This window comes from Pseudomonas baltica, from assembly GCF_031880315.1.
In the GTDB taxonomy this organism is placed as follows: Bacteria; Pseudomonadota; Gammaproteobacteria; order Pseudomonadales; family Pseudomonadaceae; genus Aquipseudomonas.
In genome coordinates this window covers 57,672-114,370 of sequence record NZ_CP134771.1, presented here as the reverse complement: position 1 = coordinate 114,370, position 56,699 = coordinate 57,672, and the positions used below count along the sequence as shown (strand labels likewise).

The following is a 56,699-nucleotide window of genomic DNA, read 5'->3' as shown; positions in this document are numbered from 1 at the left end:
CGAAACCAGAAGGCAATGCTGCGCAACATGCCCAGCACGACGCTGGTGGCGGTATCGACATCCTGCACGGTGAACACGCCCTCGGTGATACCCGCGGCGATGATGGGCGTGAGCGAGTCCCGGTAGCGGGCCAGCAGCGGCCGGATCCGCGCCTTGTAGTCCAGATGCAGGCTGCGCAACTCCAGGCCGAGCAACTGCGCGCATTCCTGCTGGTGGCGCTGAAATTCCAGGTGGGTGCGCACGAATACCTGCAGCTTATCCAGCACTCGCGGCGCCTTTGCGCTGCGCTGGATGACCACCTCGACCAGGCCCTCCAGATGCTCCTCGATCAGCTCGTACAGCAGCGCCTGTTTGCTTTCCACATGCTGGTAGAGCGAGCCGGCCTGCACACCCACCTGCTTGCCGAGCTGGCGCAGGCTGACATTGCCGAAGCCTTCCTGGACGAACAACGACAGCGCGGTGTCACGCACCTGCTGCGCCCGGTCCACGGGAGCGGTGCAGGCGCTACGGGTCGGGTCGCTCATCGCGTGGCCTTGTCCGGGCCGACCAAAGCCTGTATCGCTGCCCTGGCCTCGGCACTCATGAGTCGCTCGATGAATTGCTCGCATTCATTGACGAACACCGCCTGCAGCCCGGGGATGGCATCGCGCAGCAGGCGCTTGCTGGCACGCAGGCCAGGCTGGGGCAGCTTAGCCAACTGCGCGGCCTGCTGCAGCGCATGCTGCAGGCAGTGTTCGCCGTCGTCGAAAACCCGGTTGGCCAAGCGATATTCCACCGCTTCGGTACCGTTCAGTGTCCGCCCGCACAGCAGCAATTGGGCGGCCATCTGGTCGCCGACCTGGCGTGGCAGCAGCAGGCTGGCGCCAAACTCGGGGGTCAGGCCGAGCTTTGCGAACGGTACGCTGAGGGTGGCGTCACGGGTGATGTACACGCCGTCGCAGTGCAGCAGCAGCGTGGTGCCGATACCGATGGCGGGACCGCACACGGCGGCGATCAGCGGCTTGCTGAGATTCATGACTGCGGCCATGAATAGAAAGGCCGGAGCATCGAGGCGATCAGGGGGCGATTGCAAAAAGTCCCTCAGGTCGTTGCCAGCGGTGAAGCAGGTCTGGCTGCCGGTGATGACGATCGCGCACACGGCGTCGTCCTGTTGTGCGTCGCGCAATACCTGGGCCAGTGTCAGGTACATGGCCTGGGTCAGGGCGTTGTGCTTGTGCGGGCGGTCGAGGCGTACCAGCAGGGTCTGTGCGTGGCGCTCGGTAAGGACTTCGGTCATGGCAGGTACCTGAGTGACGGGCGTGGGGGGATTGTGGCGACAAGCGCGGCGAAATAATAGACACATTGTCAGCTATTGTGCTTCGATAGACCCCGTCATGTCGCCTGCCATGTGCCGGGCGTCAGGTTTTCCGGTCTGGAGATCACGCCATGCATCACCTTCAATCCTCTGTTGCCGACGAGCCTGCGCGCGCCTGGTTCGACCAAGCGTTGCGGGTTCAGCCGCGTTCGTTTTTCACCGAGGTGCAGGGCTGTCAGGTGCACTATCTGGCCTGGAACCCCGAAGAGCGACACAAGCCCACGCTGCTGTTGATCCACGGCTATCGCGCCCATGCGCGCTGGTGGAGTTTCATCGCGCCGTTTTTCACCGACAGCTACCGCGTGGTGGCACTGGACTTGTCCGGCATGGGCGACAGCGGCCGCCGCGAGCAGTACGATAGCCAGGCGTTCGTGGACGACATTCTGGGCGTCGTCGACGCGGCCGAACTGGCCCCGGTGACGCTCATCGGCCACAGCTTTGGTGGCGGCCGGGCCTTGCAAGCCTGCGCACAGGCGCCAGAGCGCATCCACCGGGCGATCGTGGTCGACACCTACGTGTTCATGAGTGACGAGCCGCGGCCCAATGTGCCGTTGCCACGCACGGTCGCCCAGCCCTATGCGTCCATGGAACAGGCCCTCAAACGCTTTCGCCTGACCCCGGAGCAGCCGCCCGGGCCCACCTGGCTGGCCGACTACGTCGCCTGGCACTCGCTGCGCCGGGTCAACGGCGGCTGGGACTGGAAGTTCGACCGCAACCTGCCGCGTTTAGTCTCGGTACCCAATGGCCTGCTGGAGCTGGCCAAGGTACAGGTGCCGGTGGATTTCGTGGTGGGCGAGGGCAGTGCGGTGGTCAGCCCCGAGCATGCGGCGCGCATGGTCGCAGTGCTGCCCAAGGCGCGGGGGCCGGTGGTGGTGCCGCAAGGCTTTCATCACATCATGATGTCCCAGCCGTTGGCCCTGGTCGCCACCCTGAGGGCTCTGTTGGCGGTAGAGCAAACCCTGCATGAAAATAACTGACTAATGGTCAGCTAAATCGAACAAAAATGCGCTCGCAGCGCAGCTAGGAGCCCCTGATGGCACTCGATTACACCCGAATAAAACACTGGCCGATCCCCGAACAGGTTCACCCTTTCAGCACCCGCGATACCCTGCTCTACGCGCTCGGCGTGGGCGCGGCCACCACCAACCCCGTGGCCGATGAAGACCTGTGCTTTGTGTTCGAACAAGGCCTCAAGGCCCTGCCGACGCTGCCCGCCATTCTTGGTGACGGGCCCAACTGGATGGCCGACCCGGCGACCGGCATCGATATCAACAAGGTGCTGCACGGCGAGCAGTTCCTGACCCTGCATCAACCGCTGCCTACCAGCGGCACGGTGGTCGGGCGCACGCGCATCGAGGAAATCTACGACAAGGGCGCCGATAAGGGCGCCGTCATCTACCTGACCCGTACCCTGCACGAGCAATCCAGCGGGACCTTGCTGGCCACGGTCGGCTACACCGTGTTCCTGCGCGGCAACGGTGGTTTTGGTGGCAGTGCACAAGGCGCGCCGGTGCCCCATGCCGTTCCGACCGACCGGCCGGCGGATCTGTCCCTTGATCTGATCACGCGCCCCGAGCAGGCGGTGCTCTATCGCCTCTCGGGGGATGCCAACCCCTTGCACATCGACCCACGCCTGTCGCGCCAGGCCGGCTTCGACCGGCCCATCCTGCATGGCTTGTGCAGCTACGGCATTGCCGGCCGCGCGGTGCTCAAACTGCTGTGCGGCAACGACCCTGCGCGGCTGCGGCGTTTCGACCTGCGGTTTGCGACGCCGGTGTTCCCCGGCGAAACCCTGCGCACCGAAGTCTGGCGCCAGGGCCCGGGGCGCGCGGCGTTCAGGGTCAAGGTGGTGGAGCGCGATGTGGTGGTGCTGAACAACGGTCTGGTGGAATACACCGAGTAATCGAGGCGCGGGCTACCGGGTGGCCCGCTGTGTGGGGTCAGTGGAACAGCGCCCAGCTGTTGTCTTCGGCCCGCGACCAGCCGCTGGAGGCAATGGTGCCACCGTCCACCGAAAGGGTGATGCCGGTCAGGTAGCTGGCCATGGGCGAGGCAAGAAACACCGCCACGCCGCCGATCTCTTCGACGCTGCCCAGCCGCCCCAGGGGAATGTAGCGGTCCCGGGCGGCGGCCTGGGCGGGCGTGGCGGCGTCGTAAAAAGGCTGCAGGCCGGGCGTCAGCAACATGTCCGGTGCCAGGGCGAATACGCGGATGCGGTGCTCGCTGAGCTCCAGTGCCAAGGTGCGGGTGAAGCTGATCATCCCGGCCTTGCAGGCGGCGTATACCGAATAGCCCGGCGCCGCACGCAGGCCCTCGCTGCTGGCGATATTGATGAGGGTGCCGCCGCGGCCGCCGGCGATCATCACTCGTGCGGCCGCCTGGGTCGCGGCCAGCATGCTGACCAGATTGAGGTCGATGTGCTTGCGCCAGCTACGCTCGCCTTGGTCCATGAATTTCACTTGCCGGGTCCCGCCCACGTTGTTGACCAGGATGTCGACCCGTTGGAAGTGCTCCACGGCCAGGTCTACCAGGCGCTGGACCTGTTCGGTGTCGGTACAGTCGGTGGGCACCAGCAAGGCGCGCCGACCCAGCGTACGGATGGCCTGCGCCACCGCTTCGCCCTTGGCCTGGTCAAGGTCGCCGATCACCACGTCGGCGCCAAAGCGCGCCAGGGCCAGAGCGATGCCCTCGCCGATACCGTTGGCGCCACCGGTGACGATGGCCACCTGGCCGGTCAGCAGAATGTCGGATGGAGTCATGCGCAACACCTCACGAAGGAGGGCGGCAACCGTTGAGCGGCGCCGCCCGTACTGGCTTACGCTCGCTTGAGCACGGTCACCACGCCGGCGCCACCCAGGCCGACGTTGTGCTGAATGCCGACGCGCGCGTTCGGTACCTGGCGCGCCCCGGCCCTGCCGCGCAGATGCCAGGTCAATTCGGCGATCTGGGCCGGCCCTGTGGCCCCCAGCGGATGGCCCTTGGACAACAGGCCGCCGGACGGGTTGGTGACGATGCGCCCGCCATAGGTGTTGTCACCGTCGGCCATGAACTTCGCCGCGCCGCCTTCGGGACACAGGCCCAAGGTTTCGTAGCTGATGATTTCGTTGGGGGCGAAGCAGTCGTGCAGCTCCACCAGCTGTGCGTCCTCGGGGCCGATGCCGGCTTGCTCGTAGGCCTCGCGGGCGGCGATCCGGCCCATCTGGTCGCCGACCACGTTGATCAGGCTGCCGGAATCAAAGCTGCCGGGGCCGTCGGTGGCCAGGCCCATGCCGGCAATTTCCACCAGTTGGCCCAGGCCATGCTTGCGCGCATAGGCCTCTGACACGATCAGGGTCGCGGCGGCGCCGCAGGTGGGTGGGCAGCACATGAGCTTGGTCAGGGGGCCGAAGATCGGCGTCGAGGTCATGACTTGCTCAAGCGTCAACGGCTCGCTGAACAGCGCATAGGGGTTGCGCAACGCGTGGCTGCGCGCCTTCACCGACACCTGCGCGAACAGCTCGGGCGTACCGCCATGACGTTTGAGGTATTCGTTGCCCGCGCTGCCGAAATACTGCGGCGCCTGGGGCGCGTTGTCATCCCAGCCACAGATGGACTGCACCGCAGCGTCGAGCCGCCAGGTGATCGGGGTGCGGTCGTCGTCGACCGCCAGTGCCCCCGCCGACATCTGCTCGAACCCCAGCGCCAGGGCGACCTCGACCTGGCCACTGAGCACCGCCTGGCGCGCCAGGTAGATCGCGCTCGAGCCCGAGGCGCAGGCATTGTTGACGTTGATGATGGGGATATGGGTCATGCCGACCGAGTACAGCGCGGTCTGCCCCGAACAGGTGTTGCCGTAGACGTAACCGACGAACGCCTGCTGGACCGCCGAGTATGGCACACCGGCGTCTTCCAGGGCGGCCAATGCTGCCTTGGCACCCATCACGTCATACATTTCGTTCTTGCCGGGCTTGGCGAATTTCACCATGCCGACGCCGGCGATCAATGCTTTGTTGCTCATGTTCAACTCCAGGGGCCACCGTGCGGTGGCCGCAAAGGCGTGGGGGCTACTGGCTGAAATCCATCACCGTCAACGCGGCTTCCGGGCGGAAGATGCGCGCTTGCTGCGCCGCCAGGGTGTAGGCGTCGAGGCTGGCGTCCTTGCCGCGCCCGGGGATGCCCTCGGCTGCGACCAGCTTCAATTCGCGGATGCCCTGACCCGAGGCGAACAGGCAATGGCCGGTACGCTGTCCCGACAGCTCGCTGACCATGTACAGCACCGCGGGGGCCACGTGTTCGGGGGCCAGCAGGGCATTGAGCTCATCGCTCATCAGCCCTTCGGTCAGGGCCGAGAGCGCTGCTGGCGCCAGGGTCCACACGCGAATGCCGTACTTGCGGCCTTCTTCGGTGAGCACGTTGGAAAACGCCCAGACGCCGCCCTTGGACGCGCCGTAGTTGCTCTGCCCGAAATTGCCTGCCAGCGCCGACACCGACGAGGTGTTGACGATCACGCCGCCGCGGCCGTTCTCTTTCATCCAGGTGAAGGCCGGCCGGGTCACCGCGTAGACGCTCTTGAGATTGACCTTGAGGACCAGATCCCAATCGGCTTCTTCAAGCTTGAGCAGTGACTTGTCGCGCAGAATGCCGGCGTTGTTGATGAGGATATCGACGGCGCCGAAAGCCTCCAGAGCGGTGTCCAGCAGCGACTGGCCCCCGGCGACCTCGGAAATGTCCGCGGTGTGCGCCGCCGCCTTGCCGCCGGCCGCGATGATCTGGGCCGCGACGTTGTCGGCCAGAAAGCGCCCGTGGGCGTCCTTGCCGATATCGTTGATGACCACCGCTGCGCCTTCTTCAGCCAGCAGCCTGGCGTAGGCGGCGCCCAGGCCACGCCCGGCGCCGGTGATCAGTGCCACTTTTCCTTTCAGCAATGCCATGGGTGTCTCCTTGTCGATCTTGTTATGACAGCCGCCTGGCTCAGCGTACGCCGGTCAGCAGGTCCTGCAGGTTGGTGCTCATGATGCGTTGGGTGTTGGCTTCGTTGACGTTGCTGATGTCCTTGAAAAAATCCATCGGCGTGGCCATGCCTTCGGGGTGCGGCCAGTCGCTGCCGAACAGGATGCGGTCGAAGCCGATCAGCTCGCCGAGCTTTTCCACTGGGTCCTCGTAGAACGGCGAGATGTAGATGTGTTCGCGGAAGGTCTCCACCGGGTTGCGGGTAAAGCTCTTGGGCATCTTGTGGTAGATGTTTTCCATGCGTTTGAGCAGCGGTTCGAGCCACGCCGAGCCGTTTTCCAGCGAGGCGATGCGCACATTCGGGAACCGGTCGAACACGCCGTGGCAAATGACGGCCGACAACGAGTCGGCGATCGGGCGGCCCATCCAGTCGAGCAGCTCGCCGAACGGCTCCTTCTCGAACGGGCGGAACTCGTCGCTGTTGCGGGCACCCGCCGTCCACCAACGGGCAATCTGATCGTAGCCCGAGTCGGACACATGCATGGCGACGAAGATCTTGCTCTCGTCGATGCGCGCCCAGAAGGGGTCGAACTCCTTGAAGCCCATGGAGCGAGTGCCATAAATACCGGGCACCGGCGCCGGGCGAATGCCCACCACCCTGGCGCCTGCGCTGAGCAGGTATTCAAGTTCGGCCACGGCGGTATCGACATCCGCCAGATTGATCATCGGCACCGGGAACAGGCGGTTTTCATAGGCGAAGCCGACTTCTTCCTCGAACCAGCAATTGAGGGCATGAAACAGCGCCGCGATGGCCTCGGGCTGGTTGTGCAGGCGTGCCTCGATGACCGATGCCAGGGTCGGGATGATCAAGCCGCCGTGTACACCCTGGGACTCCATGACCGCCAGATGCGCCGCGCCGTTGTGGAAGGCCGCCTGGGAGGGCACCGGCTTGCCGGCCATCTCGCGCAAGGTCAGGCCCTCGGGGTTGTCGGCGCGATACCAGGCTTCGTGCGAGCCCGGCGCCGCCACGACTTCGAAGGTCGGATTGGGGATGTAATCGGTGAGCACGCCGCCGACCGCCAGCTTGGTGCGACCGTTGACCTCGACATACTGGAACTGGCTTTTGAATTTTTTCGGCAGGTGACGCAGAAAGGCTTCCGGCGGTTCGTAGAAGTGCCGATCGGCATCGAAGATCGGGTAGCTGGCAGCTGTCATGGGAGTTATCTCCTTGTCGTTGGAAGACGGCGAGTGAAGAACGCGTCACGACAAAAATAACGCTATGTCAGTTATATGCGCAAGCTTGGTCGCTTATATTTATGTCGAGAGGGCGCCTGAAAGATTTCGTCAAAATGGTAAAAAGATATATATAACAAGTATCTATGTCATGAAATGACTAGCCCTTTGTCGCGGGTCCGTTTCTTGGATTGGGGGTGTAAAAAATAGCGCTTGAAAAGCGACTTTGTGTCAGTTAATCATAAGGGACACCAGCGCTTGGCCACCGGCCCCGCTGTTTTGCCCATCACTGCTGTCGAGGACACCCCCGATGCCGTTTGCCATTTACACCAAGGACAGGCCCGGTGCGCAGGCCGTGCGGGCCGAGCACCGGGCGGCGCACTACCAATACCTGCAGGCCCATTGCGCGCAACTGATCGCCAGCGGCGGCCTGCAGGACGAGGCAGGGGAGGTGATGATCGGCGGCTTGATCATCATCGACCTCGACACCCGCGCCGAAGTCGATCGCTTCGTCGCAGGCGACCCCTTCACCCAGGCCGGCCTGTTCGAACAGCTCGACGTGGTGCCCTGGAAAATGGCCTTCTTCAACGGCGTGCGGGTGGCCTCCTGAGACGCTGCCGGGCGCTGTGATCTGTACGTTGCAATCCCTATAACAACAAGGACAACACCATGAGAATTGCCAGTGTGACAATCAACGGCCGGGCGACCTACGGCGTGGTCGAGCAGGACGCGATCAAGGTCGCCAGTGCCGCGACCCTGGAGCAGCACCCTGATCTGCGCAGTGCCATCGCCGCCGTGGGCGTGGCCGAGCTGCCATCGCTGTTGAGCGACAGCCATGCGTTGAGCGAGGTAACCTACCTGCCGGTCATCCCCAACCCCGACAAGATCTTCTGCATCGGCATCAACTACGCCTCGCACATCGCCGAAACCGGTCGGCCGCTGCCGGAAAAGCCGGTGGTGTTCATGCGCTATGCCAATTCCCAAGTGGCGGCGGGGCAGCCGATCATTCGCCCGCTCGAATCCGAACAGCTCGATTACGAAGGCGAGCTGGCGGTGGTCATCGGCCGCGCCGGGCGGCGCATTGCGGCCAGCGAGGCGCTGAACCATGTGGCCGGTTATGCCTGTTACAACGACGGCAGCGTGCGGGATTTTCAGCGTCACTCCTCGCAGTTCGGGCCGGGCAAGAACTTCCCCAGCACCGGCGGCTTCGGCCCTTGGATGGTGAGCACTGACGAGATCGCGGACCCGGCTGCGCTGACCTTGCAGACACGTCTCAATGGCCAGGTCATGCAGGAAGCGCCCATCAGCGACCTGGTGTTCGACGTTCAGGCGCTGATCGCGTATTGCTCGACCTTCACCGAGCTGGTCCCAGGCGATGTGATTGTCACCGGCACCACCGGGGGCGTCGGGCTGTTCCGTGATCCGCCGGTGTTCATGAAGGACGGCGACGTGGTCGAGGTCGAGATCTCCGGCATCGGCACCTTGGTCAACCCTGTGCGCGCCGAGCGCTGAATCCCGGTGATGCACTTGTTTTGCAATCAGGCCAAGGCACACAGAAGGGCAGCCCCATGAACATCCCTGTATTGATCGCCGGCGGCGGCCCCGTCGGCATGACCACGGCGCTTGAACTGGCGCGGCGCGGCGTGCGCTGCATGGTGGTCGAGCGCAACGACACCACCACCCGCCACCCGAAAATGGACATCACCAACGCCCGCAGCATGGAGCTGTTCCGGCGCATCGGCATCGTCCCGCAACTGCGCGCCGCGGCCGTGGCGCCCGATCATCCGTTCGATGTGTCGTGGATCACCTCGTTTGCCGGTCACGAGCTGCAGCGCTTTCGCTACGCCACGGTGGACCAGGCCTACGCGCGCATCCAGGCGCACAACGACGGCAGTCAGCCTCTCGAAGCACCGATGCGGGTTTCGCAGGTCGAGATCGAGCCGGTGCTCAAGCGTGCGATCGACCAAGCGCCGCTGATCGATGTGCGCTTCGGCGTGCAACTGGTCGACCTGGTGCAAGACGCGCAAGGCGTGACGGTGACCTTGCGCCACCGCGCCGATGACCGCGTCGAGACGCTTCGCTGTGGGTTTGTGGTGGGTTGTGACGGCGGTGGCAGTCAGGTCCGCCGGTGCCTGGAGATCGGTCTCTCGGGCCAGGAAAACGTCATGCAGCGCTTCATGACCCACTTCAAGTCCGATGCCCGCGAAGTGCTGCAGCGCTGGGGCTTCGCCTGGCACTACCAGTCGGTCCACGGCACCCTGATCGCGCAGAACGACAAGGACACCTGGACCCTGCACACGCGCTTCCCGGACAGCGCCCTGGGCAGCCCCGATCCGTCGGCGCTGATTCGCCGATTTACCGGCGTCGACATCCCCCATCAGGTGCTGGTGGCCAATGCCTGGGTGCCGCATCTGGTGGTGGCCGACCAGTACCGCAAAGGCCGGGTGCTGATCGCCGGCGATGCCGCGCATCAGTACATTCCCACGGGCGGCTATGGCATGAACACCGGAATCGGCGACGCGTGTGACGTGGCCTGGAAACTCGCCGCCATCGTCCGCGGCTTTGGTGCCGAGGGCCTGCTGCACGCCTACGAGGTCGAACGACGCCCGGTAGGGCTGCGCAATTGCGAAGGCTCCGGGCGCCATAACCAGGTGCGGGTGCAGATCGGCAAGCTCTATGACGAGCGGCTCGAGGCCCCCGGTGCCGAGGGTGAAAGCGCGCGGGCACAGGTAGGCGAGCAGATCCGCCAGATCGGCAATGCCGAGAACGAAAGCTTCGGTATCGAGCTGGGCTATATCTACGCCGACTCGCCGATCGTGGTGCCCGAGGCGGGCGCGGTGGTGCCGCTCGATACCCTCGCCTACGTACCCACCACCGTCCCGGGCGCACGGCTGCCCAGTGTTTATCTGGCCAACGGCGCCGCCTTGTACGACTGCCTGAGCGACTGGTTCACCTTGCTGGTGTTCAACGATGCCGAAGGCACCGCCGAGTACTTCGAGCAGGCAGCGCGCAGCCGCGATCTGCCGTTCACGGTGCTGCGTATCGACCAGCCAGAGTTGCTGAAGGTCTATGACGCGCCGTTGATTCTGGTGCGCCCCGATCAGCATGTGGTCTGGCGTGGGCATGCGATCAAGGATCTGGCAGCCGCGCATCGGGTCTTCGCCCGGGCGCTCGGCTGGCCCACCCACGTTTGAGCGGGCAGATGTCTGCAGCGAGGCAATCATGTTGATCAACGCCCTTGGGCAAATCGAGATCCGCACGGCAAAGCTGGAGGAGTGGGCCGAATACGGCCCGCGGTTCCTCGGCCTGCAGCTGGCGGAAAAGACCCGCGACGGCCTGCTGTTTCGCATGGACGATCGCGAGCAGCGGATACTGGTCAGTCGCGACGACAGCGTCGGCGAAAGCGCGGTGTTTTGCTGGGAAGTGGACGACGAGGCCGCTCTGGATGCCCTCGGCGCTCGTCTTGAGGCCATCGACATCGCCGTGCGGCCGCTGGGGCGCAACGAGTGCGATTACCGCCACGTGCGCCAGGCCATTGCCTTCACCGACCCGGCCGGCAACGCCCTGATGGCGTACCACGGTGCCCGCGTTGCGGCTGCGCCGTTCGCACCCGGGCGACCGTTGACCGGCTTTCGCACCGGTGTCGGCGGCATGGGCCACGCGGTGGTGTACGTCAAGCGCATCGACGACCTGATGTGGTTCTACACCGACGTGCTGGGCTTTCGCCTGACCGACTACGTACCCCATCCGTACCGCGTGTACTTCTTTCATGTCAGCGAGCGGCACCACAGCCTGGCCATGGTGGAGTCGGGCAAGACCGGTATCCATCACGTCATGCTTGAGTTGCAGCACCTGGACGACGTCGGCCAGGCCTATGACCTGGCCCAGGCCGACGAAGGCCGTGTGGGCGTGACGCTGGGTCGCCATACCAACGACTTCATGACCTCGTTTTATCTCTATACGCCTTCGGGATTCATGATCGAGTACGGCTGGGGCGGGCGCAGCATCGACCCGGCGACCTGGCAGCCGGTCGAGGTGCAGCACGGCTCCAGCTTCTGGGGCCACGACCGCACCTGGATGGCCGACGACGACCTCGCTGAGATGCGCCGCATCCGGGCCGGTGCTGCCGCGGCCGGGCTGTTTGCGCCGGTGCAGGTGATGCAAGGCAATTTCGAGATCGGTATCGGCGCCTGCAGCGTGATCGACCATCGTTGATGGGGCTCACCCTTGAGCACCGCGCCCTCGAGCTCGGTGCTCTGGAGCACCGCGCTCCCGATGACCGTACAAGGATAACCACACCATGCCCCATTCATCTTTTGCGAACCTGTTCAGCCCCCTGCGGCTGGGCAATCTGACCCTGCCCAACCGTATCGTGATGGCGCCCATGTCGACCCAACTGGGCGACGAGGAGGGCCACGTCACGCCGCGCCAGATCGCCTTCTACAAAGCACGCGCCGAAGGTGGCGTGGGCATGATCATCGTTGAGTTCTGCTGCGTGCATCGCCCCACCGGGCGCTCCGAGCACCGCCAGTTGAGCCTGGACACGCCAGCCCATCTGGACGGTCATCGGCGCCTGGTGGAGGTCATCAACCAGGCCGGCGCCGTGGCGTGCCTGCAGTTGCAGCACGGTGGCTCCGGGGTGCCGCGAGCGCTGGTCGAGGGCGGGATCGCCATTGGCCCCAGCGATGTGGTGTCGCGTCGCGATCCGAGCAAGCTCACGGCCCGGGCCATGACCGACGCACAAATCGAGCACTTGATCGAATGCTTTGGCCGCACCGCAGAGCTGGGCGTGCAGGCCGGTTATCAGGCGTTCGAGTTGCACGGCGCCCATGGCTATCTGCTGACGCAGTTCCTGTCGCCCCTGACCAACCATCGCGAGGATGCCTGGGGCGGTGATGAGGCTGGGCGCCTGCGTTTGTCCCAGCGGGTCATCGCCCGGGTCAAGCAGGCCATTGGTGAGCGGCCGTTGAGCTATCGGCTGTCGGCTGACGAATTCTCCCCAGCCGGCCTGGGTATCGCCGATATGGAGCGCATCACTCCGCAACTGGTGGCGGCGGGGCTCGACCTGGTGCATGTGTCCATGGGCACCGGCTATACCGGCATGGACAAGGTGATCGAACCGATGTCCGCGCCCGAAGGCTGGCGCTTGCCCTATGCGCGGCGCATTCGTGCGGCGGTGGACGTGCCGGTGATATCGGTGGGGCAGATCCGCTGGCCCGCGACCGCCGAGGCCGCCATTGCCAACGGCGACACCGACCTCATCGCCCTCGGCCGCCCTCTGCTGGCCGATCCGCACTGGGCCAGCAAGGCGCTGCGCGGCGAGGTCGAGAGTATTCGGCCTTGTACCTCCTGCAACTATTGCGTGACCAGCCATGCCGGCGCCCACGGGGTGATCGGCTGCGCCGAAAATCCGCGTACCGGCCAGGAGCTCGACCCGGCGTTGGATGCTGGCAGTCAGCGCGGCGCGCGGGCGGTGGTGGTCGGTGGCGGGCCGGGGGGCATGGCCACGGCCTTGATGCTCGACCAGGCAGGCTACCGCACCGAGCTGTTCGAGGCCCGCGATACCCTGGGTGGCGGCCTGATCGCCTCGGCGGCCCCGCCCTTCAAAGAGAAGCTGCAGTGGTATCAGCACTATCTGGAGCGCCAGCTTGCCGCCAGTGGTGTCGAGGTTCACCTGCATCAGCGCGCCGATCTCAGCACCTTGCTGGCGCCCCGCCCGGCGATCGTCATCCTTGCCATGGGCGGTCGGGCGTTGAGCCTGGACATCCCGGGTATCGATGGCGAGCGGGTGTTCGATGCTTATGAATTGCTCATGGGCGCGGTCGATTGGCAGCCTTCGCCTCAAGGGCTGCCGGTGCTGATCTACGGCGGCGGCGAGACCGGTTGCGAATCCGCCGAATACCTTGCCGAGCGCGGCTTCAACGTGGTGCTGGTGTCGCGTTCGCCGGCCAGCCAGCTGGCGCGCGCGGCCGAGGCGATCTATCGCGGTGTGCTGCTGACGCGACTCTCGAGCAACCCACGGGTACGGATCGTCGATGGCACGCAAATCGTCTCTATCAGCGGCGCCGATGCTGCCTCGGTCAGCCTGAGCGGTGAGGACGGCAGTCCTTGGACGCTGCTGTGCGACCGTGTGCTGATCGCTCAAGGGCGGCAGCCCGACAATGCCCTCGCCCAGGCCTTGCGCGGTGCGGGGGTGCCGTTTGTGGCCATCGGCGATGCCCATCACGGCGGGCGCATTGGGGATGCCGTGCACGGCGGCTACGCGGCAGTCAAAGCCTTGCGCTCACAGACGGTCGTGGTGCACGAACTGGCCTGCTGAAGGGCGGCGCTGGCACCCCGTTGCGGGTGTCAGCGCGGCCACCGCCCTCAGTTGTGGACCAACTCTGCCGGCACCGGTACTTCGATGCTGGCCGGCACGGGCTGATCGAGCGCCACTGGCGCGCCAGGCACTTCACATTCGTGTTCGGCCAGGCGTTGCAGGTGAAAGTGCGAGTTGCCCATGGCCTGTTCGATCAAGGTCATGCGCTTGAAGTGATGACCGATCACGTACTCTTCCGTCACCCCGATGCCGCCGTGCAGCTGGATCGCCTGGCCGCAGACGAACTTGCCACTCTGGCCGATATGCGCCTTGGTCGACGAGAGCGCCAACTGGCGCGCCGGCTGCGCGGCATCGAAATGCGAGAGGGCGCGAAAGACCATGGCGCGCGACAGCTCCAGCTCGGCGAGCATCTCGCTCATACGATGCTGCAACGCCTGAAAACTGCTCAGTGGCGCGCCGAACTGCTTGCGCACCTTGAGGTAGTCGCGGGTGATCCACAGCGCCTGCTCCATGACCCCGATGGCCTCTGCGCACAACGCCACCAGCCCGTGCGCATGGGCGCTCTGTAGCGCAGTGTAGCCCTGGTGCAACGTGCCGAGCAGGTCCTGTTCGCTGACCTGAACCGCGTCGAGTTGCAAGTGCGCCGCCCAGCGGTTGTCGATCAGCCGCACGTCGTGGCGGGTCAGGCCGGGGGTATCGGGCTTGACCAGAAACAGGCTGATGCCTTCGCGGTCACGGCAGTGCCCAGCGGTGCGCGCCGAGACGATCAACAAATCGGCGATATTGCCACCCACCACCAGCGTCTTGCTGCCCGAGAGCGTCCAGCCGCCGCTGGCGTTACGCTCGGCGCTGGTGGTCACGTGCTCGATGACGCCGCCTGCGTCTTCTTCACCGTGGGCCAGCACCGGCCGCGCGTCACCGGCCACCAGCAGCGGCAGAATGGCCTGGGCCTTGGCTTCATCGCCGGCGGCCACCAGGGTCTGCGCGGCCAGCACACTGATTGCCCACACCGGCTCGACCAGCAGTACCCGGCCGAACTCCTCCATCAGGACCGCCATGCTGGCCGGGTCGCCGCCCAGGCCGCCATATTCTTCCGGGATGGACAGCCCCAGCCAGCCGAGTTCGGCGAAGGTTCGCCAGTGGGCGGCGCTGAAGCTGCCGTGTTCGATGATCGGTCGGCGCGCTTCGAAATGGCAGTGCTTTTCCAACATCCGGCGGGCGCTGTCTTGCAGCATTTGTTGTTCTTCGCTGAGGTTGAAGTCCATGGTCAGAGTTCCAGAAATGAGCGGGCGATGATGGTGCGTTGGACCTCGTTGGCGCCGCCGTAGATGGTGGTGGCGCGCCGGTACATGAAGTCGGCGACGACCCCTGGCGCATGGGCAGGGCCGGGCGGCCAGGGCACGGCTGATTCGTGCGGATCGGCGTAAACGTAGGCGCCATAGTCGCCAAGGGCCTCGACCTGCATCTCGCCGATCTTCTGCAGCAGCTCCGAGCCGCGCAGCTTGAGCAGCGAGCCCACAGGCAGGCGCGAGCCCTGATCCTTTTCGGTCAGGGCGCGCAGGGTCATCATCTCCAGCGCCTGGAAATGCACCTCCAGTTGCGCCAGGCGGCTGGCGACGCCGGGGTCGTCAAGGCGGCGGGAGCCGTCGGCGCGGGGCAGGCCGAGCATCCGCCGCAGTTTCATCAGGTTGCTTTTGTTCAGTGGCACTTCGGCGCTCGAGGCACGCTCGTTGTCGAGCAGAAACTTGGCGTAGTTCCAGCCCTGGCCTTCTTCGCCGATGAGGTTGTCGAGCGGCACACGGACGTCTTCGAACAGGGTTTCGTTGAGGCTGTAGCCTTCGCCGATGTCGATGATCTGGCGAATGCTGACCCCTGGCGCATGGGCGTCGACGACGATCATCGAGAAGCTGCGCTTGGCGGTCAGGTCGGTGCGCGCCAGCACGCAGATCACCTCGGTGTTGTGGGCGTAGGAGGTCCAGATCTTGCGGCCGTTGATGACGTATTCATTGCCGTCGCGCACCGCCCGGGTGGCCAGCGAACCGAGGTCGGAGCCCGCATTGGGTTCGGAGAAGCCCTGGGCCCAGAACAGCTCGCCGGTGAGGATCGGCATGCCGAAGCGCGCCTTGCATTGCTCGTTGCCAAACGTCATCACCACGGGGCCGAACATGCGCAGCCCGGCGACATCGACCGGCGGAGCGCCGGCCAGGGCGCATTCCTCCTCGAAGATGAACTGCTGCAACTGCGACCACCCGGTACCGCCCCACGCTTTGGGCCAATTGGCCCCGGCCCAGCCCTTGGCATGCAGCAGGCGCGTCCAGTGGCGCATGTCTTCGCGCAAAAAGTGGTAGCCCAGGCGGTTGCGCTCGGCCATGTCGGGGGGCAGTTGCTCGCGCAGGAACTGGAGCACTTGCTGGCGAAACAGATCGTCAGCAGGGTCGGGTCTCAAATCCATCACTAGGTCCTTTTTACAAACGGCTCGGCGGCGCTAACCGCGGGTACGCGCCGGGCATCAGCGCGGTACGGTGTTGAAGGGCAGGCCCTTGTCGGGGCGGTGATCCTGGGGCAGGCCCAGCACGCGTTCGGCGAGGGTGTTGAGCAGGATTTCATCGGTGCCGCCGGCGATGCGCACACTGGGGTCGAGCCAGGCATGGGTGAAGTCGCGGCTCGACAGGCTGTCGGCGGGCAAGCGCAGCGCCTCAAGGCCCAGCAGGTCCATCGCCAGTGCCCCGAGTTGCTGGCGCGTGCGGCCAATCAGCAACTTGCGAATGGCGCCTTCGGGCCCGGGTTCGCACCCCGCGGCAATGGCCGCCATGGCGCGGCTGTGGATGCTGCGCAAGCCTTGGCGCTCGACGAAGGCCTTGGCGATGGCCAAGCGTACTTCGCCATCGAGCAGCGCCGGGCGGCCGTTGAGACGCGCTCCGCGGGCCAGTTCGACGAAGGCTTCAAGGGGCGGCGAGTCGGCGGTTTCGTCGGTGACGCCGTAGCGTTCGATCATCAAGGTCTCGACTGCCACCTTGAAGCCGCCGTTGACCTCGCCCAGGCGCTGCTCGTCAGGGATCAAGACGTTGTCGAACCACACCTCGTTGAGGTCCGGATGGCCGACCAGCCGACGCACAGGGCGCACGGTGATGCCAGGGCTGTGCATGTCGAGAAAGAAGTACGTCAGGCCGGCATGTTTGGGCAGCGATGGATCGGAGCGGGCAATCACTACGCCCCAGTCCGCCAGTTGCGCCCAACTGGTCCAGAGCTTCTGGCCATTGAGGCGCCAGCCGTTGTCGACCCGTTCGGCGCGCAAACGCAACGCCGCAAGATCGGAGCCGGCAGCGGGTTCGGAAAACAACTGGCACCAGATGTGCTCGCCGCGGATGGCGGCGGGCGCCAGGCGCTCCTTGAAGGCGTCGCTGGCGTAGCGCAGGAAGATCGGTAGCGGGTTGCTGAGGCTGATGGAGTAGTAGACGGTGGGGAGGTCGTACTTGAGCTCTTCTTCGCTGAAGATGATCTTGTCCAGCTCGCTGCCGCCACCGCCGCCATAGTGCGCGGGCAGGTTCACGGCGGCGTAGCCGTGACGGGCCTTGAGCGCCTGCCAGGCGCGGCCCAGGGCGACGTCCTCGGCCAGTGACAGGCCGCGGCGGGCGGCGCCGCTGAAATCGAGCGCGTGGGCGGCCAGCCATTGGCGCGCGGTGGCGCGGTAGTGCGTGTCATGTGTCATGGAAGAGGCCCTATGGGTGGTCCGCAAGGTCAAAGCCCAGCTGAGTTAGCAATGCGTCGCGCCAGGTTTGTTGGCTGCCCAGCTCCAGCGCCAGGCTGCGCGAGCGACGGTAGTAGTGGTGGGGCCAGGCTTCCCAGGTCACGCCCAGGCCGCCATGAATCTGGATGTTTTCCCGCGCTGCGGCTTCATAGGCATCGATGGCGGCCAGGCGTGCGCCGATCGCCAGCGCCGCTGCCTGCGGGTCGTCCTGCTCAACGGCGTGAAGGGCATCGAGGGCGCAGCCCCGGGCGATTTCCACGCGCGCATAGACGTCGGCGACCTTGTGCTTGATGGCCTGGAAGCGCCCGATCGGCTGACCGAAGGCCACTCGCTCCAGGGCGTAGTCGCGGGCCATGAGCATGCAGGCACTGGCGCCGCCGATCTGCTCGAACGCGGTGGCCAGGGCGGCCAGGTGCAGCCAGTGGCGGGCAGGCTGCTGGCTATGGCTCAAGGGGTGGGCGTGGGCGCCGTCGAACTGCAGGCCCGCGTAGGCCCGAGCGTTGTCGAAGGTCGGCGCGACGTCGCGCTGCACGCCCGGTTGATTCAGCCCGACCCACAGCAGAATGTCGTCAGTCCCGGATTTTGCGCAGACCAACGCGTAGTCCGCCACGGCGGCGAAGGCGAGCAGGCCGGTACTGCCGTGAAGCTCGCCTGCTTGCCAGCGCAACGCGGCGGGGGCGTCTGTGTCGTCATGCTGCGGGCTGCCGAGGCCCAGGCACGCGATGGCCGTTCCGCTGCTCAGTACCGCCACCGGCTCATCGATCAGCCGTGGGTCGCCGCTGTCCAGCAGGGCTGCGGCCGCCACCGCATTGCCCACCAACGGCAGGGACGCGGTATGGCTGCCCAGCGCTTCCATCAGCACGCATAACCCGCGCCAGCCCAGGCCGATACCGCCGGCGGCTTCAGGGATGGCGATGGCCGGCCACACTTGCTCCACGGCGGCCCCCCACAGTGCGGTATCGAACTGCCCGGGTGCTTCGAGCAGCTGCTTGAGGTGTTCGGGCGTGGCGCTGTGCTTGAACAGCCGGAGCGCCTGGTCGCGAATCAGTTCTAGGGTCCCATCGACATCGTCGGTCACGGTGTTTTCCTTTCGGGTCTGCGGAAAAATCCCGTCGAGAACAGTAATAAACTGACGGTGTGTAAGTTATACATTCACCTTTTGAGACTGGCAAGCAGGGGCGCGCAAAACGTTTTTAGGGGTGTTGGCGGCAGGTGGGCCAGCGGCTTGGCGGCATACGCATTAAAAAACTAACTACTTGACAGCTTGTTTGAGCTGGCTGATCTTGTTGGCCAGTGATGTTTTGGATGACAAGAGTCCCAGGAGGACCCCATGACGTACTCGCATATCAGCTATGAAGTGCTCGGCCCCGTGGTTCGGGTCTGTCACAACCGCCCCGACGCCGCCAACGCCGAGTCCGAGGCGCTGCTCGACGAGCTGGACGACGCCCTGGAGCGGGCCAAGAACGACCCCGAAATCCGCGTGTTGATTCTCGGCGGCAAGGGCAAGCATTTTTCCTCGGGGCATGATCTGGTCGACGGCATCGCCACCCGCGCGCACTTCACGCCCGAGCAGATCTACATGTGGGAGCAGGAGCATTACCTGGGCAATGCCATGCGCATTCGCGATTTCCCCAAGCCGACCATCGCTCAGGTGCAGGGTGCGTGTATCGCTGGTGGCCTGATGGTCGCCAACATGTGCGACTTGATGGTGGCCAGCGAGGACGCGTTTTTCAGCGATCCGGTGGTCCACAGCCTCGGCGCCGCCGCCGTGGAGGTGCTGGTGCATCCCTGGGTGCTGGGCATGCGCAAGGCCAAGGAATTCCTGTTTACCGGCGAGCGCATTGGCGCCGCCGAGGCCAAGGAGTGGGGCATGGTCAACCATGTGGTGCCCCGCGACTCGCTGGAGGAATTCACTCTGCGCCTGGCCAACAAGATCGCCGAGGCGCCGCCGGTGGCGATGCATGTGCTCAAGCGCTCGCTCAACCGCACGGCCGACATCCAGGGCTTCCGCAATTCGGTGATGGCGCATTTCGACAGCCACGTGTTTACCCATGCCACGGTCGAGCACAAGGAGATGGTCGCGCGCGGCATGAAGGCGTCGATGGCGGCGGTCAAGAACAGCCGCAACTGATGGCAGCGCCCGTACGCGGGCCGTCTTGCGGTTTATCGATCTGTTCATTCAAGGGGTGTGGTCATGGATGTCGAATTGCTCAAGGCGTGGCCCTTTGCGCCGATGCTCAAAAGCTATAGCTGCGCCCACAGCATCGCTTTTGCCAAAGGCTTTGGCGCGGGTTTGCCCGGACCGCTGTGTGCACAGGATCAGCGGTTCCTCCAGGTCGCCGGTTTGCAGGCTTTGCCGGCCATGGCCGTGGCCCTGGCGGACGGCGAGTTCTGGCAGCGCGACCCACGGGCTGGCTTGCACTGGCAACAGATCGTGCATGCCGAAGAAGCCATCACCTTTTACGCGCCCTTGCCGGTGGAAGGCCGCGTGGTGGTCACGCGCGGCATCGAGGCCCTCTATGATCGCGGGCCGCAGCGCGGTGCCTTGTTCGTCGAACAGCAGACGCTCAGTGACGAACAGGGCCGGCGCCTGGCAACGGTGCAGGTCAAGACCATCGCCCTGGGCGACGGCGGCTTTGGTGGTACGCCCGAGCCGTTGCGCGAGCGGGTGAGCATTCCCGAACGCGCGCCGGACGCCGAAGTCGAGATGCTCACACCATTGGCACAGGATGCATTGTTCCGTTTGCCCGCAGAGTTCGCCGTGGCCGCGCAGGGCTCGGCGACGGTGTTGCGAGGATTGTGCGGGTTCGGCCTGGCCTGCCGCGGCGCGCTGTACCTGCTGTGCGGCAATCGGCCCGAGCGCTTGCGCCACTTGAGCGTGCGTTACACCGGCGCCCTGCATGCCGATGAAACGGTACGGGCACAGGTGTGGCACAGCGGGCCTGGCACGGCCTTGATGCGCTTGTGGTCGGTGCAGCGCAACGTGGCGATTCTCAACCACTGCCAGGTGGTGTTCGACGATGGATGAGGCCGCTGACGCACTGTCAGCGGCCAGCACCCAGGCTCTGCAGGATTCGCCCAGCGGCCGGGGGCTGTTGACCTTCACGGTATTGCTGTCGGCGTTCTGTGCGGCCATGTCGGCGGTAATCATGAACATCGGCTTGCCTGCCATTATCGACGCCCTCGGCGCTCGGCAAGCCACCGCCCATTGGTTGATCACAGGATTCACGTCCTCGGGCACCCTGTCGATGCTGCTGGCGTCCTGGAGCGCGCGGCGCTTCGGCCTGCGGCGCACCTTCATGAGCACCTTGGTGGTGTTTATCCTCGGCTGCGCGGCCTGCGGGCTGAGTACTAGCCTGGCGGTGCTGATTGCCAGTCGCATCGTTCAGGGCATGGCCAGCGGCCTGATCACTACCCTGGGCGTGGTGGCCTTGTCGGCGGCCTACCCCGAACAGCAACGCGGTCGCGCCATGGCGGTGTTCGGCATGGGTGTGGTGCTGGCGCCCATGCTCGGTCCGGCAGTGGGCGGGCTGTTGATGCAGGTGTGGGGCTGGCGGGGGCTGATGTGGATGCCCTTGCCGTTCTGCCTGGTCGCGCTGTGGTCGGCGCGCATTGCCCTGCCGGCCTATGACCGGCAAACGGTGGCGTCGGCGCCTTTCGACTGGGGCGGGTTCGTGCGCTTGACCGGCACGCTGTGCCTGTTGCTGGGTGGCATGACGCAGCTGCAACTCAATGGCTGGCCGCCGGCCTGGACGCTGGCTTGGGGCAGTGCGCTACTGGCACTGGGGATTAGCCTGGTGCGCCAGGAATTGCGCTGTGGGATGCCCTTGGTCGATCTGCGACATTTTCGCGTGTTGCCCTTTGCGGCGGCGGGCTGCGTGTCATTCGTCTATGGCTTTGGCGTGTGGGGCTCCGCCTATGTGCTGCCGATGTTCCTGCAAGTGGTGGGCGCGCGTTCGCCGCTGGAAACCGGGCTGATACTCTTGCCGGGCGGGCTGGTAATGCTGCTGATGATTCCCGTGGCGGGGCGTATGGCTGATGCCCCCGCGCCGCAATGGGTGGTGGCGGGTGGGTTGCTGTGCTTTGCCGTGGCGTTCACCGGGCTGGCGCTGGTCGCGGATGTCGGCACGGCCTCGACCCTGTTGATCGCCGCGCTGATCACCTTTGGTCGCGGCCTGGGGCTGGGCATGGTGATCCCCGCGCTGGATGCCACCGCCAGCCGCACCCTGCCGCTAGCGGCCCTGGCCGAGGGGCTGGCGTTGATGAATTTTCTGCGCCAACTGGGCGGCGCCCTCAGCCCCGGTTTGCTGGCGCTGGTGCTCGAGGCACGGGTGACGGTGCGTGAGCAGCCCGGCGTCAGCCATGAATGGGCCAGGGCGCTGGGCTATCAGGACACCTTGATGGTGCTGGGCGTGTTGTTCGTGATCGCCGCCGTGCCGGCCTGGAAAATGCGCCCTCACCGCTGAGGGTTCCACAGGCCGGTGGGTTCATCGCTATCAGCCGGCGTTGTGCGGTCGCGCCAATTCGCCACCCGCGAGCGCCTGCAACGCGGCATCACCGACCACCACCGGGCGGCCCACTTCAGCGGCCAGCGCCACGGCGGCTTCTACCATCTGCCTGTTGCCCAGGGGCGAGGTGCCGGCGGCGTCCTCGATCCCGACCCGCAGGTGGCCGCCACGCTCAAGGGCATAGCGGGCCAGCGGGCTGTCCAGCAATGCGTCACCCATCAGGCCCACCGACCAGGCTAATGAGGTGCCATCGAGCATGTCCAGGTAAGCATCCAGTGCCGAGCGCGTCGGCGCCAAGCCGAAGTTCAGCGCCTTGCGGCCTATGTGAATGAGGCTGTGGCGCCCGCCGAAGTACAGCTTCACCAGCGAGCCGCGAGGCAGGTTGCCCGCCGCTGCGTGGGCGAGCACCCAGCGCAGGTTGTAGGGCTCGTAGATGCCGATGGCCAGAGGTTTGCCGTACTCGTGCGCCAGGCTGAGGATGTAGTTGGCATCGTCAAAGGTGGCCTGCACCTTGTTGTCGCCCAACGGCAGGCCGGCGGCGTCCAGTTGCCCGGAATTGGCCCGGCCAGGGTCGACGGGCAGCAGGTCGATGGCACCGGCTTGCAACAGCGGCGCGAAATGCCCGACACGGCCTTGCACGCTGTCTTCCTTGAGGAAGTCGGGATACAGCAGCGCGGCGCGATGGCGCTGTTTGATCGCCTGGCCCATGCCGAGCATTTCGTTGATGGAGCTGGGTGAGTCGAAGCGAAAATCATGATGGTGATGAATGATCGCGGCGCCGGCAGCATGGCAGTCGCTGGCCTCGCGGGCCATGCCGACTTCGTCCCACACCGGTTCGCCAAAGCGGAACGGGCAGATGGCGGCTTCGATGAGCAAGGGCGCGAGGGGTGTGGCTGGCATCGGGATTCTCCTTATTGTACGTATGCCGCGTTAATAGCTGGGTAATCGATAGCTATTTGAGGATGACCGTTGCGATTGTCAGGGTCAAGTGCAGATTTCAGGCTATCTCTCCGGGAAATAGAAGTTTTTGATAAGATAACGAAATGTCAGCTAATATGGGGTTTTACTCATGAGCTACGTGCTGAGGTGTTGACGTGGAATCAGGCATGCTGACAGGCCGGCGGGTCATCATTACCGGCGGTGCAAGCGGTATGGGCGAGGGCTTGGTGAGGGCGTTTCCGGGGTTGGGCGCGCAGGTGGTGGCCATGGACAACAACGTCGAAGCGGGCCGCCGCTTGGCGACTCGCGCAGGGGCGCAGTTCGTCGCCCTGGACGTTTGTGACGTTCTCAACGTCGAAGCGGCGGTGGCTCAGGCCGTGGCGCTCATGGGCGGGCTGGATGTACTGATCCATTGCGCCGGTATCGCCCCAGGCGGGCCGGCGGCGTCCACTAGCCTGGCAACCTGGGAGCAGGTCATGAGCGTCAACGCCACGGGGACCTTCCTGCTCAATCAGGCGGTGTTCCCGTATCTGAGCGAGGGCGGCGGCGCCATTCTAAATTTCGCCTCGGCGGCCGGCGTGCAAGGTTACCCCGGCAAGGCCGCCTATGCGGCGTCCAAGGGAGCGGTAGTGGCCTGGACCCGCACTCTGGCCCAGGAGTGGGGCAGCCTGGGCATCAGCGTCAACGCCATCGCCCCGGCGATCTGGACGCCGATGTACGACCAGACCCGCGCGCAGATGGGCGCCGAGCAGTTGGCCGAGCATGATCGGCAGATGCGCCAGGCCGTGCCGCTGGGTGGCCGCCTGGGCGATATCGATGAGCATTTCGTTCCGGTCATGGCGTTTCTCGCGTCCACCGGTGCGCGCTTCATCACCGGCCAGGTGCTGCCCGTCGACGGTGGCATCCTGCAGATGCGTTGAGGCCACCTCGCTGCTATCGCGGGTGGCTAGTGGCCGCCCGAGCCTATATAATTTGGATTACTATAAAACTGTCAGTTTCTGCCAACCCCACGGTTTACGTGGCCTTCGGCGTATCGATGCGAGAGATTCATGGACACAGCGGTCACCACCAACAAGCAAGGGCAGGCACTGGGCCCTAAAGGCCAGGCCACTCGTCTGAGGCTGATGCACGCGGCGGGAAAACTTCTCAAGACGATGTCTCCGGTCGAGATGACAGCCGTCTCCATCGCCAAGATAGCCAAGACGTCTTCGGGCACCTTCTACATGTACTTCGACGACATCAAGGACGTGCTCTACGCCCTCAGCGAGTCGGCCGGCCATGACATGGGCAGCGCGCTCGAGGTGCTGGACGAGGTCTGGGAGCTGGATCGCCTGGAGGTCCAGGCCGTGCGGCTGGTCGAGGTCTTCAATCAGGTGTGGGACAACCACCGGGAGATCCTGCGCTATCGCAACATGGAAGCCGACCGCGGTGATTCCAACTTCGAGAAGCTGCGCATGGATGTCTACGTGCCCTTCGTCGAGTTGCTGGCGCAGCGCATGATCGGCATGTGCCCCACCGACAACAAGATCACCCGTGGCGATGCCCGCGCCCTGGCGTCGGTATTGCACGGCGCCATGGAGCGCATGGCGACCACCGACCCGGATGTGGTCAACAAGGGCGTCGGCACCCGCCGCCTGCTCGCGGCGCAGGCCCGGGTGGTGGTGCAAGTGATCGCCTCGAGCTGCAATCACCCCGAGCCCCTGTCCAGGGACTGAGCCGTCCGGCGCAGCCTTCACGCGGCGCCGGCCTCGCTCGAAGCTCAAAGCGCCGGCGTGAACACCGGCAGCCACACATCCTCGCGATGCTCGAAGGCCACCCGCACACGCTGGCCGATCTGCACCTGCTCCACCGGTACGCCGACCACATTGGTGGTCAGGCGCAGGCCCGGCTGCTCGTCGAGCTCGACGATGGCGATCGCATAAGGCAGCTCGATACCTGGCACCCAGGCCTGATGGTTGATGGTCACCGCCTGCACGGTCGCCATGCCGCTAACGGCGGCGGGGGCCAGGTGCATCTGCTGGCACACAGGGCAGATCGGCGCCGGCGGATGGACCCAGTGTTCGCAATCGGCGCAGCGCAAGACCTGCAAGGTGCCGGTCTGGCCGCTGGTCCAGAAGAAGCGGTTGGCGTTGTCGAGTTGCGGCAAGGGGGTAAAGCTCAGGTGGCTCATGAACGGCTTCCTCGGATTGAAGCTTCTTGTGGGAATAAAACGCTGCGGCTGTCCAATAACTGATTGGTTGTTGTTTATAGTCCAGCCAGCTGCCGCTGGCAAGCGATCTCCTCTGGCGCCGCCACCTTAGCCAGTTCAGGCGACTCTCTGGGTGAGCTCTTTACACAAAAAGAATGATCTACAGCTTGATAAGTGACGGTTAGTCAGTTAAAAATCTCTTCAGCGGATAAAAACAACGAACCGTAAAGCATGAGGAGAGAGTCGATGAATCGCCCATTGGTGGTCATTACTGGCGCAGCGGGAGGCCTGGGTCGGGTCGTCGCACAGACGTTCGCCGATCACGCCCGGCTGGTGTTGCTGGATATCAGCGAGGCGGCGCTGGTCAAGGCCTTTGGCCCGCAGCGCGAGGGCCTGCACCTGATCGCCGTCGACCTGACCAACGCCGGCGCGGTGCAGGACGCCCTGCAACCGGTGTTCGATCGCGAGGGGCCGGCTGCGGTGCTGTGCAACCTGGCAGGCGGCTTCGACATGGGCCCCGCCGTGCACGAGACGGCCGACCAGGCCTGGCGCCAGTTGCTCGACTTGAATGTCGCGACCTTGATCAACGCCTGCCGCAGCGTGGTGCCCGGGATGCTCGCCGCCGGTACCGGCAAGGTCATCAATGTCGCCGCGGCTGGCGCGCTCAGCGGTGCTGCCCACAAGGGTGCCTACTGCGCATCGAAAAGCGCAGTCGCACGCTTGACCGAGTCCTTGGCGCTGGAGTTGCGCGGCCAGGGCATCAATGTCAACGCGATCGCCCCCAGCATTATCGATACCCCCGCCAATCGCGCCGCGATGCCCGATGCCGATCCAGGCGATTGGGTATCGCCGCAGAACCTCGCCGACATCATCCAGTTTCTCGCATCGCCCCAGGCCAGTGCCGTCCATGGCGCCGTGATCCCGGTGGTGGGGTTGTCCTGACGTTTGTGCGGCACGGACGCCGCAAGCTGTCGCTGATAAATGTTTCTCATGGTATCCGCTGGTGGTCTCGCGCTATTGTCATGGCGCCTATGAGCCCGCACAGCCAACAACAATAAAAAATGCATGAGGCTTGCTGACATGAAACTAGAGTGCCCCCCCCTGCGAGGCGTCCAGCTGCGCGCCCGCTCGTTGTGTACCGCATCGACTATCGCCCTGGCCGCCAGTGCCGCACCCGCGTATGCGGTCAGCCTGGATGTCGGCAACACCGACTGGGATGTTCGTTGGGACAACACCTTGCGCTACAACGCCGGCTGGCGCGCCGAGGGCACCAACAAGGCCTTCGCCAACAGTTCGGCCTATGACGAAACCGAGCGCAAGTTCGGCAAGGGCGACATGGTCCTCAACCGCGTCGATGTCCTCAGTGAATTCGATGCCGTGTATCAAGGCCGCCATGGCGCACGCTTGAGCGTCGCCGGCTGGTACGACCAGGCCTACAACGACGACAAGGTCGAGCACAGCTCTGCTTATCCCAGCAGCTACAGCAATGATCGCTACTCGGGCTTTACCCGGCGTTTTACCGAGGGGCCGTCGGGGGAGATTCTCGACGCCTTCGTGTTCAGCGGCTTTGATGTGGGCGACACCAGCGTTGACGTGCGCCTGGGCAAGCACACCGTGTACTGGGGTGAGTCGCTGTTCAACGCGGCGCAGTCGATCGCCTACTCGCAGTCGCCCCTGGATGGCCTCAAGGCGGCCTCCAGCCCAGGCATCACCGCCAAGGAAACCTTCCTGCCGGTGCAGCAAATCTCGATGCAGGTCCAGCCCACACCCGACCTGACCCTGGCAGCGCAGTACTACCTGCAATGGGCACCTAACCGCTTGCCTCAAGGCGGCACCTATTTCGGTGCCACCGATTCGCTGTGGGAAGGCCCTGAGCGGCTATTTTTGGGCTACGGCGCGGGCGGCGTGCCAATCTTCGCCAACAAGGACGGCAACGACAAACCGACCCAGGGGCCGGGCAACAACTACGGCCTGTCGGCGCGCTGGAGCCCGGACTGGCTCAAGGGCACGGCGGGCATCTACTTCCGCCAGTTCGACGAAACCCAGCCTTGGGCGCCGGTGCTGGTGGTCAATGCCGATGGCACGCGCAACTATCACCTGGCCTATGCCCGCGACACGCGCTTGCTGGGCTTCAGCCTGAACAAGGAACTGGGCGGTTTCAGCGTGGGCTCCGAGTTGAGCTTTCGCAAGAACACCGCGCTGGTCAGCAGCACCTCGTTTGCCGCCGCCGGCGATACCACGGGCCACGAAGGCGCCCGCGGCAACACCATGCACTTCCTGCTCAACGGCGTTTACCTCTTGCCCCAGACCCCACTGTGGGTGGGCGGTACCTTCCAGGCCGAGCTGGCCTACGCGCATTTGCTCTCGGTGACCGAAAACAAAGAGCTGTTCAAGGGTGAGGGCTACGCCGGCTGCCCGACCGGGCAGAACCGCAAGGAAGGCTGCGCCACCGACGACGTGGTCTCGGTGCAACTGGGCTTTCGTCCCGAGTGGTCGCAGGTCCTGCCCTGGGGCGGCAACCTCGCGGCGCCCATGTCCCTGGCCTATGGCATCTACGGTAACGGCGCGACGCTGGCCAGCGGCAACGAGGGCTCGGTGGTCTGGTCGATGGGCCTTGAGGCCAACTTCCGCCAGAAGTACATCGTGACCCTCAAATACAACGATTCCCATGCCGCCTACAACACCAGTAACAACATCGTCACCACCACCAACGGTAACGCCGTGCAGAACAACCACGGCTGGGTTTCGCTGGCGCTGCAGACCACATTCTAATAAGCAGGAGAGCACCATGAATTTGTTGAAAAACTGTCTGCTGGCCGCATTGCTTCCCGTCGTGTGCCTGGATTTCGCCTTGGCGGCGCCGACTGCCGAAGAAGCCGCCCAGCTGGGTAAAAATCTGACCCCACTGGGGGCGATCAAAGCCGGCAACGCCGACGGCACCATCCCCGCCTGGGAAGGCGGCCTGTGCAAGCCGGTGGCCGGCTACAAGCCCAAGGACCCTGCCGGCGGCTGGCCGTACATCGACCCCTGGGCCGCAGAAAAAACGCGCCTGGTGATCAATGCCGCGAACATGGCGCAGTACGCCGACCAGCTGACCGAGGGCACCAAGGTCATGCTGCAGCGCTACCCGGACACCTACCGCCTGGACGTGTACCCGACCCACCGCTCGGCGTGCTTCCCGGACTACGTCTACAAGAACACCATCGAGCGCGTTATGAGCCCCAAGCTCAGCGGTACCGCGCCGGGGGTGGTGGGCGCCCACGCGCAGATTCCGTTCCCGGTACCCCACGACGGCTTTGAAGCCATGTGGAACTCCCTGCTGCGCTATGTGCCGCCCTACGAGACCTTCGACTTTACCCAGTACGTGATCGACAGCGCCGGCAATCGGAGCGTCTCCAACGGCAGCACCACCCAGGAAGAACGCCAGTACTGGGACAACAACCTGCCCGAGTCCACTGAAACCACCTACTGGAAAACCATCGCCACGCAAAGCGAGCCGCCGTCTCAGGCCGGTACCAAGAACATGCGCTGGCAGTACGTGCGCATGGACCTGCACGACCCGCAGAACTGGAGCTACGTGCCTGGCCAGCGCCGCGTCCGCCTGGCGCCGGAGTTCACCTACGACACCGTCTCGACCACTTCCGGCGTGCTGTTCTTCGACGAGATCAACGGCTTCGACGGCAAGATGGACAAGTACGACTTCAAGCTGCTCGGCCGCAAGGAAGTCTACGTCCCGTACAACAGCTACCGGCGCTTCCTCACGCCGCAGGACAAGGCCCATGGCGTGCACCACATCCTGCCCGAGGCCCAGCGCTGGGAGCTGCATCGCGTGTGGGTAGTCGAAGGCACGCTCAAACCGGGCGAGCGTCATGCGCAGTTGAAGAAGAAGTTCTACCTGGACGAAGACAGCTGGGCGATCCTTGCTTACGTCGGCTTCGATCACCAGGACAAGCCCAACCGTTACTACGAAGGCCCGACCTTCCCGGCGTACGACGTCTCGGCGCTGCGCACCAACGGCATCTACGACCTGTACGACCTGAGCACCGGCAAGTTCACCACCCAGGCAGTACCGGGTGGGCGCGGCATTGGCCAACTCGTCCACGAGCCGTGGTCGGCCAATACCTACAGCCCGACCGGCCTGGCGGGGCGTGGCGTGCGCTGATGGGCGGCCGGCGGTGCGAGCCGCCGGCCTGTGCGTGAAGGCTTCGACAATGGTCGCAGCCGGCCTGGAGAATAATAAAATGCGTCCAAGGTTAATGTTTGCAGGCATGTGCATGGCGGTGGCGCTGGTGGCCCACGCCGGCACTGCCGCGTTTGTCGATCCGTTGCAGGCCGCAGCGCCCATCGATGCGATGACGAGCGATTCGCTCACCAGCAGCGGCCAGCTGAGCGCGATCGCAAAGGCCGGCACGCGCCTGGTGGCGGTCGGTTTGCGCGGCTTGATCGTGCTCTCCGACGACCAGGGCAAGAACTGGCGGCAGGTACCCGTGCCGGTCAGCAGCGACCTGCTCGCCGTGCAGTTCGTCAGCCCGAGCAAGGGCTGGGTAGTGGGGCAGGACGGGGTGGTATTGCACAGTGACGATGGCGGCGAGCATTGGCTGCGCCAGTTCGAAGGCAATGCGGCGCACGCGGTGGCCGTTGCGCACTTTCAAGGGTTGATCAAGGCGGGGGAGCCCACCGCCGAACAGGCATTGAACGATGTGGAGCTCAACTATGCCAATGGCCCCGAACAGGCGTTGCTCGACCTGTGGTTCGAGGACGAACAGCACGGTTTTGTGGTGGGCTCGTTTGGCACCTTGTTCGCCACCGACGATGGCGGTGCCACCTGGCAATGCTGGATGGACCGAGTCGAGGCGCCGGAGTTGCTGCACCTCAATGCCATTCGCGGTATCGGCGCGACGGTGTACATCGCCTCCGAGCAAGGTTTTGTGTTCAAGCTCGATCGCCAGCAACAGCGCTTCATGGCGCACGAGACCGGTTACCCCGGCAGTTTCTTCAGCCTGGCCGGGTTCGGCAACACCGTGGTGGCGTTCGGGCTGCTGGGCAACGCCTGGCACTCCGTCGATGGCGGCGACAGCTGGAAAAAAGTCGAGACCGGCACCCAAGGATCATTCACCAGCACCCTGGCGCTGGACGATGGCCGCCTGCTGGCAGTGACCCGCACCGGGCAATTGCTGGTGAGCGCCGACCAGGGTCAGCATTTCAGCGCCGTAGCGATCCCGCGCCCAATGCTGTTGACCGGCCTCGCGGCCACCGGCGACACCGCCACGCTGGTCGGTCTGGGTGGCGTACAGGCCGCCAGCCTGACGGTTGCCAAGTAGTGAAACGCCTTACCATAAGAGAGTCCTCATGAAAATCGACCGTGAACAGGCGCCTCCGATAGTCCGCGATCCGCGCTACTTCGACACCGATGGCGGCAACTGGCTGGAGCGGCTGATCTTCAATCATCGGCTGCTGATGATCACCATCTGCGTGGTGGTCACCGCCGTGCTGGGCTGGCAGGCGACCCAGCTTGAGGTCAACGCCAGCTTCGAGAAAATGATCCCGCAGTCGCACCCCTATATTCAGAACTACTTCCACAACCGCGAGGCCTTGCCCAGCGCTGGCAACTCGATTCGCGTGGTGGTCGAGAACACCCGCGGGACCATTTACGACAAGGACTACCTGGTCGCCCTGCAGCGGGTCAACGATGCCCTGTACCTGATGCCCGGCGTCGACCGCAACTGGATGCGCGGCCTGTGGACCACCAGCCTGCGCTGGACCGAAGTCACCGAGGCCGGCTACCAGGGCGGCCCGGTGATGCCCGATCGCTGGGACGGCTCGGCGCAGAGCATGGAGCAGCTGCAAGCCAACATCAGCCGCGCGAACATCGTCGGCAGCTACGTGGCCAGCGACCTCAAGTCATCGATGATCGTGGTGCCGCTGATCGGCATGGACCCGGACACTCGCCAGCCGCTGGACTACGGCGTGTTGAGCCGCGACATCGAGCAGAAGATCCGCACCCTGGGCAACGACAACGTGAAGATCCACGTGTCCGGCTTTGCCATCGTGGTCGGCGACCTGATCGCCGGGCTGCAGCAGGTGATGAAGTTCTTCGCCGTGTCGGTGCTGATCGCGACCCTGTTCGTGCTGTTCTACACCCGCTGCCTGCGCAGCACGGTGCTGCTGGTCAGCGCCGCGACGTTGGGCGTCATCTGGCTGTTGGGGCTGATGCATCTGCTGGGCTTCGTCCTGGACCCGTATTCGATCCTGGTGCCGTTTCTGGTGTTTGCCATCGGCCTGTCCCATGGTGCGCAGAAGATGAACGGCATCATGCAGGACGTCGGTCGCGGCATGCACAAATACGCGGCAGCGCGCTTTACCTTCCGCCGCCTTTTCCTCGCCGGCCTGACCGCGCTGCTGGCCAACATCGTCGGCTTCGCGGTGCTGATGATCATCGACATTCCGGTGATCCGCGACATGGCGCTGATCACCAGCGTCGGCGTCACGGTGCTGATTTTCACCAAGCTGGTGTTGATCCCGGTGATGCTCTCGTACACAGGCGTCAGCGAGAATGCCGCGCGCCGTTCGATCGCCAGCCAGGCCAATCGCCGCGGGCTGGGGCGCAAGTGCTGGGAGGCCCTGGCCAGCCTGACCGAGCGCCGTCGCGCCAGTGTGACCCTGGTACTGGCGGCGCTGTTGGTCGGCGGCGCGTTCTACCTGCGGGGCAGTATCCAGATCGGCGACCTGGACGCCGGCGCACCGGAGCTGCGCAAGGATTCACGCTACAACCGCGACACCGCCTACATCACCGCCAACTATCGGCTGTCGGGCGACCCGTTCATCATCATGCTGAAAACCCCGCCGGGGGACTGCGAGAAATTCCAGACGCTAGTGGAGGCTGATCGGCTGGGTGCGGTGCTGCGGCGGGTGAAGGGCGTGCAGACCACGTTCTCCACCGCTGACGGCGCGCGAATGGCCACCTCGGGGATGTTCGAGGGCAACCCCAAGTGGTTGTCGATTACCCGTAACACCAGCACCTTGAGCCAGGCGGTGGCGAGTTTCAGGCGCGATCGCCCGGATCTGGTCGACCGTACCTGTGCGATCACGCCGATCATCGCCTACCTGGCCGATCACCGTGCCGACACCCTGACCGGCGTGGTCAACGCGGTCGAAGCCTTTGCGGCCAGCCATGACACCGACGGCCGGGTGTTCCAGCTGGCGGCGGGCAGCGCGGGCATCGAGGCGGCCACCAACATCGTCGTCAAGCACAGCTTCTGGATCATGCACTTCGTGCTCTACGGCGCGGTGACAGGCCTGTGCTTCCTGACCTTTCGCAGTTGGCGCGCGGTGCTGGTGGCCTTGATTCCGCTGGTCATCACCTCAGTCCTGTGCGAGGCGCTGATGGTGCTGCTGGGCATTGGCATCAAGGTCTCGACCCTGCCGGTGATCGCCGTGGGTGTGGGCGTGGGGGTCGACTACGCGCTGTACCTGCTGAGCGTGCAGCTGACCTTGCAGCGCCGCGGCGTGCCGCTGGCCGAAGCCTACATGCGTTCGCTGGACTTCACCGGGCGCATCGTCGCGCTCGTAGGCTTGACCATGGCTGCGGCGGTGATTACCTGGGCTTGGTCACCGATCAAGTTCCAGGCCGACATGGGCATTTTGCTGACCTTCATGTTCGTCTGGAACATGATCGGCGCGCTGGTGCTGATCCCGGCCCTGTCGCACTTTCTGCTGCCCAGCGCGCCTGGCCGCAGCCTTGAAGGGGCGCCATCTGCCGGTACAACGGACGCCGAGTGTCCAGCCCCGGCGCGAGAAGCCCAGGGGGCGCTGGAATCCAGTGAAACCTTGACCCTGCAGCGTTACGGCGTGACCCGCCGCTAGCGTCGATTGGGGTCGCCTCGACCCTGTCCGACCCTTGTCGGACGGGTTTTTTTGTTGGCGAAACAGCCCGTGGCACCGGCAAAAAAACCTCACGAATAGCGTCGACAGCGGGTTGACGGAATGACGCATCGGTGTCAATTTGAATTAGCTGACGAATCGTCAGTAATTTCCATGACGATCATTTCCCGACAATAAAAACAGTGACGACGGAGAACCCAATGAGCGCTTCCTATCTTCCTTCAGGCTGGACGGCGGGGCAGGCGGACACCATCAACGATGCCCTGCGCCGCGCGGTTGCCGCCCACGGCGAGCGGCTGTTCCTCGACGTGCTGGGCGAACGCTACAGCTATGCTGACCTGGACCGCGAAGCCTGCCGCCTGGCCAACGGTTTGCACGACCTTGGCGTCACCAAGGGGGACACGGTCGCGACCTTGCTGGACAACCATTTCGACGCTGTTGTGCTGTGGTTCGCGATCAACAAGCTGGGTGCGATCAGCGTACCGGTGAACACCGCCTACAAGGGTGAATTCCTGCGCCATCAGTTGGCCGACGCCGGGTCGGCGATCATCATTGCCGAGCACGATTACGTCGAGCGGGTGGCGCGGGTCGCCGACCCACTCGAGTCGTTGCGCAACGTCATCTATCGCGGCCCGCACCCCGAACACATCCAACTGCGCAGGCCCATGTTGCCGCTGGACGAACTGCGCAGCAGTGACAGCCGTGACCCTGACGTGCCGGTGGCGCCGGCCGACCTCGCCATGCTGATCTACACCGGCGGCACCACCGGGCCCTCAAAGGGCTGCATGATCACCCACAACTACGCCTGCAACGAAGCCCGGCAGATGGTGATCTGCCTGGGGCGCACTGCGCAGTCCTTCACCTGGACGCCGCTGCCGATGTTTCACCTCAACGCCATCGTCACCACGGTGCTGTGCAACCTGATGCTGGGCGCCAAGGTGGCGCTGTACCCACGCTTCTCGGTGTCCAACTTCTGGCCGGAGATCGAACGCACCGGCGCCAACGAGGTGTCGCTGCTGGCCTCGATGTTCCCGCTGCTGGCGCAGGCGCCGGACAACGACGCCATGAAGCGTTGTTTTGGCCAGTTGCAGATCGTCACCGGTGCGCCATTCGCGCCGCAACTGCAAAAGATCTGGCGCGAGCGCTTCGGCATCAAAGCGGTCAACGGCGCCTGTTTCGGCCTCACCGAATGCGCGGTCGTGACCATGACCCCGTTCGGCGAACCCGAGCCGCCCAACAGCGCCGGCAAGATCTGCGAGTGGTTCGACATCCGTGTGGTGGACGACAACGACGTTGAGCTGCCGCGCGGTACGCCGGGGGAGTTGATCGTGCGCCCCTTGCAGCCCCACGTGATGTTCGAGGGCTATTGGCAGCGGCCGGCCGATACCCTCAAGGTCATGCGCAACCTGTGGTTCCACACCGGTGATATCGGCAAGCTGGACGAACAGGGGTTTTTCTACTTTCTCGACCGCAAGAAGGATTACCTGCGCCGCGGCGGCGAAAATATTTCCAGCTTTGAAATGGAAAAGACCTTCCAGGCCCACCCCGATCTGGCGGAAGTGGCCGTGCACGCGGTGTATTCCGAGCTGGCCGAAGACGAGGTAAAGCTCACTGCGGTATTGGCCGAAGGCGCCACGCTGGACGAGGCCACCTTGTGCCGCTGGGCCATCGAGCGCCTGCCGTACTTCGCCGTGCCGCGCTACATCGAGTTCGTCCAACAGGTGCCACGCAGCCCGGTGGGTCGGATTCTCAAATACCAGCTGCGCGATGCCGGGGTCACGGCCGGCACCTGGGATCGCAATGGCTCCGGCATTGAACTGAAAAAGCGCTGAGGATTTCGCCATGAGTACCTTCCCCAACAGCGAGCCGCACGCTGCGGCTCCACCTTGTGCCAGCGCCTTGATCGAGCTTATCGATGAGGTGACACGCCTGCGTGGCCGGGTGTTCGCGGCCCACAAACAGGCCGATGACGCGACGCAGATGGGTGGCCTGCAATGGCTGGTGCTGAGCGCCGTGGTCGGCGCTCGCGAGGCGCCGACCGTGGCGCGTATCGGCCGCAGCCTGGGCCACCCGCGCCAATCGATCCAGCGCCTGGCCGACGAATTGGTGCAGCGCGGGCTGATCGCGCAGCAGACCAACCCCGAGCATGCCCGGGCGCGCTTGCTGGTGCCGACGCTGGCCGGTCGCACGCTGCATCAGGCGCAGAGCCTGCACAGCCTGGACTGGGCCGCGCGGATTGTCGGCGACCTTGACCTGACGGCCCTGGAACACAGCATTGCGACCTTGCGCCTGCTACGCCAGCGCATTGAAGCCGATTACAAAAATACTCCCTTGAAGGGCTCTGCCTCATGAACATCCTGTCCTCTGGAAACACCCCGCTGGCGGATTTTGGCGGCTTGCTCGACTGGCCCAGGCTGCAAGCCTGGATCGAGCACAGCGAAATGCCTGGGCAAGGGCCGGTGACCGCCGCCCAGCAACTCACCGGCGGCTCGCAGAACAATCTGTTTTTGCTGACCCGTGGTACGGCGCGCTTCGTGTTGCGCCGCCCGCCCGCGCATCTGCGCGAGCACAGCAACGCCACCATCCTGCGCGAGGCGCGAGTGCTCAAGGCCCTGGCCGACAGCGACGTGCCACACCCGCGCTTGCTGGGCGCCTGCGACGATCCGACGGTACTGGGTGCCTGCTTTTTGTTGATGGCGCCGCTGCCGGGGTTTTCGCCGCTGGGTGAACTGCCGGGGCGCTATGCTCGGGACGCCGACTGGCGCGCGGCGATGGGCCCGGAGTTCGTGCGCGCAGCCGCAGCCCTGGCGCGGGTGGATCATCAGGCCGTTGGCCTGGCTGACTTTGGCAAACCGGACCACTGGCACAGTCGCCAGGTCGAGCGCTGGCGGGCGCAGCTGGACGGTTACCAGAGCCTGCCCGGTTATACCGGCGCGCATCTGCAACACATCGACAGCACCGCGCGCTGGCTGCAGGACAACCTGCCCACCGACGGCCGGATCGGCATCATCCATGGCGACCTGCAATGGCCCAACGCGATGTTCGCCTACGACCAGCCACGCATCGTCGGCTTGATCGACTGGGAGCTGTCGACCCTGGGCGATCCGTTGCTCGACCTGGCCTGGACTCTCTCCTCATGGCGCGAGCCGGGCGACCCGCAGGTGGGCGCTGCCGATCCGGTGGTACGGCCCTGGGACGGCTTCGGCAGCCGCGCCGAGATGATCTCCCTGTATGGCGAGCTGACCGGGCGCGACATGCATTCGCTGCCGTGGTTCTTCGTACTGGCCTGTTTCAAGCTTGCCTGCATCCTCGAAGGGAGCCATGCGCGGTCCCTATCCGGCGGGCCGGGCAAACAGATGGGCGAGTTCCTGCACGACTACGCGGTCTGGCTGATGGCCAAGGCGCGGCAATTGACTATGTCCCTATAACTAACAAAACATCAGGAATAGCAGCCATGTGGGATGTCGAACCGCAATTTCAGGAAAAACTCGCTTGGATGAGGCGCTTTGTCGAGGAGGACGTGGTGGCGCTGGACGTGCTCTTCCCCTCGGTCAGCGTGGTCTACAACACGCGCCACGAGGTCTCGCGCGCGATCCTCAAACCGTTGCAAGCCAAGGTCCGCGAGCAGGGCCTGTGGGCCTGTCACCTGGGCCCGGAACTGGGCGGGCAGGGCTATGGGCAGTTCAAGCTCGGCCTGATGAACGAAATCATCGGCCGCTCGATCTGGGCTCCGACGGTGTTCGGCACGGCGGCGCCCGATACCGGCAACGCGGAGATCCTCGCCCTGTTCGGCACGGCCGAGCAAAAGGCGCGCTACCTGCAGCCCCTGCTCGATGGCGATATCGTTTCGTGCTTCTCCATGACCGAGCCGCAAGCGGGCGCTGACCCGCGCGAGTTCACCACCATGGCGGTACGCGATGGCGAGCAATGGGTGATCAACGGCGAGAAGTGGTTTTCATCGAATGCGCGCTATGCCGAGTTCGTCCTGGTGCTGGCCGTGACCGCCCACGAGGCCCCGATTCAGCAGCGCCTGTCGATGTTCATCGTGCCGACCGACAACCCGGGCCTCAAGACCATTCGCGACAGCGAGCACATGCTCGAGCGCGCCGAGCAGGATGAAGCCACCGAGGGCTATTTGCATTACCACGATGTGCGGGTGCCGCTTGACCATATGCTCGGTGGCGAGGGGCAGGGGTTCGCTGTGGCCCAGGCGCGGCTCGGCGGTGGCCGGGTGCACCATGCCATGCGCACCGTCGGCCAGTGCCAGCGCGCCCTGGACATGATGTGCGAGCGCGCTTTGAGCCGGCGTACCCAAGGCACCTTGCTGGCTGACAAACAGATGGTCCAGACGATGATCGCCGACAGCCATATCGAACTCGAGCAGTTGCGCCTGCTGGTGCTGCAGACGGCAGTGATCATCGATGCCAGCCACGGTGATCCACGGGCGGCGCGCAAGCACATCGCGATGGTCAAGGTGGCCATGGCCAAGGCCTATCACGACATCGTTCAGCGTGCCCTGCACCTGCACGGGTCGCTGGGCACCACCCTGGAATTGCCGCTGGCCTGGATGTGGATGAACGTGCCGACCATGGCCATCGCCGACGGCCCCACCGAGGTACACCGGTTTACCGTGGCCAAGGAATTGCTGCGCGGCTACACCGCCACCCGTGGGCTGTTCCCCAGCGAACACCTGCCGCCCAAGATCGAGGCGGCCCGCAAGCGCTATGCCGAGCTGCTGCAACCGGCGCCCACGATGGATCGCCGACACGCCTGAGGCATTCAACGGTTAACCGCGCGTGTGGCCTGCGGGGCATGCGCGCAAGGAGTTCATAGCGATGAAAACCGATTATTTCGACCTGTCGGGCAAGGTCGCCCTGGTCACCGGCGCCAGTCGCGGCCTGGGCTACGAGATGGCCATGGCCTTCGCCCGCCAGGGCGCCGATTTGATCATCACCAGCCGCAAACTGGAGGCCTGCGAAGCGGTCGTGCAAGAGGTGCGGGCGCTCGGTCGGCGCGCGCTGGCCTATGCCTGCCACATGGGCGAATGGCAGCAGATCGAGGGGCTGGTCGATGCCGCCTATGCAGAGTTCGGCAAGGTCGACATTCTGGTCAACAACGCGGGTATGTCGCCCTTGGCGCCGTCCTCGCTGGAAACCAGCGAAGGACTGTTCGACAAAATCGTGGGGGTCAACTTCAGAGGGCCGTTTCGGCTGACCGCCCTGGTCGGCCCGCGCATGGTGGCGGCGGGTAGCGGCTCGATCATCATGATCAGCAGCACCGGCGCGCTGCGTCCGTCCCCGGCCTTCGCACCCTATGCCGCGGCGAAGGCAGCGCTCAACAGCATCACCACCTCGTTCGCGCTGGAGTACGGCCCCAGCGTGCGGGTCAACTGCATCAGCGCCGGGCCCTTCCTGACCAACATCTCCACGGCCTGGGGCGACCCGCAACACATCAACGACGGCGCCGCGTTGAAGCGCGCCGGGCGTCCGGAGGAGATCGTCAGCACGGCGTTGTACCTGGCCAGCGACTACTCGAGCTACACCAGTAATGCGCTGATCAAGGTCGACGGAGGTCTGGCGCCCTGAGGTCGAGCCACGTAACGCAAAAAGCCCGGCATCGCTGCCGGGCTTTTTCATGCGCGTGGGGGTCAGGCCACGCGCCGCCCCGCATCGCCGATCAGCAATTTGCGGGCGCTGCTGCAGTCCGCCAGCGGCCGGCCCACTTCGGCCACCAATCTGGCGGCGGCCTCCACCGTCTGGGCGTTGTTCAGATCGGTGCCGCCGGCGGTGTCTTCAACGCCCACCCGCAAGTGGCCACCGCGCTCCAGGGCGTGGCGGGCGATGGGGCTGTCGAGCAGCACGCCGCCCATCAGGCTGACCATCCAGGGCACCTGGCTGCCCTCCATCAGCCCCAGGTACACATCCAGCGCCTGCACGGTCGGCGGCATGCCGAAGTTGGTCCCCGGCACACGGGTGCCGCCCAGCACCCACTCACCGCCAAAATACAATTTGATCATCGAACCCGACGGCAGTTTGCCGGCCTTGGCGAAGGCCATGGCCCAGCGCAGGTTGCCCGGCTCATAGATGCCGATCATCAGCGGCTGTTGCACCCGCTGGGCAAACTTCATTACCTCGACGCAATCGGGGTAGGTCGCGCCGTTCTGCACGTGCAGGGTCGGCAGGCCGTCTTCATCGAGGAAGCCGAACTGGGTCAGGCCCGGGTCCAGCGAGATCATGCGCAGCACGCCGGCGTCGGCCATGGGTTGCAGGTGTGCGTTCTTTTCCCAGGTGGTGTCGCCGCGCAGGTAGTCGGCGTACAGAAAGGCGTCGGGATAGGCCTGCAGCAGCTCGCGCTCGATGCGGATGATCTGCGCGGTGGCGTCGCTGCGCGATTGGCGAAAGTCGTGGTGGTGGTGAACGATGGCGGCGCCTGCGGCAAGGCTGGCCATGCCTTCGTTGATCATCTGTTCGGTGCTCAGCAGCGGTTCGCCTTTGCGCAACGGCGTCACTGCCGATTCGAGAATCACAGGCGTGTTTTGGTACGAGGTCATGGGGTGTCTCCTTCAGCGGCGTTGTTGTTATTGGACGGGAGCGATGGATATGGTCTTGGGGCGGATGAATTCATCCAGGCCGGGCTTGCCGCCTTCGCGGCCGAAGCCGCTCTCGCCCTGGCCACCGAAGGGGCTGTGGGCGGGCACCGGGAAGGCGCCGTTGACGTAGACCGAGCCTGCCTGCAACTGCTCGGCGACCCGGTGCACGCGGCTGACGTCTCGGCTGTGGATGTAGGCCGCCAGCCCGAAGCGGGTGTTGTTGGCGATGGCGATGGCGTGGGCTTCGTCGTCGAACGGGATGACGCACAGCACCGGCCCGAAGACCTCTTGCTGGGCGAGGTCGGAGTCCGGGTCGACGTCGGCGAACAGCGTGGGCTCGATGAAGTAGCCGTTGGCGAGCTCACCGCCCATGCGCGCACCGCCGAGCAGCAACCGCCCGTCGCCGGCCTCGATGGCGCGCTGGATCATGCCCAGGATGCGCTCGCAGGACGCGGCATTGATGACCGGCCCGAAGCTCACCGTCGGGTCGCTGGGGTCGCCGCAAGGCAGTTGTCGTGCGGCACTCACCAACTTGTCGAGGAAACTGGCGTAGATCTGCCGTTGCACCAGGATGCGCGAGCCGAGAATACAGGCCTGGCCGCTCATGGCGCTGAGCCCCATGGCCACCGCATCGCGCACTGCGGCGTCGAGCTCGGCGTCGGCGAACACGATATTGGCCGACTTGCCGCCCAGCTCCATCACCGAGGGCTTGAGGTGCGCGGCGCAGGTGGCGAGGATCTTGCGCGCTGTGGCCGGGCCGCCGGTGAAGGTGACTTTTTCGACCTGCCGATGGGCCACCAGCGCATCGCCGGCCGCGGCGGTGCCGGGCAGGGTATTGATGACCCCCGCCGGGATACCCGCTTCACGGGCCAGGCGGGTGAACAGCTCGGGGGTGAAGGGCGTGTGTTCCGAAGGCTTGATGACCACGCAGTTGCCGGCAGCCAGTGCCGGGATGACCTTCATGCACAGCGACACCAGTGGCACGTTCCAGGTGATGATCACCCCGATCACGCCGTAGGGCTCGGGTTGTGTGTAGGTGAAGTCCTCACCACGGATAAAGGCCCCGGTCACGCTGCCCTCGAGCTTGTCGGCCCAGCCCGCGTAGTAGCGTGTCCATTGCTGGGCGATGTACGCGCGGCCACCGCCCGAGCGCACGGGGGCGCCGTTTTCCAGGGCAGCGATGCGGGTGAATTGTGCCTCGTCGGCGGCCAGCAGATCGGCCAGGCGCAGCAGCATGTCCCGCCGTTGTGCGGGCTTGCAGCGCCGCCAGAGGTCGAAGGCTGCGGTGGCGACGGCGATGGCCTGGTGGATTTCCTCCGGGCCCGCCAAGGGCACCTGGGCTTGCACTTGCCCGGTGGTTGGGTTGCGGTGTTCGAAGGTACCGCCCGAGCCTTCGCTCAGGGCGTGCGCGCCGATGTGCAGATGGACATCGGGCAGGGCGTTGTCAGGTGTCGAGGGGAGCATGCGGGGTGTGTCCTCGGGGGCTGAATTTATTGTTATCGGGCGGCTTGCGCGGCACGTTTCTTACACTAGCATTGAGTGGCAGTAACTGCCATTATTTTTCATCAGGCGCCGCTGACCGGCTTGGCTATTTGAATTGCCAGGTCGATCAGTTACTCTTTTTCGTTCGTTATCGAAGCGATGGACCCATGCCTAAAGCTCGTTCCGCCCCGCCGGCCGCCAGTGCGCCCCACGATGTAAACCGCACTCGGCTGGCCGCCTCCCGCAGCGCCATTGCTCTGTTCATCGAGCACGGCACCAGCGATTTCACCGTCAAGCAACTGGTCAGCCACACGGGCCTGTCGGAACGCACCTTCTATCGCTACTTCCCCACCAAGGAAGACGTGGTCAAGCCGGCGATCGCCGAGGCCATCGAGCGTATCGGCGCGGCCATGGCCCGGCGGCCGCGCACTGAGCCGTTGCGCGACTCGCTGGTGGCGGCCTTTATCGACGCCTGGGTCGCGGTGCCTATCCAGCGTTCCCAGGCGTTGGCCCAGGTGATGAACGAGACCGACAGCTTTCGCGCGGTCTGGCAGCAGGCGTTCATGGCCGGTGCCAGCCAATGGACGGCCATCATGGCCGAGCGCCTCGGGTTGCCGCCCCAGGCGCCACAGGTGGTGCTGGGCGGCGCGGTGGTGGCGGTGTCGGCGCGCCTGGCGCTGGAAAACGCCGACCCGCGCAACGGCAGCCATGCCGGTGAGCTGCTGGCCCACTACCTGACGCTGCTGGGCCCGAATCTGTTTTCGGTCGATACGGACTGAATATTGGCAGTTACTGCCACTGGTGTTATGTTGCATTGGCTTGCCCGGGGTTCATGCCCAGGGCCGCCATAACAACAACAGCAGGGGCACAGCCACGTGAACAACTATCTGCAAGACAAGGTCGTCATCGTCACCGGCGCGGGGTCCGGCTTCGGCCGGCTGATCGCACGCAAGGCGGCGCAGCAAGGGGCCAGGGTGATCGGCGTCGATATCAACGAGCCAGGGCTGCAGGAAACCTTCACCGGCATGGGCGAACGGGGCGAGCAGGGCGCCTGGTGCCTGGCCAACGTCGCGGACCGGGCGCAAATGGCCGGCATGGCCGCCTTCGCGCTGCAGACCTTCGGCCGTATCGACATTCTGGTCAACAACGCCGGCACCATGCCGTTGGCGTTCTTCGCCGACCACGCACAAGCTGCGGACGCCTGGGACCGCGCCATCGATATCAATATCAAGGGCACGCTCAATGGCATCACCGCGGTCTATGACGCGATGATCGCCCAGGGGCAGGGCCATGTGATCAACATCTCCTCGACCTACGGCAATTATCCCAATGCCGGCTCCGCGGTGTATGGCGCGTCCAAGACCGCCATCAACAGCTTGTCGGAGTCGTTGCGGGTGGAGTCGCAAGGCAAGATCAAGGTCACCCTCGTCAAGCCCACGGGCATTCCGGCCACGGGGCTTAAGGGCTCGATCATCAACCCGCAAGCCTCGATCGGTATGCTGGGCCACCACAGCGAGCAGGCGCGCGAGGTGTTCAAGCGCTTCATGGCGGGCGATCTGGAGCCTGAGTACACCGACGTCGACAGCATCAAGTACTGGTTCATGGACCCGGCCTTGCTGGCCGATAACGTGCTGTACGTGATGAATCAGCCGTGGGGCGTGTGCATCAGTGACATCACCGTGCGCGCCAGTGGCGAACCGTACATGCTGTGATGGCAATCGCCCCTGCCAGTGCGGCAGGGGCGGCCTTGCGCTCAGAGCTGAGCGGCGCGGGCCATGTCTTTTTCGAAATGGCGCGAGGCGCAGTAGAAGTGCAGCGCCGCCCACAGCAACGAGCCGCACATGACGATCAGCAGCGCCATGCGCAGTGAATTCTCGCCACCGACCACATCGCTGAGCATCCCCACCACGAACGGCGCCAGGCCATAACCGATCAGGTTGGTGACCACCTGCATGCCCGCCAGGGTGATCCCGCGCATGCGCGGTTTGGCCAGGCTGACCATGCTGCCGAAGGTCGGCGGTATGGTCGAAAACGCCAGCATCGCGAGGATGAACCAACTGGCGATGGCCAGCGGGGTGTTTTCTACCAGCGTCGCAGCGACGGCCACCGGCACCGCCAACAACGAGGTCGCCGCCGCCAGGCCGATGCGCCGCCCGGCGATGACTTTGCCCACGCGGTCGCTGAGTAGCCCGCCGAGAATCGAGCCCGCCGCCGAGAAGCCGCCAAAGGTAACGCCGGCGACGATGCTGGCGTGGGCGAGGTCCAGGTGGTGCACGCGCATCAGGAACGCCACCAGCCAGGCGCTGTTGGCGGAGATCGCCATGATCGCCAGCGGCATGGCGATGAACAGGTGGCGCAGGGATTTCTGCCCGACCAGAAACCGCGCCGTTTCCTTCAGGCTGGGCATGGCCTTTGGCTCGACTCGGGCTGGGTCCATGGCGCCGCGCCGGGGCTCCTTGACGGTCAGCAGCAGGATCGAGGCGAAGATCGCCCCCGGTAATCCGGCGATCAAGAACGCCGCACGCCAGCCGTAGTGCACGGCCACGTAGCTGCCGATGATGGCGCTGCCGGCCGCGCCCACCGAGGTGCTGAGAAACAGCACACCCATGGCAGTGGAGCGTTTGCGTGGCGGGAAGAGGTCGGAAATCATCGACATGCTGGTCGGTGAACCGCCGGCCTCGGCCGCACCCACCGCCATGCGCGCCAGCAGCAATTGGCTGAACGACTGCGCGAAGGGCGCGAAGGCGGTGAAGCAGCTCCAGCACAGCACCACGATGGCCAGCAGGTTGCGGCGGTTGACGCGGTCCACTAGATAGCCGAGGGGCAAGCCGGCCACCGCGAAGGTCAGGCCATAGACCAGCCCGGTGAGCAGGCCCAGCTGGCTGTCGCTGAGGCCGAATTCATGACGAATGGGCTCGATCACGATCGACACCACGATACGGTCCAGGTAATGGGTCGAATGAATCAAGGTCATGATGAACAGCGCGTACCAACTGGCGCGCATCACCTGGTCCCGAGGTGTTGCGGCCGCGCTTTCAAGGGTCGTGCGTTCAAGCTTCAGGGGTACGCTCTGTTCGCCGTTCATCAGGGGCATCCTCTTATTGTGATTGTTGTTGCAGGAAGGTGATGATTGCGCCGTTGAAGGCGTCGTTCTTGTCGCCGGCCACCATGTGCCCGGCGCCTTCGATGTCCACCAGTTGCAGGTGCGGCAGGTGCCGGCGCAGGTGTTCGGCGCCCTCCAGGCTGACCACATCGCTTTGCTTGCCGCGCACCAGCAGGGTCGGCACCTTCACGTGGGCGGCGGCAGCGAGCATGCGCCGGGAGATGTCGCGGGTGCGGCCGCGATGGTCGCCCTCCATCAGGCGTGGGTCCCAGTGCCAGTAGAACCGCCCATCCTCGGCCAGCCGTACATTCTTGCGCAGGCCCTGGTGATCGGTCGGGCGCGGACGCGTGGGGTTATAGGCAGCAACCGCTGCGGCGACGTCTTCCAAGGAGGCGAAGCCCGCGGTGTGGGCGGTCATGAAGTTGACGATGTGATCGACGCCGTCGAATTCCAGCTGCGGTGCGACGTCGACCAGAATCAGCGCGCGGGCCAGCTGCGGATCTTCGCCCTGGGCGATCAACGCGGTGACGCCACCCAATGAGGCGCCCACCAGCACCGCCGGGCGCGACAGACTCGCCAGCACCCGGCGCAGGTCCGCCACCAGAGCGTCGAGGGAGTAATCGCCGCAGGGCGACCACTGCGAATCACCGTGGCCACGGCAATCGAGCGACAGCACTCGATAACCGCGTGCGACCAATTCATCAAAGGCGCGGGCCCAGGAATGGCGCGTCTGGCCGCCGCCGTGCAGCAGCACCACGGGTTGACCGTCAAGAGGTCCGTCGAGGTCGGCGACCAGCACGTTATCTTCTGCGCCGGTAAAGGTGACGACGGGGCGGGCGCTGTGCTGCAAATGCCGTGGAGTCATGAGCAAAACTCTGAGGGATGACCTGCCCGTGGCCGGGCAGGTGGGAGCTGTTCGCGCTTCAGCCCAGGGGCGCCACGCAAACGGTCTTGGGCCGGATGAATTCATCCAGGCCGGGCTTGCCACCTTCGCGGCCGAAACCGCTTTCGCCCAGCCCGCCAAAGGGCGCATGGGGTGGCAGACGCGCCGCGCCATTGACGTACACGGAGCCTGCACGCAGCTGATCGGCGACCCGGTGCACCTGGGTCACGTCCTGGCTGTACAGGTAAGCGGCCAGGCCATAGACGGTGTTGTTGGCGATGTCCACGGCCTGGGCTTCGTCACTGAAGCGAATCACCGACAGCACCGGGCCGAACACCTCTTGCTGCGCCAGATCGGACAGCGGGTCGACGTCGGCGAAAATGGTCGGCTCGATGAAGTAACCCTCGGCCAGCGTACCGCCCATGCGCTTGCCGCCCGCCACCAGCCGCCCGGCACCTTTGCTCTGGGCGCTGTCGATGATGCCGAGGATGCGTTCGCAGGCGGCGGCGTTGATCACAGGGCCGAACAGCACCTGCGGGTCGTCGGGCATGCCGCGGGGCATGGCCTGGGTCGCCACCAGCAAGCGCTGCAGGACCTCGTCGTAAATGTCGTCCTGCACCAGCAGGCGCGAGCCGAGGATGCAGGCTTGCCCCGCCAGCGCGCCGAGGCCCATGTACACGGCGTTGGCGACCGCCAGATCGAGGTTGGCGCCCTTGAAGATGATGTTCGCCGACTTGCCGCCCAGCTCCATCACCGAGGGCTTGAGGTGCTCGGCGCACGCGGCCATGATCTTGCGCGCCGTGGCCGGGCCGCCGGTGAATGACATCTTCTGGACCTTGCGGTGCACCACCAGCGCGTTGCCCGCCTGGGCGGTGCCCGGGACCATATTGATGACACCCGGTGGTATGCCTGCCTCGATGGCCAGCTGGGCAAACAACTCCGAGGTGAAGGGCGTGAGCTCCGAGGGCTTGACCACCACGGTATTGCCCGCCGCCAGCGCCGGAGCGATCTTCATGGCGAGGGAAATCAGCGGCACGTTCCAGGTGATGATCACCCCGATGACCCCATAGGGTTCGGGCTGGGTATAGGTGAAGTCGCCGCCCTGAATGAACGAGCCGGTGACCGAGCCTTCGAGCTTGTCCGCCCAGCCGGCGTAATACTTGAGCCACTCGCGCGCATGGGCCACCAGGGTGCTGCCGATGCGCACCGGCGAGCCGTTTTCGAGCACCGCGATGCGCGCAAATTCGTCGCCGTGAGCCTGCACCAGATCGGCCAGGCGCAGCAACGCGTCGCGCCGAGCCGCTGGTTTGCAGGCGCGCCATTGAGTGAACGCCAGCGCGGCGGCATCAATGGCGGCGTTGACCTCGTCGGGGCCGGCCAGCGGAATCTGCGCCTGTACGCGCCCGGTGGCCGGATTGATGTGATCGAAACTGCCACCGCTGCCGGTGGTCAGTGCCTCGGCGCCGACCCGCAGATGTACGGCGGGGAGGCGAACGGCGGGCAGGGGCATCTGTGCAGCATGACTGGGCATGATGTATTCCTCGGGGTAGTCGGCAGGGGAGTAGGGGACTTCAGCGTTTGCTGATCTTGATCCCGGCCTGTTCCTGGTCCCATGTGGCCGCCGTCACGCCTTCGTCGCGCAACTGGTACTTGAGAATCCGCCCCACGGGGCTGCGCGGCACTTCGCGGCGAAACTCGATGTAGCGCGGCACCGCGAAGTAGGGCAGATGATCCACCGACCAGAGAAACAACGGCTCTGCCTCCAACGAGTGGCCGGCGCGCAACACGATGGTCACCTTGAGCTCGTCCTCGCCCAGGTCGGAGCGCACCGCGTGGGCGGCGATGTCTTCGATTTCCGGGCGTTGACGAAAGGCGGCTTCGACCTCGAAGCTGGAGATGTTCTCGCCGCGGCGGCGCAGGTAATCCTTTTTGCGATCGACGAAATAGAAGTACCCCTGCTCGTCGAAGCGGCCGATGTCGCCGGTGTGAAACCACTGGTTGCGCAACAGCTTGAGGGTGTCAGCGGGGCGCTGCCAGTAGCCGTCGAACATGACGTTGGGCTTGCTCGGCCGCACGATGATTTCGCCTGGGCTGCCCACGGGCACTTCGACGTCATGCTCGTCGACGATACGCACGTCGAAATCCGCGTGGCGCATGCCGGAGCTGCCGGGAGCTGCGGGCACATCCAGTGGCTGCACGGTGACCATCGCGCACTCGGTCAAACCAAAGCCGCTGATGATGGTGCGCTTGACGCCGAAGCGCGCCTTCCACTGTGCCTGGATGTCTGGCGGGAACGGCGCGCCGATGACATTGACGATCTGCCCGTGGCAACGCTGCATCGCGTCGTTGTCGGCCGCTTGCACCAGCAACGGGAACATCGAGGCCAGCAGCATGACTTCGTTGGCGCCGGTGCGTTCGATTTCCGGCCAGAAGTTGGACACCGAAAAACGCGTGTACAGCGCCACTTTTGCGCCCACCATGAGGTTGGACATCAAGGTCGCGCCCACCGCGTTGAAGTGGAACATCGGCAGCGGCGTCCAGGTCACGCTGGTGTGATCGCGCCCGGAGACTTCGAGCATCTGCCGGCCCAGGTTGCAGGTGTAGTTGTGGTTGACCATGCAGCCCTTGGACGGGCCGGTGGTGCCGCCGGTGTAGATGAGCATGGCCAGGTCGCTGGGGGCGATGTCGACCGCCGGGTCCGAGGTATCGTCGCTGTACAGCGCGGGCCACTCGATGACCTGCCATTGGCGCTCGGCAGCGGCGGCCAGGTCCGGCGTTGCGCCGCGGTAGACCACGGTGCTGACTGCGGGAATACCGCTGGCGATGGCGGCGACCCGCTCGGCGTAGTCGCTCTGGGCGATGACCACCGCAGCGCCGGAATCAGCCACCTGGTGGCGCAGAAATTCGCCTTTGTAGGCGGTGTTGACCGGCACGCTCACCGCGCCCAGCTTGGTGATCGCAAACAATACGATGATCGCTTCGGCGCAGTTGTCGAGGATGGTCACCACCGTCTGGCCCTTGCTGACGCCCAGGGCCCGCAAGCCGTTGGCGACCTGGCAGGCATGCCGGTCGATGTCCCGGAAGCTGTACTGTTCGCCGAGAAAGTCCAGGAAGATGCGGTCGCCGTAGGCACTGACCGCACGGCGCAACACGGCGTTGATGGTGTCCTGGTCGCCGGCGCTCCAGCCGGCCGCCTGCAAGTGCTCTGGCTCTGAATGAGTAATGGCGTTCATGAAAATCCCCGGTGTTATTGGACTTATCTGGAGTCAGTCTTGATGAATTTACTGGCTATATGTCAGTTATTTGTCTGCGCCGTTACAATCGCGTCAACAGCGCCGCGGAGGCGATCGGCCCGCCGCCCATGGTCACCGCAGACACTCTCGGCGTCCCGGGTACCTGCCGGTCGCCGCCCAGGCCGCGCAACTGGATCACTGCTTCGTGCACATGGCCAAGGCCATGCAGGCGCCCGGCCGACAACTGGCCGCCGCCGGTGGCCAGCGGCAACTCGCCGTCCAGGGCAATCCGCTGGCCGCCCTCGATGAATGCCGCGCCTTCACCGCGCTTGCAGAAGCCCAGGCCTTCGAGCCACAACAGGCTGAGGAAACTGAAGCCGTCGTACAGCTGCGCCATGTCGACGTCGGCCGGCTTGAGGTAGGTGCGACTCCACAGGCGCTTGCCGGCGTCTTCGGCAGCGAAGCGGGTGAGGTCGGTTTGCTGATCCCAGGTGTCGCGGCCATACAGCGGGCCGCAGATGGCTTCGATGCCGATGGCGGCAGCGTTGAGATCGCGGGCGCAGTCACGGTGCGAGACGATGATCGCCACCGCGCCATCCACCGGCACGTCGCAGTCGTACAGGCACAGGGGCGTCGAGATCATTCGCGCCTCCAGGTACTGCTGCAGGCTCAACGGCTCGCGGTAAATGGCCGTGGGGTTGAGCGTGGCGTTATGCCGAGCGGTCAGGGCGATCTGCGCCAGTTGCTCGCGGGTCGCGCCGAATTCATGAAAGTAGCGCGACGCCGCCAGGCCCACCCAGTTGGTCGCTGAAAACGCGCCGAAAGGTGACTGCCAGATACCGAATCCCGCTACCCGATCGGCGCCCGCACCTACCAGGCTTGAGCGCGTGCCCTGGCTTGCGGCCGACGACTCGGTCACGGTGCGAAAGCACAGCACATGGCGCGCCTGCCCGGTGGCCACGGCCATGCAGGCATTGATCAGTGCGCTCATCTGCGACGCCTCGGCGCCGGCGGTGTACCAATTGAGCTCCAGGCGCAGGGCTTCCTTGATGTCGGTGATCGAGACCGGGGAATAGCCGGCAGGCTCGGGCTTGTAACCCGGCCAGCCGGCGATGCCGTCGATGTCGCTGCGCTCAAGGCCGGCATCGGCCAGCGCCCGGGTGATGGCCTCCAGCGTCAGGTCCAGGCCCGTGCGCCCCAGGCGGCGCCCGGTCGCGGACTGGCCGACCCCGGCGATGATCGCTCGACGTTCGAATATTTCAGTGCTCATGACGCTTCCTTCGCTGACCGGGCCTGCCCGTGAAGGCAGGCCCGAGACCACTGATCAGGCAAACATCTTCATGACGTCGCCGGAGGTGACCGGCTTGCCATCGGCGCGCGCCGGGTTGGCGCCACCCAGGCCCGCACGCGGCGCGGTATCGACATGCAGCGCCTGAGCGCGCAGCGCACCGACGGTGCAGTTCTCGCGGCCCAGAATGGCGAACGGATCGTAGGAGAACTCACGCATGGCATTGAGGTGGGTGATCTTGTGGATGTCGTTTTCCGGCAGGTGCTGGATGGTCTTCCACAGGGCCTCAGGGCAGTTCGGCCACACGGTGTCGGAGTGCGGGTAGTCGCATTCCCAGGTGATCATGTTGTCGTTGAGAAAGCGCGTGTTGGCCAGGCCAAAGGCGTCATCGATGAAACAGGTAATGAAGTTCTTGAAGAACAGCTCCGAGGGCAGCAGCTCGCCGAAGTTGGAGTTGGTCCAGGCGCTGTGGTGCTTGTAGGTGAAGTCCGCGCGCTCGAGGAAGTACGGAATCCAGCCGATGCCGCCCTCGGACAGGGCCACCTTCAGAAGGGGGAATTTCTTGAAGATGGGCGAAAACAGCCAGTCGGACGTGGCGTTGGCGATCGACATCGGCATGGTCACGATCCACGAGTCGATCGGCGACTCGGACGACACATGGGGGGCGCTCATCCCGGAGCCGATATGGATGCTGACGACGATGCGATGTTCCTCGCACACCGCCCACAGTGGGTCCCAGTAGCCGCTATGAATGCTCGGCAGGCCTTTGGCGGCCGGCACGTCAGGGAAGGTGATGGTGCGCACGCCCAGGGCGGCGACTCGCTTGGCTTCGGCAACGCAGGCGTCGATGTCCCAAAGCGGCATGATCGCCAAGGGGATCATGCGCCCGGGCGCGTAACCGGCCCATTCATGGATGTGCCAGTCATTGTAGGCGCTGACGATCGCCTTGGCGGCGGCCGGGTCTTTGGAGCCGATGAACAGCACGCCGGCGAACTGCGGGAAGGTCGGGAAGCAGATGGAGCCCAGCACGCCGTTGACGTTCATGTCGTCGATGCGCGAGGCGATGTCCCAGGCGCCCTTGCGGATCTGGCTGTAGGCTGCGGGCTCGACACCGTATTCCTCCGGCGGGCGACCCACCACGGCGTTCAAGGCGATGTTGGGCAGGACCTTGCCGTCGTAGATCCAAGAGTCCTGGCCTTCGGTGCCGTTCTTGGTGGTGTGCATCCTGGGGGCCTGGTCACGGTATTTGGCCGGCAGGTGACGGTCGAACAGGGTCGGCGGTTCGATCACGTGATCGTCGACACTGACCAGGATCAGATCATTCATTTCCATTCGGACTACCCTCATTGTTTTTGTTGGGCGAAGCAGTCGCGCTGACGGCGACAGCGAGCGAAATGCGAAAAAACTGTCATATAGTCAGTTATAAACTTACCCCTCGTGGTCCGGCGCTGTCAAGCGGCCTGACCGATCAACCCCGGCAAAACTAAAGAGATACAAATTTCTATTTGCGTCTCATAAAACTCTGGTTAGACTCTATGAGACACAATGCGGTTTCTGTCTCATTGCGCGTTTGCAGCGGCAGGCTCCTCATTGTGTGCCCCATCACTCTGATGCAGGACAACAACAATGAAGATCGGAGCTGTAAACCTGGCCGACCCTGACGTCTTCGTCGGCGGCGTGCCCTACGACTATTTTGCTTTTCTGCGCGCTCACGCGCCGGTTACCTGGGTGCCTCGGTCAGGCAACGACGGCTTCTGGGCCGTCACTCGGCATGCCGATATCGTCGCCATCGAGAAAAACCCCGAGGTGTTCAGCTCACGCACCAATCTGTTGCCGCTGCCGATTCCGGAATTCACCCTGCAGCGCGACATCGATCACAACCTGGTGCTGACCGATCCGCCTCGGCACGCCTTTTTGCGCCGCATCATCATGAGCGCTTTCACGCCCAAGGCCGTGGCGCAATTGAACGAGCGGATCAAGGTGCTGACCGCTGCGATCATCGACGAGGTGATAGAGAAGGGTGCATGCGACTGGGTCGATGTCGCCGCCTACGTGCCGATCGAAGTGGTCGCGCACATCCTCGACGTGCCCGAAGAGGTGCGCGCCCAGTTGTTCACCTGGGCCAACGCCACCCTGGGCAGCAGCGACCCGCAAGTAGCCGCGCTGCTGGACCCGCGCACCGCCGCCGAACAGATGTTCGCCTATGCCAGCGAGCTGGGTCGCCAGCGCCGAGCCAATCCTCAAGACGATATCTTCAGCACCATCGCCGCCGCCCGCGAAGACGGCGAAATGCTCAGCGACGTCGACCTGGGTTGCTTCTTTCTGCTGCTGGCAACCGCCGGTAACGAGACCACCCGTACGCTGATCCTGCAGGGCACCCTGGCCCTGATCCAGCACCCCGAGCAGATGCGCAAGCTGCGCGCCGACCCGTCGCTGCTGCCCAATGCCATCGAGGAGATGCTGCGCTGGGCCACCCCCGTGCTGTGCTTCGGCCGCAAGGCACTGAGCGATGTCGAACTGCACGGGCAGTTGATCAAGGCGGGCGATCAAGTCGTGCTCTGGTACTGTTCCGGCAGCCGCGACGAGGCGGTGTTTGAGGCGCCCGATCGCTTCGATATCGAACGCCGCAACGCCCGGGATCACCTCGCCTTCGGGGCCAAGGGCGGCATTCATCAATGCCTGGGTTCGATGCTGGCACGCAGTGAACTGCTGGCGATGTTCGAGGCCATCGTCACGCGTCTGCCCGACATCCGCCTGGCCGGGCCCGTGGTGCGCTTGCGCTCCAACTTCGCCAACGGCATCAAGCACATGCCCGTGCATTTCAGCGCCGCTCCGGCACCGGGTAATAGCCCGCGCGCACGGCTGTACGCCACCGAAACCGCCGCACCGCCGCCCGGCTGCCCGATGCACCGGGCCGTGCCCTGAGGCATTCACACAGTGGAGATTCAGATGAACGAGACAACAAGCAAACGCGGTGCCGGGGTACAGCAACGGGTGGTCGACAGCGCGGGCTCCTGCGTCGAGCGCCTGGGCCTGGAAGCCACCACCGTGGATGACATCGCCACCGAGGCAGGCTTGTCGCGGGCCACGCTCTACCGCAAGTTCGCCAACAAGGAGGCCATCTTCGACGCCATGGTCGCCGCCGACGCCGAGCCCTTCGCCGAGCAGGCCGAGCAGATCCTCAAGGGCGCGGGCAGCCTCGCCACCCGTATCGAAGACGCCCTGGCGCTGGGCATCCTGGCCATGGCCGAACGCCGCTGGCTGCATGACGCGATGCAGGGCGCCGGCTCGTTGGGCAATACCCTGTTCCAGACCGGCTACCGCCAGCGTTCACGCGCGGTATTGGCGCTGATCGTGCAGTCACCCCAGGCCCGTCCCGGGCTTGAGCTCGACACGTTGCTGGAGTGGTTCATGCGCGAGCTGCTGGCGCTGGTGGCGGCTCGGCCCTGGGATGAGGTACGCCTGCGACGGCACATCGCCGACTTTGTGCTGCCCGTGCTGATCCTCGACCAGTACCGCTGAAACCGCCCGACCATACCTTGTGGATGAACGCACCATGCCAACAATAATAATGATCGAACACAACGGCACCCGTCATGAGCTGCAAGCCAAAGCCGGCGAGTCGGTGATGCACGCGGTGATGGAGAATATGGTGCCGGGGCTGCTCGCCGACTGTGGCGGCGCCTGCAGCTGCGCCACTTGCCACGCCTACGTGGTGCCGGCCTGGCGGGACCTGCTGCCACCTCCGAGCGAGGATGAGGCGCTGATGCTTGACGGCGTGCTGGAGCAGCGTGCCACCAGCCGCCTGACGTGCCAGGTGATTGTCACCGAGGCCATGGAGGGCTTGCAGTTCCAACTGCCGGCCAGCCAATGCTAGCGCCGGGTGGTGTGGTGATCGTCGGTGCCGGCCAGGCGGCGGCGGAGCTGGCGGTGAGCCTGCGCCAGCAAGGGTATGGCGAGACCATCACGTTGATCGGCGATGAGCCGTGCCTGCCGTACCACCGCCCGCCGCTGTCCAAAGGCTTGCTGGCCGGCACGCTGCAAGACGACGCGGTGCTGATTCGCAGCCAGGCGGCGTATGCCAAGGCCGGGATCGAGCTGCGCCTGGGCAGCCGGGTGCAGCGTATCGAGCGCGAGCACGCCAGGGTCCGGCTCGACACGGGCGATACGCTGACGTATGGCGCGCTGGTGCTGGCCACCGGCGGTCGTGCTCGCCGGCTAGAGCTGCCGGGCGCCGAGCACCCACGGGTGATGACGCTGCGGAGCATGGCCGACGTGCAACGGCTACGCGAACACTTCAAGCGCGGCCAGCGCCTGGTGATCATCGGCGCCGGCTATGTAGGCCTCGAAGTGGCCGCCATCGCCGCGCAGGCAGGGCTCGACGTGCAAGTGCTGGAGAGCGCTGACCGGGTGCTGGCGCGTGTCGTCACGCCGCAGCTCTCGGCCTACTACCAGCAGGTGCATGCGCGCGCCGGCGTGGCCATCACCACCGGCATCAGCCTGAGCGCCATCGTCGAAGAGCCGGACGCCGCCTTGCGGATATGTGCAGGGCAGGGTGCCAGCTGGCTGGCGGACGTGGTGCTGGTGGGCATTGGTCTGGAGCCCGATGTGGCGTTGGCGCGCGATGCCGGTATCGAGGTGGGCAACGGTATTCTGATCGACGAGTTCGGCCGCACCAGCGTGCCGTCGATTTTCGCCATCGGTGATTGCGCCAACCATTTCAACGCGTTTGCTGGCAGGCGCCTGCGCCTGGAGTCGGTGCAGAACGCGGTCGAACAGGCACGCGCGGTGGCCAGCTGGTTGTGCGGCAAGCCAGTCGCCCATCGCATCGTGCCGTGGGTCTGGTCCGATCAATACCATCTCAAGCTGCAGATGGCGGGCTTGTGCGAAGGCCATGACCAGGTGGTGCTGCGCGGTACGCTGGCGACCGATAGTTTTTTGATGTTCTACCTGCGCGCAGGGCAGGTCATTGCCGTGGATGCGGTCAACCGGCCGGCGGAGTTTCAGCACGCCAGGCGGCTGATCGGCAACGGTGGCAATGGCGTGAGTGCTGAACAACTGGCGGATGAGGCGGTACCTCTCAAAGCGGTAGCGGCCTGACGGTGGCGCAATGGCCGGTGTTTTCAAGCTAGATAATTGACATATAGTCAGCTAATATCCTCGCTCGACCGGCCCGTTGTGCAGGGGCCACATCCTGCGTTGGTACTTCAAAACACGAGGTACTCATGAGCGAGAAGCTAGCAGTACATTACCGGGAAATCCTGGAGGGCCTGGGCGAAAACCCTCACCGCGAAGGCTTGCTCGACACCCCGGCCCGGGCTGCCAAGGCCATGCGCTTCCTGTGCAACGGCTACCACAAAGACCTGCACGAGGTTCTCAACGGTGCGCTGTTCGCGTCCGACACTGACGAGATCGTCATCGTCAAGGACATCGAGCTCTATTCCCTGTGCGAGCACCATCTGTTGCCCTTCATCGGCAAGGCCCACGTCGGCTACATTCCCAGTGGCAAGGTGCTGGGGCTGTCCAAGGTCGCGCGGATCGTCGACATGTTCGCGCGGCGCCTGCAGATCCAGGAAAACCTGACCCGGCAGATCGCCTCGGCCCTGCAGGAAGTGACCGCCGCCGCCGGGGTCGCGGTGGTGATCGAGGCTCAGCACATGTGCATGATGATGCGCGGGGTTGAAAAGCAGAACTCGGTGATGACCACCTCGGTGATGCTGGGGGCGTTCCGCGATTCGGTGAACACCCGTCAGGAGTTTCTGCAATTGATTGGCAAGCGCTAGGGTGAAGCCGCCCATGGACAACCCGCCGGTGATCATCCAGCGTGAAGGCCCGCTGACCCTCATTACCCTGAACCGCCCGCAGGTGCACAACGCCTTGAACGCCCTGGCGCAGCAGGCGCTGGAGCAGGCGTTCGATGATTTTGACGCCGACCCCTCGCAGTGGGTTGCGATTGTCACCGGGGCGGGCAGCAAGGCGTTCTGCGTGGGCCACGATCTCAAGCAACAGGCCCGTGCCCAGACGCCCGTGACGCTTGCCAGGGGCTTCGCCGGCCTCACCGCGCGGTTCGACCTGACCAAGCCCGTCATCGGCGCAGTCAACGGCATGGCCATGGGCGGCGGCTTCGAGCTCGCCCTGGCCTGCGATATCCTGGTGGCCAGCGAGCATGCCACGTTTGCCTTGCCCGAGCCGAAGGTGGGCCTGGCCGCATTGGCCGGTGGCTTGCAGCGCCTGCCCCGGGCCATCGGTCTCAAGCGCAGCATGGGCATGCTGCTGACCGGGCGCCGCCTGAGCGCGGCCGAAGGGCTGGCGGCGGGCTTCGTCAATGAAGTGACCGGTGGTGATGTGATGCACTGCGCCCGCGAGTGGGCCGCGCAGATTCTCGCCTGCAGCCCATTGGCCATCAGGGCGACCAAGGAGGCCTTGCTGCGCGGCCTGGACCGCCCCATGGCGGCGGCAATGGAGGAGCAATGGCAGTACCCGGCGATGCGCCAGATGCTGGACTCGGAGGATGCCCACGAGGGACCGCAGGCCTTCGTCGAGAAGCGCGCGCCGGTGTGGAAGGGCCGGTAGTCGCCTCGTATCTGCACTGGCTGTGTTGTCAGCGCAGGGTGCGTCGAAAATGCAGCGGATACCTACCCGTGACGCGTTTGAAGGCGCTGCTGAATGCGCTCCGTGAGGTGATTTCGGCGTTTCTGGTCTCCGGGGAATCGGATTTCCTGTTGCACGTGGTGGTGCCCGACCTGCGTGATTACGAGCGCTTCTTGACCGAGTCGCTGCTCCGGCTACCGGGGGGGGCGGGACATCCGCAGCAACTTCGCGATCAAGACCATCAAGCCTGCAGGGGTGTTGCCGTTGGAGCATTTGAAATCAACGCATCGCAGTGGATGTGGCAGCCCGGAAGTTGCCTGGCGCCGATGTGAGGTAGGATGAGGTCTTTGTATTATGATTACAATGTCATTGCTCCCACCTTTTAGGACGTACGCGAGCCCACGGCTGCGTGCAGGCCCCGATAAGCCGAC

General features: G+C 64.9%; 50 protein-coding genes and 1 pseudogene (1 of these 51 only partly in view). 31 read left to right on the top strand and 20 right to left on the bottom strand.

Annotation, left to right across the window (positions count from 1 at the left end; genetic code table 11):
- A protein-coding gene (locus REH34_RS00530; protein WP_008374230.1) for a TetR/AcrR family transcriptional regulator crosses the window boundary here: on the bottom strand, positions 1-524 show its 5' portion. The gene continues 91 nt to the left of window position 1, outside the view; 524 of the gene's 615 nt are visible here — the first part of the coding sequence; it begins with the start codon at positions 522-524; the stop codon falls past the left edge of the window.
- Positions 521-1,276, bottom strand: coding sequence for an enoyl-CoA hydratase-related protein (locus REH34_RS00525; protein ID WP_311970360.1), 756 nt, complete (start codon positions 1,274-1,276; stop codon positions 521-523). Before REH34_RS00525 ends, REH34_RS00530 begins: the two co-directional genes overlap by 4 nt.
- 149 nt (positions 1,277-1,425) lie before the next feature.
- On the opposite strand from REH34_RS00525, the gene REH34_RS00520 reads away from it, so the two are divergent.
- The gene (locus REH34_RS00520; protein ID WP_311970359.1) at positions 1,426-2,331 is read left to right on the top strand and encodes an alpha/beta hydrolase; all 906 of its coding nucleotides are present in this window, start codon (positions 1,426-1,428) and stop codon (positions 2,329-2,331) included.
- Positions 2,332-2,387: 56 nt separating this feature from the next.
- Entirely contained in the window at positions 2,388-3,257 is an 870-nt protein-coding gene (locus REH34_RS00515) for a MaoC/PaaZ C-terminal domain-containing protein (protein WP_008374224.1), read from the top strand.
- A gap of 37 nt (positions 3,258-3,294) precedes the next feature.
- On the opposite strand, the gene REH34_RS00510 is transcribed toward REH34_RS00515, so the two are convergent.
- The 4 genes from REH34_RS00510 to REH34_RS00495 are packed head-to-tail and all read right to left on the bottom strand — an operon-like array spanning position 3,295 to position 7,498.
- Complete coding sequence (locus REH34_RS00510; protein ID WP_311970358.1) at positions 3,295-4,113, bottom strand: SDR family oxidoreductase; 819 nt, start codon at positions 4,111-4,113, stop codon at positions 3,295-3,297.
- 56 nt (positions 4,114-4,169) lie between these two features.
- Positions 4,170-5,351 carry a lipid-transfer protein gene (locus tag REH34_RS00505; protein ID WP_311970357.1) on the bottom strand — a complete coding sequence of 394 codons (1,182 nt, stop codon included), beginning with the start codon at positions 5,349-5,351 and terminating at the stop codon, positions 4,170-4,172.
- Between the two features lie 46 nt (positions 5,352-5,397).
- Positions 5,398-6,264, bottom strand: coding sequence for an SDR family NAD(P)-dependent oxidoreductase (locus tag REH34_RS00500; protein WP_311970356.1), 867 nt, complete (start codon positions 6,262-6,264; stop codon positions 5,398-5,400).
- Between the two features lie 40 nt (positions 6,265-6,304).
- Positions 6,305-7,498 (bottom strand): amidohydrolase family protein, encoded by a 1,194-nt coding sequence (locus tag REH34_RS00495; protein WP_311970355.1) that lies wholly within the window; start codon positions 7,496-7,498, stop codon positions 6,305-6,307.
- A 328-nt stretch (positions 7,499-7,826) separates the two neighbouring features.
- Between REH34_RS00495 and REH34_RS00490 the strand changes: the two genes are divergently transcribed.
- The 5 genes from REH34_RS00490 (at position 7,827) to REH34_RS00470 (ending at position 13,835) form a co-directional block, all read left to right on the top strand.
- Positions 7,827-8,126 (top strand): YciI family protein, encoded by a 300-nt coding sequence (locus REH34_RS00490; protein WP_311970354.1) that lies wholly within the window; start codon positions 7,827-7,829, stop codon positions 8,124-8,126.
- Positions 8,127-8,185: 59 nt separating this feature from the next.
- Entirely contained in the window at positions 8,186-9,028 is an 843-nt protein-coding gene (locus REH34_RS00485) for a fumarylacetoacetate hydrolase family protein (protein ID WP_311970353.1), read from the top strand.
- A gap of 56 nt (positions 9,029-9,084) precedes the next feature.
- Positions 9,085-10,710: an FAD-dependent monooxygenase gene (locus REH34_RS00480; RefSeq protein WP_311970352.1), complete on the top strand. Its 1,626-nt coding sequence runs from the start codon at positions 9,085-9,087 to the stop codon at positions 10,708-10,710.
- A 28-nt stretch (positions 10,711-10,738) separates the two neighbouring features.
- Positions 10,739-11,731 (top strand): VOC family protein, encoded by a 993-nt coding sequence (locus tag REH34_RS00475; protein ID WP_311970351.1) that lies wholly within the window; start codon positions 10,739-10,741, stop codon positions 11,729-11,731.
- Positions 11,732-11,816: 85 nt separating this feature from the next.
- Positions 11,817-13,835, top strand: a complete 2,019-nt coding sequence (locus tag REH34_RS00470; protein WP_311970350.1) for an FAD-dependent oxidoreductase — start codon at positions 11,817-11,819, stop codon at positions 13,833-13,835.
- 47 nt (positions 13,836-13,882) lie between these two features.
- Here REH34_RS00470 and REH34_RS00465 read toward each other — a convergent pair whose 3' ends face one another.
- Genes REH34_RS00465 through REH34_RS00450 form a run of 4 tightly spaced genes read right to left on the bottom strand, consistent with a single transcriptional unit; the run spans position 13,883 to position 18,661 of the window.
- Positions 13,883-15,100 (bottom strand): acyl-CoA dehydrogenase, encoded by a 1,218-nt coding sequence (locus REH34_RS00465; RefSeq protein ID WP_311970349.1) that lies wholly within the window; start codon positions 15,098-15,100, stop codon positions 13,883-13,885.
- A 2-nt stretch (positions 15,101-15,102) separates the two neighbouring features.
- Positions 15,103-16,287, bottom strand: coding sequence for an acyl-CoA dehydrogenase family protein (locus REH34_RS00460; RefSeq protein ID WP_311970348.1), 1,185 nt, complete (start codon positions 16,285-16,287; stop codon positions 15,103-15,105).
- Positions 16,288-16,344: 57 nt separating this feature from the next.
- Positions 16,345-17,544 (bottom strand): acyl-CoA dehydrogenase family protein, encoded by a 1,200-nt coding sequence (locus REH34_RS00455; protein WP_311970347.1) that lies wholly within the window; start codon positions 17,542-17,544, stop codon positions 16,345-16,347.
- A 10-nt stretch (positions 17,545-17,554) separates the two neighbouring features.
- Entirely contained in the window at positions 17,555-18,661 is a 1,107-nt protein-coding gene (locus tag REH34_RS00450) for an acyl-CoA dehydrogenase family protein (RefSeq protein WP_311970346.1), read from the bottom strand.
- A gap of 252 nt (positions 18,662-18,913) precedes the next feature.
- On the opposite strand from REH34_RS00450, the gene REH34_RS00445 reads away from it, so the two are divergent.
- From REH34_RS00445 to REH34_RS00435, 3 genes are all read left to right on the top strand, one after another.
- Complete coding sequence (locus REH34_RS00445) at positions 18,914-19,714, top strand: enoyl-CoA hydratase (protein ID WP_311970345.1); 801 nt, start codon at positions 18,914-18,916, stop codon at positions 19,712-19,714.
- A 63-nt stretch (positions 19,715-19,777) separates the two neighbouring features.
- Positions 19,778-20,611, top strand: coding sequence for a hypothetical protein (locus tag REH34_RS00440; RefSeq protein ID WP_311970344.1), 834 nt, complete (start codon positions 19,778-19,780; stop codon positions 20,609-20,611).
- Positions 20,604-22,049, top strand: a complete 1,446-nt coding sequence (locus REH34_RS00435) for a DHA2 family efflux MFS transporter permease subunit (RefSeq protein ID WP_311970343.1) — start codon at positions 20,604-20,606, stop codon at positions 22,047-22,049. The genes REH34_RS00440 and REH34_RS00435 overlap by 8 nt, the downstream gene beginning before the upstream one ends.
- A 30-nt stretch (positions 22,050-22,079) precedes the next feature.
- Here REH34_RS00435 and REH34_RS00430 read toward each other — a convergent pair whose 3' ends face one another.
- Positions 22,080-22,991 (bottom strand): 3-keto-5-aminohexanoate cleavage protein, encoded by a 912-nt coding sequence (locus tag REH34_RS00430; protein ID WP_311970342.1) that lies wholly within the window; start codon positions 22,989-22,991, stop codon positions 22,080-22,082.
- A 206-nt stretch (positions 22,992-23,197) separates the two neighbouring features.
- Here REH34_RS00430 and REH34_RS00425 point away from each other — a divergent pair, with 206 nt between their 5' ends.
- Positions 23,198-23,950 carry an SDR family NAD(P)-dependent oxidoreductase gene (locus tag REH34_RS00425; protein ID WP_311970341.1) on the top strand — a complete coding sequence of 251 codons (753 nt, stop codon included), beginning with the start codon at positions 23,198-23,200 and terminating at the stop codon, positions 23,948-23,950.
- 129 nt (positions 23,951-24,079) lie between these two features.
- Entirely contained in the window at positions 24,080-24,745 is a 666-nt protein-coding gene (locus tag REH34_RS00420) for a TetR/AcrR family transcriptional regulator (RefSeq protein ID WP_311970340.1), read from the top strand.
- 44 nt (positions 24,746-24,789) lie between these two features.
- Here REH34_RS00420 and REH34_RS00415 read toward each other — a convergent pair whose 3' ends face one another.
- On the bottom strand, positions 24,790-25,200 hold the full coding sequence (locus REH34_RS00415) for an OB-fold domain-containing protein (RefSeq protein ID WP_311970339.1): 411 nt from the start codon (positions 25,198-25,200) through the stop codon (positions 24,790-24,792).
- A 264-nt stretch (positions 25,201-25,464) separates the two neighbouring features.
- Between REH34_RS00415 and REH34_RS00410 the strand changes: the two genes are divergently transcribed.
- From REH34_RS00410 to REH34_RS00365, 10 genes are all read left to right on the top strand, one after another.
- On the top strand, positions 25,465-26,160 hold the full coding sequence (locus tag REH34_RS00410; RefSeq protein ID WP_311970338.1) for an SDR family NAD(P)-dependent oxidoreductase: 696 nt from the start codon (positions 25,465-25,467) through the stop codon (positions 26,158-26,160).
- A gap of 138 nt (positions 26,161-26,298) precedes the next feature.
- Positions 26,299-27,990: a DUF1302 family protein gene (locus tag REH34_RS00405; protein WP_311970337.1), complete on the top strand. Its 1,692-nt coding sequence runs from the start codon at positions 26,299-26,301 to the stop codon at positions 27,988-27,990.
- A 16-nt stretch (positions 27,991-28,006) separates the two neighbouring features.
- Complete coding sequence (locus REH34_RS00400; protein ID WP_311970336.1) at positions 28,007-29,380, top strand: DUF1329 domain-containing protein; 1,374 nt, start codon at positions 28,007-28,009, stop codon at positions 29,378-29,380.
- 79 nt (positions 29,381-29,459) lie between these two features.
- On the top strand, positions 29,460-30,539 hold the full coding sequence (locus tag REH34_RS00395) for a YCF48-related protein (RefSeq protein ID WP_177323384.1): 1,080 nt from the start codon (positions 29,460-29,462) through the stop codon (positions 30,537-30,539).
- Positions 30,540-30,567: 28 nt separating this feature from the next.
- Positions 30,568-33,081: an MMPL family transporter gene (locus REH34_RS00390; protein ID WP_311970335.1), complete on the top strand. Its 2,514-nt coding sequence runs from the start codon at positions 30,568-30,570 to the stop codon at positions 33,079-33,081.
- 218 nt (positions 33,082-33,299) lie between these two features.
- On the top strand, positions 33,300-34,931 hold the full coding sequence (locus REH34_RS00385) for an AMP-binding protein (RefSeq protein WP_311970334.1): 1,632 nt from the start codon (positions 33,300-33,302) through the stop codon (positions 34,929-34,931).
- Between the two features lie 10 nt (positions 34,932-34,941).
- Entirely contained in the window at positions 34,942-35,451 is a 510-nt protein-coding gene (locus tag REH34_RS00380) for a MarR family winged helix-turn-helix transcriptional regulator (protein ID WP_008370395.1), read from the top strand.
- Complete coding sequence (locus REH34_RS00375; protein WP_311970333.1) at positions 35,448-36,527, top strand: phosphotransferase family protein; 1,080 nt, start codon at positions 35,448-35,450, stop codon at positions 36,525-36,527. Before REH34_RS00380 ends, REH34_RS00375 begins: the two co-directional genes overlap by 4 nt.
- Positions 36,528-36,553: 26 nt before the next feature.
- A complete protein-coding gene (locus REH34_RS00370; RefSeq protein ID WP_311970332.1) occupies positions 36,554-37,873 on the top strand; it encodes an acyl-CoA dehydrogenase family protein in 1,320 nt (439 codons plus the stop codon).
- 61 nt (positions 37,874-37,934) lie between these two features.
- Positions 37,935-38,684, top strand: coding sequence for a glucose 1-dehydrogenase (locus tag REH34_RS00365; RefSeq protein ID WP_311970331.1), 750 nt, complete (start codon positions 37,935-37,937; stop codon positions 38,682-38,684).
- A 62-nt stretch (positions 38,685-38,746) separates the two neighbouring features.
- Here REH34_RS00365 and REH34_RS00360 read toward each other — a convergent pair whose 3' ends face one another.
- Together REH34_RS00360 and REH34_RS00355 are read right to left on the bottom strand one after the other, a co-directional pair.
- Complete coding sequence (locus tag REH34_RS00360; protein ID WP_311970330.1) at positions 38,747-39,649, bottom strand: 3-keto-5-aminohexanoate cleavage protein; 903 nt, start codon at positions 39,647-39,649, stop codon at positions 38,747-38,749.
- 27 nt (positions 39,650-39,676) lie between these two features.
- Positions 39,677-41,152, bottom strand: a complete 1,476-nt coding sequence (locus REH34_RS00355) for an aldehyde dehydrogenase family protein (protein WP_311970329.1) — start codon at positions 41,150-41,152, stop codon at positions 39,677-39,679.
- Between the two features lie 185 nt (positions 41,153-41,337).
- Here REH34_RS00355 and REH34_RS00350 point away from each other — a divergent pair, with 185 nt between their 5' ends.
- The gene (locus tag REH34_RS00350) at positions 41,338-41,949 is read left to right on the top strand and encodes a TetR/AcrR family transcriptional regulator (RefSeq protein ID WP_008370389.1); all 612 of its coding nucleotides are present in this window, start codon (positions 41,338-41,340) and stop codon (positions 41,947-41,949) included.
- 96 nt (positions 41,950-42,045) lie between these two features.
- Entirely contained in the window at positions 42,046-42,882 is an 837-nt protein-coding gene (locus tag REH34_RS00345; RefSeq protein WP_311970328.1) for an SDR family oxidoreductase, read from the top strand.
- Positions 42,883-42,923: 41 nt separating this feature from the next.
- On the opposite strand, the gene REH34_RS00340 is transcribed toward REH34_RS00345, so the two are convergent.
- From REH34_RS00340 to REH34_RS00315, 6 genes are all read right to left on the bottom strand, one after another.
- The gene (locus REH34_RS00340) at positions 42,924-44,255 is read right to left on the bottom strand and encodes an MFS transporter (protein WP_311970327.1); all 1,332 of its coding nucleotides are present in this window, start codon (positions 44,253-44,255) and stop codon (positions 42,924-42,926) included.
- Between the two features lie 13 nt (positions 44,256-44,268).
- Positions 44,269-45,138 carry an alpha/beta hydrolase gene (locus REH34_RS00335; protein ID WP_311970326.1) on the bottom strand — a complete coding sequence of 290 codons (870 nt, stop codon included), beginning with the start codon at positions 45,136-45,138 and terminating at the stop codon, positions 44,269-44,271.
- A gap of 58 nt (positions 45,139-45,196) precedes the next feature.
- Positions 45,197-46,687 (bottom strand): aldehyde dehydrogenase family protein, encoded by a 1,491-nt coding sequence (locus REH34_RS00330; protein WP_311970325.1) that lies wholly within the window; start codon positions 46,685-46,687, stop codon positions 45,197-45,199.
- A 40-nt stretch (positions 46,688-46,727) separates the two neighbouring features.
- Positions 46,728-48,389, bottom strand: coding sequence for an AMP-binding protein (locus REH34_RS00325; protein ID WP_311970324.1), 1,662 nt, complete (start codon positions 48,387-48,389; stop codon positions 46,728-46,730).
- Between the two features lie 82 nt (positions 48,390-48,471).
- Positions 48,472-49,659, bottom strand: a complete 1,188-nt coding sequence (locus REH34_RS00320; RefSeq protein WP_311970323.1) for a thiolase family protein — start codon at positions 49,657-49,659, stop codon at positions 48,472-48,474.
- Between the two features lie 54 nt (positions 49,660-49,713).
- Positions 49,714-51,009 (bottom strand): amidohydrolase family protein, encoded by a 1,296-nt coding sequence (locus REH34_RS00315; RefSeq protein ID WP_311970322.1) that lies wholly within the window; start codon positions 51,007-51,009, stop codon positions 49,714-49,716.
- Between the two features lie 294 nt (positions 51,010-51,303).
- Between REH34_RS00315 and REH34_RS00310 the strand changes: the two genes are divergently transcribed.
- The 7 genes and pseudogenes from REH34_RS00310 to REH34_RS00280 all read left to right on the top strand — a co-directional run.
- On the top strand, positions 51,304-52,602 hold the full coding sequence (locus tag REH34_RS00310; protein WP_311970321.1) for a cytochrome P450: 1,299 nt from the start codon (positions 51,304-51,306) through the stop codon (positions 52,600-52,602).
- Positions 52,603-52,626: 24 nt separating this feature from the next.
- Positions 52,627-53,199: a helix-turn-helix domain-containing protein gene (locus REH34_RS00305; RefSeq protein WP_311970320.1), complete on the top strand. Its 573-nt coding sequence runs from the start codon at positions 52,627-52,629 to the stop codon at positions 53,197-53,199.
- A gap of 34 nt (positions 53,200-53,233) precedes the next feature.
- Positions 53,234-53,554, top strand: coding sequence for a 2Fe-2S iron-sulfur cluster-binding protein (locus REH34_RS00300; protein ID WP_311970319.1), 321 nt, complete (start codon positions 53,234-53,236; stop codon positions 53,552-53,554).
- Entirely contained in the window at positions 53,548-54,777 is a 1,230-nt protein-coding gene (locus REH34_RS00295) for an FAD-dependent oxidoreductase (RefSeq protein WP_311970318.1), read from the top strand. The genes REH34_RS00300 and REH34_RS00295 overlap by 7 nt, the downstream gene beginning before the upstream one ends.
- Before the next feature lie 125 nt (positions 54,778-54,902).
- Entirely contained in the window at positions 54,903-55,460 is a 558-nt protein-coding gene (gene folE / locus REH34_RS00290) for a GTP cyclohydrolase I FolE (protein ID WP_008370377.1), read from the top strand.
- Positions 55,461-55,473: 13 nt separating this feature from the next.
- The gene (locus REH34_RS00285; RefSeq protein ID WP_311970317.1) at positions 55,474-56,250 is read left to right on the top strand and encodes an enoyl-CoA hydratase-related protein; all 777 of its coding nucleotides are present in this window, start codon (positions 55,474-55,476) and stop codon (positions 56,248-56,250) included.
- Between the two features lie 98 nt (positions 56,251-56,348).
- Positions 56,349-56,610: pseudogene (locus tag REH34_RS00280) on the top strand (Lrp/AsnC ligand binding domain-containing protein); the annotation flags it as partial.
- Positions 56,611-56,699: the final 89 nt, after the last annotated feature.

What these genes read in the sequence shown, in the direction of transcription:
- REH34_RS00525 (WP_311970360.1), bottom strand. Translation starts at nt 1,276, where the DNA reads ATGACCGAAGTCCTTACCGAGCGCCACGCACAGACCCTGCTGGTACGC.
- REH34_RS00520 (WP_311970359.1), top strand. Translation starts at nt 1,426, where the DNA reads ATGCATCACCTTCAATCCTCTGTTGCCGACGAGCCTGCGCGCGCCTGG.
- REH34_RS00515 (WP_008374224.1), top strand. Translation starts at nt 2,388, where the DNA reads ATGGCACTCGATTACACCCGAATAAAACACTGGCCGATCCCCGAACAG.
- REH34_RS00510 (WP_311970358.1), bottom strand. Translation starts at nt 4,113, where the DNA reads ATGACTCCATCCGACATTCTGCTGACCGGCCAGGTGGCCATCGTCACC.
- REH34_RS00505 (WP_311970357.1), bottom strand. Translation starts at nt 5,351, where the DNA reads ATGAGCAACAAAGCATTGATCGCCGGCGTCGGCATGGTGAAATTCGCC.
- REH34_RS00500 (WP_311970356.1), bottom strand. Translation starts at nt 6,264, where the DNA reads ATGGCATTGCTGAAAGGAAAAGTGGCACTGATCACCGGCGCCGGGCGT.
- REH34_RS00495 (WP_311970355.1), bottom strand. Translation starts at nt 7,498, where the DNA reads ATGACAGCTGCCAGCTACCCGATCTTCGATGCCGATCGGCACTTCTAC.
- REH34_RS00490 (WP_311970354.1), top strand. Translation starts at nt 7,827, where the DNA reads ATGCCGTTTGCCATTTACACCAAGGACAGGCCCGGTGCGCAGGCCGTG.
- REH34_RS00485 (WP_311970353.1), top strand. Translation starts at nt 8,186, where the DNA reads ATGAGAATTGCCAGTGTGACAATCAACGGCCGGGCGACCTACGGCGTG.
- REH34_RS00480 (WP_311970352.1), top strand. Translation starts at nt 9,085, where the DNA reads ATGAACATCCCTGTATTGATCGCCGGCGGCGGCCCCGTCGGCATGACC.
- REH34_RS00475 (WP_311970351.1), top strand. Translation starts at nt 10,739, where the DNA reads ATGTTGATCAACGCCCTTGGGCAAATCGAGATCCGCACGGCAAAGCTG.
- REH34_RS00470 (WP_311970350.1), top strand. Translation starts at nt 11,817, where the DNA reads ATGCCCCATTCATCTTTTGCGAACCTGTTCAGCCCCCTGCGGCTGGGC.
- REH34_RS00465 (WP_311970349.1), bottom strand. Translation starts at nt 15,100, where the DNA reads ATGGACTTCAACCTCAGCGAAGAACAACAAATGCTGCAAGACAGCGCC.
- REH34_RS00460 (WP_311970348.1), bottom strand. Translation starts at nt 16,287, where the DNA reads ATGGATTTGAGACCCGACCCTGCTGACGATCTGTTTCGCCAGCAAGTG.
- REH34_RS00455 (WP_311970347.1), bottom strand. Translation starts at nt 17,544, where the DNA reads ATGACACATGACACGCACTACCGCGCCACCGCGCGCCAATGGCTGGCC.
- REH34_RS00445 (WP_311970345.1), top strand. Translation starts at nt 18,914, where the DNA reads ATGACGTACTCGCATATCAGCTATGAAGTGCTCGGCCCCGTGGTTCGG.
- REH34_RS00440 (WP_311970344.1), top strand. Translation starts at nt 19,778, where the DNA reads ATGGATGTCGAATTGCTCAAGGCGTGGCCCTTTGCGCCGATGCTCAAA.
- REH34_RS00435 (WP_311970343.1), top strand. Translation starts at nt 20,604, where the DNA reads ATGGATGAGGCCGCTGACGCACTGTCAGCGGCCAGCACCCAGGCTCTG.
- REH34_RS00430 (WP_311970342.1), bottom strand. Translation starts at nt 22,991, where the DNA reads ATGCCAGCCACACCCCTCGCGCCCTTGCTCATCGAAGCCGCCATCTGC.
- REH34_RS00425 (WP_311970341.1), top strand. Translation starts at nt 23,198, where the DNA reads ATGCTGACAGGCCGGCGGGTCATCATTACCGGCGGTGCAAGCGGTATG.
- REH34_RS00420 (WP_311970340.1), top strand. Translation starts at nt 24,080, where the DNA reads ATGGACACAGCGGTCACCACCAACAAGCAAGGGCAGGCACTGGGCCCT.
- REH34_RS00415 (WP_311970339.1), bottom strand. Translation starts at nt 25,200, where the DNA reads ATGAGCCACCTGAGCTTTACCCCCTTGCCGCAACTCGACAACGCCAAC.
- REH34_RS00410 (WP_311970338.1), top strand. Translation starts at nt 25,465, where the DNA reads ATGAATCGCCCATTGGTGGTCATTACTGGCGCAGCGGGAGGCCTGGGT.
- REH34_RS00405 (WP_311970337.1), top strand. Translation starts at nt 26,299, where the DNA reads ATGAAACTAGAGTGCCCCCCCCTGCGAGGCGTCCAGCTGCGCGCCCGC.
- REH34_RS00400 (WP_311970336.1), top strand. Translation starts at nt 28,007, where the DNA reads ATGAATTTGTTGAAAAACTGTCTGCTGGCCGCATTGCTTCCCGTCGTG.
- REH34_RS00395 (WP_177323384.1), top strand. Translation starts at nt 29,460, where the DNA reads ATGCGTCCAAGGTTAATGTTTGCAGGCATGTGCATGGCGGTGGCGCTG.
- REH34_RS00390 (WP_311970335.1), top strand. Translation starts at nt 30,568, where the DNA reads ATGAAAATCGACCGTGAACAGGCGCCTCCGATAGTCCGCGATCCGCGC.
- REH34_RS00385 (WP_311970334.1), top strand. Translation starts at nt 33,300, where the DNA reads ATGAGCGCTTCCTATCTTCCTTCAGGCTGGACGGCGGGGCAGGCGGAC.
- REH34_RS00380 (WP_008370395.1), top strand. Translation starts at nt 34,942, where the DNA reads ATGAGTACCTTCCCCAACAGCGAGCCGCACGCTGCGGCTCCACCTTGT.
- REH34_RS00375 (WP_311970333.1), top strand. Translation starts at nt 35,448, where the DNA reads ATGAACATCCTGTCCTCTGGAAACACCCCGCTGGCGGATTTTGGCGGC.
- REH34_RS00370 (WP_311970332.1), top strand. Translation starts at nt 36,554, where the DNA reads ATGTGGGATGTCGAACCGCAATTTCAGGAAAAACTCGCTTGGATGAGG.
- REH34_RS00365 (WP_311970331.1), top strand. Translation starts at nt 37,935, where the DNA reads ATGAAAACCGATTATTTCGACCTGTCGGGCAAGGTCGCCCTGGTCACC.
- REH34_RS00360 (WP_311970330.1), bottom strand. Translation starts at nt 39,649, where the DNA reads ATGACCTCGTACCAAAACACGCCTGTGATTCTCGAATCGGCAGTGACG.
- REH34_RS00355 (WP_311970329.1), bottom strand. Translation starts at nt 41,152, where the DNA reads ATGCTCCCCTCGACACCTGACAACGCCCTGCCCGATGTCCATCTGCAC.
- REH34_RS00350 (WP_008370389.1), top strand. Translation starts at nt 41,338, where the DNA reads ATGCCTAAAGCTCGTTCCGCCCCGCCGGCCGCCAGTGCGCCCCACGAT.
- REH34_RS00340 (WP_311970327.1), bottom strand. Translation starts at nt 44,255, where the DNA reads ATGAACGGCGAACAGAGCGTACCCCTGAAGCTTGAACGCACGACCCTT.
- REH34_RS00335 (WP_311970326.1), bottom strand. Translation starts at nt 45,138, where the DNA reads ATGACTCCACGGCATTTGCAGCACAGCGCCCGCCCCGTCGTCACCTTT.
- REH34_RS00330 (WP_311970325.1), bottom strand. Translation starts at nt 46,687, where the DNA reads ATGCCCAGTCATGCTGCACAGATGCCCCTGCCCGCCGTTCGCCTCCCC.
- REH34_RS00325 (WP_311970324.1), bottom strand. Translation starts at nt 48,389, where the DNA reads ATGAACGCCATTACTCATTCAGAGCCAGAGCACTTGCAGGCGGCCGGC.
- REH34_RS00320 (WP_311970323.1), bottom strand. Translation starts at nt 49,659, where the DNA reads ATGAGCACTGAAATATTCGAACGTCGAGCGATCATCGCCGGGGTCGGC.
- REH34_RS00315 (WP_311970322.1), bottom strand. Translation starts at nt 51,009, where the DNA reads ATGGAAATGAATGATCTGATCCTGGTCAGTGTCGACGATCACGTGATC.
- REH34_RS00310 (WP_311970321.1), top strand. Translation starts at nt 51,304, where the DNA reads ATGAAGATCGGAGCTGTAAACCTGGCCGACCCTGACGTCTTCGTCGGC.
- REH34_RS00305 (WP_311970320.1), top strand. Translation starts at nt 52,627, where the DNA reads ATGAACGAGACAACAAGCAAACGCGGTGCCGGGGTACAGCAACGGGTG.
- REH34_RS00300 (WP_311970319.1), top strand. Translation starts at nt 53,234, where the DNA reads ATGCCAACAATAATAATGATCGAACACAACGGCACCCGTCATGAGCTG.
- REH34_RS00295 (WP_311970318.1), top strand. Translation starts at nt 53,548, where the DNA reads ATGCTAGCGCCGGGTGGTGTGGTGATCGTCGGTGCCGGCCAGGCGGCG.
- folE (WP_008370377.1), top strand. Translation starts at nt 54,903, where the DNA reads ATGAGCGAGAAGCTAGCAGTACATTACCGGGAAATCCTGGAGGGCCTG.
- REH34_RS00285 (WP_311970317.1), top strand. Translation starts at nt 55,474, where the DNA reads ATGGACAACCCGCCGGTGATCATCCAGCGTGAAGGCCCGCTGACCCTC.